We start from the raw sequence: 57,671 nt of genomic DNA, 5'->3' as shown, positions 1-57,671 counted from the left end.
TTTATTAAGAATAATAAAAGAAGACCAAGTAGATAAAATAAGAGGTTTAAACCGAAAAGTAGAAATTATTGCTACTAAAAAAGTTCCAAAACCAAAGAAGAAATTGTAGTAAATAAACCTAAAGACACCATACCAAGACCTAAAAACCAAAAGACTACGCAAGATATATCAGATGGTAATGTAAAAGAAGGAGACAAAATTAGATTAGAGAATATATACTTTAAAACAGGTTATGCTACACTAGCTAAAGACTCTAAAAACACACTAGAAGACATTGCTAATATTTTATTAAAAGAAGATAATATTTACTTCTCTATTGAAGGCCATGTTTGTTGTACACAAAACTCTAGAGATGCAGTAAATAGAAAGACAAACCAGCGTAATTTATCTTTAGCTAGAGCAAAGTTTATTTATGACTATTTAATAAAAAAAGGCGTGAGTAAAAGACGCATGCGTTTTATTGGTATGCGAAGAAAATTTCCGCTTGGTGGAGATCCTAAATTTGACAGACGTGTTGAGATTTTAATTACACATGTTGCCAAAAAACGCTAGATTTTTAACATTCCAATATGTGGTATACCATCTTCTAGGTACTCTGCTCCTATTTCTTTAAACCCTAAGTTATTATAGAATTTCTTTAAATAACATTGGGCTGAAATCTTAATAATGCTTTCGTTATACTGTTCTTTTACAGCCTTAATAGATGCTTCCATTATAGCATAACCATATTTATGTTGCCTTTGGTTTGCAGCAACTACTACTCTACCAATGCTTGCTTCTTCAAAATAAAATCCTGGTTTAAAAATACGTGTGTATGCTACTACTTTTTCATCTTTAAAACCTATAACATGTAGCGCTTTCTGGTCTTTTCCGTCCAAGTCTTGATACACACAATCTTGTTCTACAACAAAAACTTCCGATCGTAATTGTAGAATTTCGTATAGCTCTTGTGTGGTTAATTCTTTAAAGGTTTTAGTTACTATATTAAGCATATTTTTAAATGGTTATCATGAAATTCCTTAAAAAAAAGAATGGATTAATCTTGTACTATTACTTCTTTAGGATCTTCTTTATTAAACTCTGGTTGAATGGTTACATGGTTTATATTAAATTTATCGTGTAACACGTTTTCAATATCTAAAAGCAAAGCATTAAATGCAGTGGTTGTAATATCTTCTGTTAGGTCTAAATGTGCTTCTAAATGAAGCTCATCATCGCTTAAATTCCAGATATGTACATGGTGTATTTTATTCACTTTTGGTAGTTTATTAACAGCACGTACTACTTCTTTAATATTAATATCGTCTGGTGTAAAGAGCATTAACATTCTGGTGGATGTTTTTAATAAATCGTAACCAACCCAAATTAAATACAAAGCAATCAATAATGTTAATAAGCTATCTACCCAAAACATTTGGTAGTATTTCATTAATAAACCTCCTATTAATACAGCTACACTTGCTAACATATCTGTAAATAAATGCAGATATGCAGAGCGCATATTTATATTGTTTTTGGAATCTTTTTTAAGTAGTAAAACACTAAAACCATTACCTATAATTGCTATAATAGATAACCATATTACTAGGTTTGACTCTATTTCTTGCGGATTATTAAAACGTTTAACCGCTTCTATAATTAATAAAACCGCCACAATAACTAAAGTAGAAGCGTTAATAAAAGCAGCAAGAATTTCGGCACGTTTATAACCAAAAGTTCTATTTATAGATGCTTTTCTTTTAGATAATTTGGCAGCTATATAACTTACTATTAAAGAGATAACATCACTAAAATTGTGTAATGCATCACTTAATAAAGATAGACTTCCAGAAATTATTCCTCCTATAACTTGTGCTACCGTAATTATTATATTTAAAAATATAGTAATTAACAGCTTTTGCCCTTTTAGATCTTTTGTATCCTGAGCATGGTTATGTGCGTGTGCATTACCCATTTTAACAATTCACAGGAATTTTATCTACTCTGTTTTGGTGTCGTCCACCTTCAAATTTAGTTTCTAAAAAAGTATCTACCATCTCAATAGCTTGTTGTAAAGCGGTGTATCGAGCAGGAATACTTAATATATTTGCATCATTATGTTGTCTTGCAAGTGCAGTAATTTCTTTAGTCCAACATAATGCAGAACGAATACCTTGATGTTTATTTGCTGTCATGTTTGCACCATTACCGCTTCCGCAAATAATAATCCCAAAATCTGCTTTTTTGTTTTCTACATCATTAGCTACAGGATGTACAAAATCTGGATAATCTACACTGTCATTACTATCTGTTCCATAGTTATTAACAGTAAATCCTTTTGCTTCTAAATGCTTTAGTATAGCAAATTTATAATCTGTTCCTGCGTGATCGTTTCCTATAGAAATTTTCATTTTTTTTAGTATTAAAGTGGATTGTTTTTAACACCATAAAGGTACTAAATAAAAAAAGCCTTGTTCTAAAATAAAACAAGACTTTTCTAAATTTTTTATCATTACTAAGTTTACTTTTTTAGTAGCTTTTTTATACTTTTTCCTTGGTCTGTATTTATTAAAGCAAAATAATATCCAGAACTTAAATTGGATAGATCTATAGTAGTTTCCGTAGTTGTTAACATCTGCTTTCCTTGTAGGTTTACAATAGTTATATTTTCTAGTATTTGATGGCTTTGTAAACCAACATACAAGTTATCAACAACAGGATTCGGATAAATTCTATAGTACTTATTTGGTTTTCGTTAGTACTTAAAGTATTACAATCGTTACTAAATACAATAGAAGAATTAGAAGTATTAGTCCAATTAGAATTAGAATAATTTTCATCATCTACAGTAATACAGCTTAAATTGGAGTTATGAACACCGAAATTAGTAAAATTGGTATTATTACCGTTTTTTAAATTTAAACTACCTATGGTACAAAAACCTAATGTAACTTCGTGTAAATTTAGATTATTAGAAAGGTCTAATTCTGAAATAGTAACCTCATCTAAATGGAAAGTTTCTAAATCTACAACACCCGTCAAATCTAAACTTTGTAAGTGTAAGGAACTTTCGTAAGTAGTTATACCTGTAAAATTATTACAATTAGTTAAGTTAATATTTGTTATATCACGAACCCTCCAAAAATCTAAAGTTTCAAAATTAATACAGTTTGATAAATTTAAATCTTCCAAAGAACAATCAAAACAACCAAAATTTACAATAGACGGATTGTTACTTAAATCTAAACTACGCATGCCTGTTTCGTTAATATTAATACTTCTTAAAGAAGTACAACCAGTAACATTTAAAGTACTTAAATAAGATTCATCAGCTCTAATGTATGTTAGAGAGGTAACTCCATGAACATCTAAATGGCGTAAAGTAGATTTATACATATCAATAGTTTCCAGCGAAGTACACGTGCTTAAATCTAATATATTAAGTCCTGTTATTTTTATATCTAGATTTACTAATCCCGTACAACCATTTACATTTAAGGTTTCTAAAGTATAAGTAAAAGCAAGAATTAGTTCTCGTAAATTTATTAAACCACTTACATCTAGGTTTATTATACTTGCATTTCTTGCTTCTAAAGAAGTTAATGCAATAAAATCTTGAATACCTGTTAAATCAGAGATGTTACTATTAGAAATATTCAAGCTATTAACCATTGCAAGATCACTTGTTAATACCTGTCCATCTAAAGTACCTTCGGAATCCGTCGAATTATAAATTAAAACTTGTTCAAAATCGGGGTCTGGAATAGCTGTGTATTGCGCATGTAGTTGATACATACATATAATACTTAATAAGAGTGTGTACATTTTTTTCATGAGTTAATAGTTTAAATTGGACATCATTTATTTTTCCGCTTTAAGCGGAAACTATTAACCATTGTAATAAAATAGGGAGAGAAATATAAATGTATAAAAAATAATTAATATATATAGTTATAATACTGAAAAACAGATAAATAAAAAAAAAAAAAAGCCTTGTTATAAAATGAAACAAGACTTTTTTAAATTTAAATGTAGTTGGTTGATTTACATTTTTAGTATCTTTTTTATGCTTTTTCCTTGATTGGTATGTATTAAAGCAAAATAATAACCAGAACTTAAATTGGATAGATCTATAGTAGTTTCCGCAGTAGTTACTATTTTCTTTCCTTGTAGGTTTACTATAGTAAGGTCTTGTAATATTTGATGATTTTGCAAACCTATATTAAGGTTATTAACAACCAGATTTGGATAAACACTAATGGTACTTAATTGATTTTCAGCAACATTTAAAGTAGAACAATCATTACTAAAAATATAATTAGAATTAATGTTAATATCCCAGTTTGCTGTAGAATATACTTCGTCATCTACGCTAATACAGCTTAAATTTGAAGCATACACATAAAAATTAAGATTAGTGTTATTTCCATTTCTAAGATCTAGACTACTTACAGAAGAATTATAAATAGATAAAGAAGTTAAATTTGGACAATTAGAAAGGTCTACATTTGTAATTGAAGAACCTCCTAATTCAATACTTTCTAAAGCAGAAAGACTATTAAAATCTAAACTTGTAAATTGATAGCTTAGTGACTCTAAAAAAGTAATATTCTTCATTCCTGTACAATTCGTTAGATCTAAAGTACTTAAGCTACGACATTGATTCACAAATAACCACTCTAAATTACTACAATTAGATAGGTTTAAATTTTGAATACCAGAATCATAAAAACTTAAATTAGTTATCGATAGATTATTACTTAAATCTAAATTAGAAATAGAAGTTTCATCAATATTAATACTACTTAACGAAGTACAACCTGTAACATTTAATGTTTGCAAATAAGATTCATTAGCTCTTATATTTGTTAAGTAAGTTAAACCTTGAACATCTAGATGTGGTAAAAAACTTTTATACATATCTATAGTAGCTAACGAAGAACACGTACTTAAATCTAAACTATTTAGACCTGTTATTTTAATATCTAGATCTACCAAACCTGTACAACCAGTAAGGTTTAAGGACTGTAAAGTATAATTGAACGCTAGATTAAGTTCTTGTAAATTTGTTAAATTACTTACATCCAAACTTGTTAAACTTACATTGCTTGCTATTAACTGTGTTAATCCTATAAAATCTTGAATTCCAGTTAAATTTGTAATATTAGTTCCAGAAACATCTAAGCTATTAACAATTGCTATATCGTTTGTTAATACTTGTCCGTCAAGCGTTCCTTCGCTATCTATAGTTTGATCTATTAAAAATTGTTCAAAAACAGGGTCTGGAATAGCTGTATATTGCGCATGTATTTGATACATACATATAATACTTAATAAAAGTGTGTAATTTTTTTTCATGAGTTAATAGTTTAAATTAGACGTAATTTATTTTCAGCTTTTGAAACTGAAACTATTAACAGATATTATAAAAATTGGGAGAGAATAGTAAATATACAAAAAATATTTTAAACTACTGATATATTGATAGTTAAGTTTTAATTGTTAATAAAACAGAGCTTAGAAATAGAGTCTTAATAACTTTCAAAATAATAAGGATAACTTGTTAATATCTTCTTATTGTTTTTTAAAACTTTAATTAGGAATATCCGGTTAATTTTCCAATCAAAAACCCAGAGGAGACTACCAAAAAAGTTAGCGTTTTTTTACAGAGAAGTTTTCAGACTAAAAAGGGAACATACCAACACTAAAAATTATAATACTTATTAAAAAATGGATGTCAATTAGAGTTATTAACAACTGTTAATAGCGAAACTAAATCCTTTTAAAATGAAGCCTTTAATAAACTAACAACTTGTTAATAGAGTCAATTACTAAAGCAATCAAACTAAAACTTAAAAAAGTTATACCGTTATTAACAAGCTATAATAACCATTATTATTTTTTTAAATTTTTAAAAGAAAAAGATGAATATGTATATATATGTTTATAACTACTTTTTTTCCTTTTAAAACACATTTATCCTTTTTCTCTTTTATAAAATATACTTTCCTTTTTTACGAATTAATAGTAGCTTAATATGCATTTAATATTAAAATTGTAACTTTGTCAAAATAATTAGCGAAATTTCTCCACTTAAAACGCTAGATAATAACAGAATTTCACATAACTTAGAAATTCAATAGATTACAATTAAATTAAATGACAAAAAAGAAACACAGGAAACCTTCAAATAATAAGATTTCCAACCTTACAGATACCATTCTTAGTATTTTAAAAAAAGATAGAAACCAGGCTTTTAACTACAAACAAATTGCATCAAAAATTGGTGTTAATGATGCTAGTAGTAGAAACCAGATTATAAAAAAATTAGCAAAACTCAAAGCAGATGGCGACATCGAAGAAACAGACCGTGGTAAATTTAAAGCCATAGTCAATACAGAATACCATACAGGTGTTTTTGATGCTGCGCAACGTGGTAACGGTTACGTTATTTGCGATGATTTTGAAGACGATATTTACATAGCTTCTAATAATGTTAATAAAGCATTAAACGGAGATCAAGTAGAACTTTATGTGTACAAACGTAGAAAACGTGGTAAACTAGAAGGTGAAATTACTAATATTATAAAACGTGCAAAAACGGATTATGTTGGTATTATTCAAATTCATACTAAAAAGAATTTTGCTTTTGTAGTAGTCGATGGTAACAAAATGAAAACAGACATTTTTGTACCAATCAATAAAACGATGAATGCCGAAGATGGTGACAAAGTATTAGTCACTATGGAAGATTGGCCAGATAGAGCAGATTCTCCTAACGGAAAAGTCATTAAAGTTCTTGGTAAAGCTGGTGAGCATAATACCGAAATCCATGCAATTCTAGCAGATTATGGCTTGCCTTACGAGTTTCCAAAAGAAGTAGAAGACTATGCAAACAATATAGATTTACAAATTAAGCCAGAAGAAATTGCCAAACGTCGAGATATGCGTAAAGATTTAACCTTTACCATTGATCCAAAAGATGCAAAAGATTTTGATGATGCCTTATCGTTTACCGTTTTAGAAAATGGGAATTACGAAATAGGAATTCATATTGCAGATGTTTCGCATTATTTACAAGAAGGAACCGTTTTAGACGATGAAGCTTATGAACGTGCAACCTCTGTATATTTAGTAGATAGAGTAGTACCAATGCTGCCAGAAGTATTAAGTAATGGCGCATGTTCTCTTAGACCACATGAAGAAAAATATACCTTTTCTGCAGTATTTGAAATAAATAATAAAGCCGAAATTAAAAACGAATGGTTCGGAAGAACGGTTACCTATTCTGATGCGCGTTTTGCTTATGAAGAAGCACAAGCTATTATTGAAAGCAAAACAAATGTAATTCCAGCGGAAGTTTCATTAACTGGAAAGGAATATAAAACAGACCAAGCCATTGCAGACGCTGTTTTAAAAATGGACGAACTTGCAAAAATCATGCGCGGACAACGTATGCGATCTGGAGCAATTAGTTTTGATAAAGTAGAAGTGAAATTCGAATTAGATCAAGATGCAAATCCAATTGGCGTATTCTTTAAAACCTCTAAAGATGCGAATAAACTAATTGAAGAATTCATGTTATTAGCAAACCGAAAGGTTTCGGAGTTTGTTGGAAAACAAAAACCTGAAAAAACTTTTGTGTATCGTGTGCATGATGAGCCAAATGAAGAGAAATTAATGGCCTTACAAGGCATTGTATCTAAATTCGGACATAAGCTTAACTTCAATAGTAAAGAAGGTATAGCATCTTCTTTAAATAAGTTATTAAGCGATGTACAAGGTAAAAAAGAACAAAATCTGGTAGATACTTTAGCAATTCGTACCATGTCTAAGGCAGAGTATACTACCAGAATATTGGACATTACGGTTTAGCGTTCGACTATTACAGTCACTTTACATCACCAATTCGTAGGTATCCAGATGTCATGGCACATCGTTTATTACAACGCTATTTAGATGGTGAAAAATCTGCTAATGCAGAGGTTTATGAAGAACGTTGTAAACATTCTAGTAATATGGAATATTTAGCTACAAAAGCCGAAAGAGATTCTATTAAATACATGCAAATTCGTTTTATGCAAGATCATTTAGACGAACCATTTAAAGGAGTTATTTCTGGGGTTACCGATTGGGGAATCTATGTAGAAATTATTGATAATAAATGTGAAGGTATGATTAGAACTCGTGATATTAAAGGCGATTACTATGAATTTGATCAAGAACAATTTGCACTAGTTGGTCGCGATACAAAAACCATGTACCAACTTGGTGATGAGATTATTGTGAAGGTAAAACAAGCAGATTTAATAAAACGTCACTTAGATTTCGAATTAATTGGAAAAGCGGAAGCATAAAATGAATACCAAAATAGTTTAACTAATGCTATTCTTGTTTTTTACGAGAATAGCATTTTTTATTTTTAACAAGTAACATTTTACCTAATCCAACCACTAATAAAAAGTATTTTCCTTTCGAAATGTTCGAAGTAAGAGAATGCTATTCAGCACAAATTATTAACCATACTAAAAACAGAAACCATGATTTTAACCACAACAAACACTATTGAAGGACATAAAATTCACGACTATTTAGGGGTCATCACAGGAGTAGCCATCAATAGAAAACAAACCGGAATGTCTTTTAGCATGAAAAAGTATTATGATTCTTTAGAACTAAATATTAATGATGTAAAAGAAGAAGCATTTCAAAAACTAAGACAAAATGCCATTGCAGTAAAAGCAAATGCTGTTGTAGGTATCACCGTAGACGTAGAAACTTTTGCAACTTCAGGAATTCTTATGGTTTCTATAACAGGAACAGCTGTTAAAGTTGCCTAAAAATCAATTTATTACATTCTTAATTTTATAAATTTGTTCTATAATTTTATAAAACATATTATGAAAAATTTACTATACGTACTATTTGCATGTATTACTATAACAAGCTTTGCACAAGAATCTCAAGAAAATGTTATTGGTGCTTTCAGTGAAATAAAAGTCTATGATCGAATAGAAGTAGCACTTATTAAAGCAGATGAAAACAAAGTAGTAGTTTCTGGAAAAAACACCAAAGATGTTGTTATTGTTCATAAAGGCGACATTCTTAAAATTAGAATGACATTACAAAAAGCATTTAATGGCGAGGATACCACAGTACAAGTTTATTATACCACATTAGATGTTATAGATGCAAATGAAGGCACTTTTATAGGTTCTAATGATGAAATAGAACAGTTTGACCTAAAGGTTAAGGCACAAGAAGGAGGAAGCGTTAGCTTAAACGTAAAAGGACTTAATTATTTAGATATTAAAGCCGTTTCTGGAGCAAGTATTAAAATAACAGGAACAGCTGTAAATCAAACTATAGATATTAACACCGGAGGATCTTATAAAGGAAAAGATTTAGTTGCAGAAAACACAACTGTTACCATAAAAGCAGCAGGAACAGCGTACACAAATACTATTAAAAAAGTAGAAGCTAAAGTGAGAGCAGGAGGTAGTGTTTACATTTATGGAAACCCAGAAACCGTAGATGAAAATACTATTTTAGGAGGAAAAATTATTATTAAAGAATAATACTAGCATTTTTCTTAAATTTGTAAGAAAGAATCTCTCATGCTAGATGCTATTTTAAAAGCAATCCCTTTTGGTATTATATTATCGTTCACAATAGGACCTGTTTTTTTTGTGCTATTAGAAACTAGTGCAACAAAAGGTTTTAAGAGTGCACTAATTTTTGATTTCGGAGTAATATTAGCAGATATCTTATTTATTATTGTTGCTTTTTATAGTACCAGTATGTTATTAGAAAAAATGAAAGACGATCCTAGTTTTCTCATTTTTGGAGGCGTTTTACTAACCGCTTATGGATTAATTTCTTTTATAAAAACCTCAAAATCTTTTCGTGAAATTGTTAGAGAATATCATAAAGTAGAATTTAAAAAAGACTATGGAAAACTCTTTATTAAAGGTTTTTTATTAAACTTTATTAATATTGGTGTTTTACTTGGATGGCTTGGTTTTATTGTAATAGGTAGCTCTTTAACAGAAAGTACAGAAGAACTTCATATCTTTTTAGGAACCATTTTATTGGTTTACTTTTTGGTAGATTTATTAAAAATTGTTGCAGCAAAAACACTTAAAAATAAGTTGACTCCAAGACGCATTTTTAAAACTAAAAAAATTGTTGCTCTTTTTATTTTAGGCTTTGGTATTTTACTTTTAGTACAAGGTTTTTTCCCTAAAGAAAAAGAATTGATTAAAGATAAATTAGAACAAATTAGCCCATTATAAGACTCTTTTATCTTTTGAAGAGGTAGCTTATAAAAATTGCTATTTTTACATTAAATTAAAATGACTTTCAAATGAAAAAAGAATTCTTAATTGTTTTTATTCTTGTGTTTTTTAGCTCTTGCTCTTCAAGTAATGAAGAAGGGGAAACCCAATCTTCATCTTGTTCTAAAATACTAAGTTTAACAGCATTTGATGTAGGAAATACTACTGCAAATTTGTTTTGGACCGCCAATGACAATTCTTCTACTTTTGAAGTAGAATATGGTATTGAAGGTTTTTCATTAGGTAATGGTACCACAATAAATGCTACTGCAACCTCTTTATTTATAGATGGTTTGGTTAAATCTACCGATTATTCCTATTACGTTAGAGCGTTTTGTGAAGATACTAATTCGAACAGCGAATGGTCTGATGTATATAGTTTTAAAACAAAAGAAGAGAACCCTTTTTGTAATGATCCGTTATTAATGCAAGTCAAAAGAAAACCTTGGTTGCATCCTACAGAAACACATAACACGATTCATGTGGAATGGTCTGGTGGGAGTGTGGATGGATTAGAAGTGCAATATGGACCTGCAAATTTCAGCTTAGACCAGGGAACCATAGTTACTGTACAAAATACAAGCAGTATAGGAAGTGGATCAGCACCAATTTCTGGATTAGAATCAGACACAGCATACCACTTTTATATTAGAAATATTTGCTCTAATGCTGGTTACAGTGGTTGGTTAGGTCCAGAATGGATTTACACAGAAGAAACACCGTTTAATGTACATTGTAAGGATCCTACTGATTTTGATATAGGGCCAGGAACAGGAAATGGATGGGCAACTTTTAATTGGAGTGATAATTCGGAATCTAGTTGGGACATTCATATTATTCCTGAAGGTAGTCCGATTAATCTAGACGCCACAAATACATTTAACGTTACAGATAATACTTTTGGATTATATTTTACCAACCAAAATGGTTATGTCCATGGTCAAGGCTATGATTTTTATATTAGAGCCAATTGTGGTGTTGATGGAAATAGTGATTGGTACGGACCAACAACCTTTACAGCGGGATTTTAAGGAAGAAAAGCTACAGACTAGAGTAATGCAACAGAGGACTCCTTTGGCTAATAATAGACCCTTAATATGGAGGTTATAAATTATTATCTGCTGTACTCTTGGAAGATTTTATTGTTTACGTAACCATATTCTAATTTCTTTTCGCAAAGAAACTTCAGGTTTTGGTAACGGAATTGTTTGTCCGAATTGTTTACTTCTATTAAATTTTGAAAACGTACTCTTATGTTTTTTCCATACTTCTGGATACAATTCTAAGAACTTGCTAAAAAAGGTTTGTTCATTAATTTTACCTTCTATTTTAGAAAGTACTTCTTTAAATTTTTGCTCTTGGTCTATTATCATTTTGTTGGTATTCGGTAGTAAAGATAACTAGTATTCGTTTTAAATAGTAGTGTTGGTAGCGTTTTTTTGGTGATAATTTTTGTAAGTAGGCTAGTACTAGCTATTAATTATAAACGGTGTTGTAGATAGTATTAATTTTCGCGATTATTTTTAATTCATTATCTATTTAAATAAACCCAACCAGATATAGGTTTAGAGTTATTTTTAAATTCTACTATATAAAAATATGTGCTAGTTGGTAATTTGTTTCCAGAATTAGACTGTCCATGCCATTCATTTGTATAATTGTTCTTTTGGTATACACTAGTCCCCCATCTGTTGAAAATTTCTAGTTTTTTTATACCTAATAACGATAAATCAAAAAAATCATTCTTTCCATTATCGTTTGGTGATATACCTTGTGGTATTGAACAAAAAACTTGCTCAATTAATAAAGAGTCAGTTTTTGTGCAATTATTGTTTGTGGTTACACTTACGCTTATGTTTAAAGGTAATTCTTCAATTTCTGAAGTGAAATTTAAATATGAGCTTAGGCTAATCATATAATCACTTTCAATAATATTAGAATTGTTTAGCTGCCAAATAAAACTTGAATCTTGAATACTAAAGGAATTATTTATAGGTACAACTTCTAAAATAAAATCATTTTGATCACAATATTGTTCAATTGTAAAATCAAAATCAGAAAAATAATCTAACATTCCTGAAGCATTATTGCTAGAACAATTAGTATCAACATTAGTTACTATAACAGAATAGATACCATCTATATCGGTTGAAAAAGAACTGACATTACCAGGATTAGGCAAACCAGTTGGTACAGTCCATTGAAATGTATAATTTCCTGGTGTAGATAAAGAAGCTGCAATAGTTGCAGAAGAACCTTCGCAAATCGATTCGCTATTTACAGAAACAATAGGAATAGGATTAACAGAAACGGCTCCAGAGGCGTTTGCATTACAATTAGTATCAACATTAGTTACTATAACAGAATAGATACCATCTATATCGGTTGAAAAAGAACTGACATTACCAGGATTAGGCAAACCAGTTGGTACAGTCCATTGAAATGTATAATTTCCTGGTGTAGATAAAGAAGCCGCAATAGTTGCAGAAGAACCTTCGCAAATCGTTTCGCTATTTACAGAAACATTACAATTAGGTACGTTGATATTACAATTTTGACAAAAAGAGTTAATAAGACCAGATGTGCCAGAGCTTTCTGTTTTTAAAATAACCCAAGTGTCTCCATCTTGACTTGAACTAGCTACAAAAGAAAAACTATTTGTTTCCCAAACAAAGCCAACAGGCATCAAAGTACCAACTAAAGTAGCACTGCTTAATGTAGCTGATGAGTTTGTATAAAAAGAAGGCTCAAAAACACCGTTACTGCCAAAACCATGGCTAATATACGTAATATCAAATGTGTATGTAGTTCCCTCCACAAGCGGACCGTCCAGCCTTAGCCCAACAGATTCACCACCAGCTGTCCAAGTAGTTCCATTACCTAGAAAAATAGCTCTACATGATATCTGATTTGATGGTGGAGGAATTGTAATATTGGTGGCTGGATATCCACCAATCCAATTATTTCCATCCCATTCAATCACATCTGAGCTAAAAATATTAGCTAAATCTGAACTTGAATTAAAATCACCAGAAGCTACAGATGTTACTGTATTAAAACAGTCGTCAACTATATTTTGAGAATATAATGTGTTATTAAAAATTAAAAATAGTAATACGATAATTTGATTAGTATGTTTCTTCATTTTAGGCTAAATATTATCTACAACGTGTTATATAGTAATTTTTATTAATCTTAACCCTTAAATAGAACAGGTTATAATACCTTTTTTAGTAAGGTTATCCCGTAAATATAATTCTTTTAAAGCAGTCTGCAAACAGCTCCTTTTTTCTAACTGCTGTAATAAATTTTCCTAAAAATTAAGAATAAAAAAACCTCTTGGTTACGTTTCATATTTATCGAGGTGCTATCATTAAGGTTTCGAACCGCTGTACCATCTTACTATAAATTTTCCTAAAATTTAAAACAAAAAAAACTCTAATTTACGTTCCAGGTTTCTTGAGGTGTTATAATCAAAGATTCGAACCGCTGTATCCTCTTACTATAAATTTTCCTAAAATTTAAAACAAAAAAAAAGAGCTACTAAAAATTAGTAACTCTTTTGAGGTGTCGAGCGGATTCGAACCGCTGTAGATGGTGTTGCAGACCACTGCCTAGCCGCTCGGCCACGACACCCTTTAATTCCTATTAAAATAGGAATCTCATTATTTCTAACGAGAAGGCAAATATAAAAATAATTCCCTTTTAACGCTAGTTAGTTTTACTTTTTTCTTTTTTCGGTAATTTCAATGGTTACCATTTCCACATCTCCACCAATAGGAGGGTTTATTTTACTTACTGCAACCGTCGCAATAGTAACTAATCTAGATTCCTTTAACACACGTCTTAAGATACGTTTTGCAACGCTTTCTAATAAGTGCGAAGGTATCGCCATTTCTTCACGAACTACTTTATTTAAAAACACATAATCTACAGTGTCTTTTAAATCATCTGTACTTGCGCTTTTTTGTAAATCGGCTTTCACTTTGATATCTACACGATAATCACTTCCAATTTTTGTCTCTTCGGTTAAGCAACCATGATTTGCAAATACACGAATGTTTTCTACTTTAATTATTCCCATGGCGCAAAAGTAGTGTAACCAAAGTCAGTTCTACTAAAATTAGTAAAGAATTTTATATAAAAAACTAGTTTGTAAATAAATCAAAAATATTGCTCAACGCACTGGTTTTTGCTTTGTAAAACTCTGTATACGTGCAGTTATTACAAGTTACTGAGGTATATTTTTGTGATTGTACATCAAATATTTTAGACAAAGTGCCGCCAGTTGCTCGCATTTGTCCGGTAGTATAGCTGTTATTATTACATTTTGGGCATTGATAGTTTCTGTGTTCCATAATTTTTAGAGGTTTTATATATAAGTCTTAATCCTTCAAAAAAGTTACAAAATTTATACGCTTGTGCAAATATGTAGTTACTATAAATTTGTCTAGTTTTGTATTTCAGTTTAGAAAGTAATATAATTATGTCTGAAGAAACTAAAGCGCTCCATTTTATTGAGCATATTGTAGAGGAAGATTTACAAAACGGAATGTCTAAAGAAGATTTACGTTTTCGTTTTCCACCAGAACCAAATGGCTATTTGCACATTGGTCATACCAAAGCTATTGGTATTAGTTTTGGTTTGGGAGAAAGATATAACGCTCCCGTAAATTTAAGGTTTGATGATACCAATCCTGCAAAAGAAGAACAAGAATATGTAGATGCTATTAAGCGTGATATTTCTTGGTTAGGGTATACTTGGGCCAATGAATTGTATTCGTCAGATTACTTTCAACAACTATACGATTGGGCAGTGCAGCTAATAAAAGACGAAAAAGCCTATGTAGACTCGCAAACTAGCGAAGCTATGGCAGCACAAAAAGGAACGCCAACACAAGTAGGTACTAATAGTCCGTATAGAGATAGAAGTGTAGCAGAAAATCTAGATTTATTTCAACGTATGAAAGATGGTGAATTTCCAAATGGAGCTCACATTCTTCGTGCAAAAATAGACATGGAAGATCCAAATATGTTGATGCGTGATCCAATCATGTATCGCGTTATGCATGCACATCACCACAGAACAGGAAACGATTGGTGTATTTATCCAATGTACGACTGGACGCATGGGGAAAGTGATTATATAGAACAGGTTTCGCATTCCTTATGTTCTTTAGAATTTAAACCACACCGTAAATTATACGATTGGTTTAAAGAACAAGTATATCCGTTAAGTGCTGAGCAATATCCTTTAATTCCGAAACAAAGAGAATTTGCACGCCTAAATTTAAGTTATACCATTATGAGTAAGCGTAAGCTGCTTAAATTGGTAGAAGAAAATGTGGTTTCTGGTTGGAACGATCCAAGAATGCCAACTATTTCTGGTTTACGAAGAAGAGGATATACACCAAATTCTATTCGTAAGTTTATAGAAAAAGTAGGAGTTGCAAAACGTGAGAATGTAATTGATGTTTCGCTTTTAGAATTTTGCATTCGTGAAGATTTAAATAAAACAGCACCAAGAGTTATGGCTGTTTTAGATCCTATAAAAGTGGTAATCACTAATTATCCAGCGGATAAAGAAGAATGGTTTGAAGCAGAAAATAATCCGGAAGATGCTGCCGCAGGAAGTCGAAAAGTACCTTTTTCAAACGAAATTTATATTGAAAAAGACGACTTTAAAGAAGAAGCTAGCGATAAGTTTTTCCGATTAAAACTAGGAGGAGAGGTTAGACTGAAAAACGCATATATCATCAAAGCGGAAGAAGTTGTAAAAGATGCAAATGGAAACATTACCGAAATACATGCTACTTATACCGAAGATACTACCAAAAAAGTAAAAGGAACCTTACATTGGGTTTCTGTAAAACATGCGGTACAAGCCGAAGTTAGAGAATACGATAGATTGTTTATAGACGAAGCTCCAGATAGCCATGAAGGCAAAGATTTTATGGAGTTTATTAATCCGAATTCTTTAAAAATAATTGAAGCTTTCGTAGAACCAAGTTTGGCCGAAGCGAAAATAGGAGCGCAGTTTCAGTTTCAACGTTTGGGTTATTTTAATGTGGATGATGATGCTTCAGAAGGGAAATTAGTATTTAATAAAACGGTTGGTTTAAGAGATTCTTGGGCAAAAGCAAAGCCGAAAGCAAATACCAATCCAAACCAACAAAAACCACAACAACAAAACCAACGAAAAGCAATTAGTGTGATCCAACAATTTGGAAAAAAATACACCAATCTTCCGGAAGAAAAACAAGCGAAAGTTAGAGCAGAAATACTAGAACTCGCTAAAGAAGTTTCTTATGAAGAATTAGAACCTCTTTTTGGAACCGCAGTTAAAAAAGCAGGTACTAGAATAGGAGCGATGCTAACTTTAAGTGTTTTATTAGAAAATGGTTTAGAGAAAAATGAAGCGATAAACGACTTTATTGAAAAAGCTTTAGAAGATAAAAATGAATTGTTAGTTGCAGAAGCAGCAAAGCTTTAATAAACAAGTACATATAAAAAAGACCTTGGTTACATAATCAAGGTTTTTTTGTACATTGAAAAGAACTAACTAAAACTATTAAAAATGGAACAACTTATTAACCCTTGGTCAATCCCAGTAGCAGCAGTAGCAGCTTTATTAATTGGAGCAATTTGGTACAACCCAAAAGTCTTTGGTAATGCTTGGATGCGTGAATCTGGTATGACAGAAGAAAAAATGAAAGGAGGCAATATGCTTAAAATCTTTGGTTTATCTTTAATTTTTGCTGCAATGTTGGCTGGATTATTAATGAATTATACAAACCATCAATGGGGAGCAATGGGAATGATAGGAGGAAACCCAGAAGAAGCTTTACCATCTTTTGAAGCTTTTATGGCCGACTACGGAAACGCTTTTAGAACCTTTAAACATGGCGCATTACACGGAACCATGTTTGGTATTCTTGGCGCATTACCAATATTAGGAACTATCGCTTTATTTGAGCGTAAAAGTGCTAAGTATATTTTTATAAACGCAGGGTATTGGATTGTTACGCTAGGCGTAATGGGAGCATTAATTTGTGGATTATAATTTTGTAATGATTTAACAGATTTAAAGACTGAAAATAAGAACTTTCAGTCTTTTTTATTTTATTTATTTGATACACTTTAAACTTTTTAATACTATTGAAGACCTTCCAGAATCCTGGAACCGCCTACCAACACAAGATATTTTCCTAAAAACCCCTTTTCTAAAAGCATTAGAACAATCTTCACCAAACAACATTACCTCGTATTATTTAGCAATTTTTAAAGCCGAAAAACTAATAGGAATCGCCATTTTGCAGCGTATAGAAATGTATGCAGAAGATATTTTTAGAAAGACATCTACCAATTTCTTTAAGGTAATGGTTAAAAAAACCATTGCTAAAATTGTTAGAGGAAATGGAATAATTGTCGGAAACGTAATGCATACCGGACAACACGGTTTGTTTTTTTTAAAGGAAGAAATTTCACAAGAAGATTACCTGAATCAGATAAGTGAAGCTATTAAAGAATTACGAAAAACGATAAAAAAGCAATTCCGAAAAAAGATAAGAATCATCGCTTTTAAAGATTATTTTGAAACCGATAACATTCATGAAAACCATGCTTTTTTCAAAAAAGAAAATCTATATAAAGTACAAGTACAACCCAATATGTTATTTGCTATTCCGAAAGAATGGCATACCAAAGAAGATTACATTGCTGCATTTACTAAAAAATATAGAGATCGTTTTAAGAGGGCAAGAAAAAAAGGAGCTTCTCTAGAACTAAGAGAATTAGATTTAGAAGACATAAATAAACACGCTAGCAGACTTTTTGAACTGTATGGGTGTGTATCAGATAATGCAGGAGTAAACTCTTTTAAACTAGCTAATAATCATTTTTACAGTTTGAAGGAACATTTAAAAGAAGACTTTAAAATCTTCGGCTATTTTTTAAATAACGAACTCGTTGGTTTTTATTCTTTGATACTAAATAACAAGAAGTTGGAAACCTATTTTTTAGGATATCATCCAGAGCTGCAACACGAACATCAAATGTATTTAAACATGTTATATAACATGGCTAATTTTGGTATAGAAAATAACTTTGAAACCATTGTTTTTGCTAGAACAGCAATGGAAATTAAAAGTTCTATTGGTGCAAAACCACACAACATGTATTTGTATTTAAAACATACCAATAATATTATTGCTAACACGGTTTTAAAGCTAATTGTGAAGTATATGAATCCCATTAGAGAATGGCAAGAACGACATCCTTTTAAATAAAAGCCTTAACCAATATTTAACGATTAACACTTTGATTATTAGTTATATATCATTAACTTTTGTAAGAATTTAAGTGATATGAAAAAAACACAAAAAATATTAGTCAAAATTTCAAATCTTTTGCTAGATATAAAAGCAAATCATAATGAATTGTATGTACTTTTAGATGAAAACCCTATAACCATCCCAACTGTAAAACAGCCTAAGGTAGATGCTAATTCACTCGAAGATTATTTAATTAGCCTAAAGGAGATTCTAAAAAGATATAACAAAAATCATAAAAAAAACCTCAAGCTAACTTGAGGTTTTTTATTAAAAGTAAAAGATTTTAATTTACTTGTTTTTCTTATTAAGCTTTGCTTCTTTCATCGCTTCACCTATTTGGTTACTTGCAGCAAAACTAGCAACCATATCGTTTAGCATATTACTTCCTGCTTGTGGCGAATTTGGTAATAAAATTAAATTACTATTTGTTTCGCTACCAATAGCTTGTAAGGTATCATAATGTTGGGTTACAACAATTAAAGCAGATGCTTCCTGACTGTTAATACCTACTTTATTAAGCACTTCTACAGATTCTTCTAAACCTCTAGCAATTTCACGACGTTGGTCTGCAATACCTTGTCCTTGTAAACGCTTACTTTCTGCTTCCGCTTTTGCTTTTTCAACAATTAATATACGTTGTGCATCTCCTTCATATTGTGCAGCAGTTTTTTCTCTATCTGCAGCATTAATTCGGTTCATGGCTATTTTTACTTGTGGATCTGGATCAATATCCGTTACTAAGGTTCTAATAATATCGAAACCATAATCTATCATAGCATCATTTAATTCTGCTTTTACAGCTAATGCAATATTATCTTTTTTAACAAAAACGTCGTCTAACTTCATTTTTGGTACTTCTGCACGCACCACATCAAACACATAACTTGTTATTTGATCATGCGGATAATCTAATTTATAAAAAGCATCATACACTTTTTCAGTAACTACTTTATATTGGACAGACACTTTTAATTTAACAAAAACATCATCTAAAGTTTTGGTTTCAATAATGACATCTAATTGCTGAATCTTTAAACTTAAACGACCTGCAATTTTATCTATTAACGGAATTTTCATGTGTAATCCAGACGGACTTATTTTATGAAATTTACCGAATCGTTCAATAATTGCGGATGTTTGTTGTTTTACTACAAAGAAGGCGGAAATCAAAATGATTAGTCCGAAAAAAAGAATTGGTATAAAAAGAAAGTTTCCCATAATTTGTTTTTTTGATGGTTAAAATAATATGACTTTAAAATTAAACTATATTTGTTCAAACTACACCAAAGAATTATGAAATTTAAACAATACATCTTATTAGTAGCACTTTCTATAGGTTTTGTTACAATTAATTTTGCGCAACATAGAACAGTGCCAATAAAAAACGGAGTAGGAATTCTAGGAGGACTGACGCAGTTTGATATTATGACCGATAATTTTGATACCAAAGCTGGTAATGGATGGATTGCTGGAGGATCTGCAACAGTAGAGCTTCCGCATAAATGGTACAACATGAGTTATAGCATTCAACTTTCTGAAAACGTAGTTGGTATCGCTGCACGTCCTATACCTTTAATAACTTCGGAAGAATATATTGATTATAAACTTTTTACAGCACAAATTTCTTTACAAGCACATATTAAAATTGTGGAGAGTTTTTTAACGCTAGATGTTGGACCCATGTTACAATACAATAGCGAATTGGAGCTGAAAGATGATAAATACGAAAATTATTTTATAAGTAATTATACCAATCTTCAAGCAAAAGATATTAGTGATATTTCTAAATTTAACGTGGATGGCGCTATTGGTTTATCTGCCGGAATTAGCCATTTTAGATTGAAAGCGCAATATATTTATGGCTTTACCAATATGTTAGGAAAGCTAAATAAAAACGATTTAGATACGCTAGGAAACAGTGAAAGTAAGTTTAAAGGAAATCAATCTATGCTTGCCTTTACACTTATGATTACCTTATAAAATTACATTATTGTTATTCTGAATTTGTTTCAGAATCTTAAAATAAAAAAGCGAGCCGTTAAGCTCGCTTTTTTTGTTTTATATGTAAGTCAATAGTTAAATTGTAGTTGCTAAATTTTCTATTCTTTCTACCGTTTGGTTTTTACCAATCATATACATAATATCAAAAACATCTGGTCCTTGTAATGCACCAACCAATGCTAAACGCAAAGGCATCATTACTTTACCAAAACCAATTTCTTTATTGGTAATCCATGTTTTAATAGTAGTAGTTAGGTTTTCAACTTCAAAGTCTTCCACAGTATTTATTAACATAGAAAGTTCACTCATTAATTCACGAGTATCTTCTTTCATTGCTTTTTTGTACGCTTTTTCATCGTAGGTTTTCGGACTAACAAAAAAGAAAGCACTTAAATCCCAAAAGTCATTTACAAAAGTTGCTCGTTCTTTTATTAAACCAACAACCATAGCAATATAATTAACATCGATATCAGACCTTTCGACTGCGCTCAAGGAGACATTGTCATCTACTATTGGTTTAAATATTTCTGCTAAGTCATCGTTGTTTTGCTCTTGCATATAATGGTGATTAAACCATTTTATTTTGTCTGGATCAAAACGTGCTCCAGATTTATTTACGCGATCTAAATCGAAAGCAGTAACCAGTTCATCTAGGTTAAAAATCTCTTGTTCTGTTCCTGGATTCCATCCTAAAAAGGCAAGAAAGTTCACCATAGCATCTGCAAAATAACCATCTTCTTTATATCCTCTAGAAATTTCACCTTCTGGAGATTTCCATTCTAATGGAAACACTGGAAATCCTAATTTATCACCATCACGCTTGCTTAATTTTCCTTTTCCTGTTGGTTTTAAAATAAGCGGTAAATGTGCAAATTCTGGAGATTCCCATCCAAAAGCTTTGTATAATTGGTAGTGTAATGCTAAACTTGGTAACCATTCTTCTCCACGAATAACATGTGTGATTTCCATTAAATGGTCGTCTACAATATTCGCTAAATGATAGGTTGGCATACCATCACTTTTAAACAAAACCTTATCGTCTAATACGTTGGTGTCAATGGTTACATTTCCTCTAATAATATCGGTAAGATGTAAGGTTTCGTTTTGTGGGGATTTAAAACGAATTACATAATCCTCTCCAGCAGCTAACTTGGTTTGTGTTTCTTCCGCGCTAAGCGATAAAGAATTACTTAGTTGCAAACGGTTATGCCAATTATAGATAAAGGTTTCCTTATTTGCTTCGTGTTCTTTTCTAGCAGCATCTAAAGATTCCGCAGTATCAAAAGCATAATATGCATTGCCAGAAGCTATTAACTGTTCTGCATATTGTTTGTATAAATGCTTACGTTCACTTTGTCTGTATGGTCCAAATTTTTCATTCTTTCCTGGTCCTTCATCAAAAGGAATATTACACCAGTTTAAGGCGTCTACTATATATTTTTCAGCACCTTCTACATAACGGTTCTGGTCGGTATCTTCAATACGTAACACAAAAGTTCCGTTGTGTTTTTTAGCAAATAAATAGTTGAATAAAGCAGTACGTACTCCTCCTATATGTAAAGGTCCTGTCGGACTTGGTGCAAAACGCACTCTAACGTTTTTGGTCATTGTGAATATAAAAATCAATTAAAACTATAATCCTGAAGTTATTTCAGGAACTGAAGTGCAAAGATATAAGGATATGAATTAAGAATTAAATTAATTAAATTAAACTTTAATAGAATCTCCAAAATCCAGCTCTATTAAGGTGTTTAGAAGAATTTTATTGTCAATAATTGTTTCATTTTTAAACTCATTATTTTCAAACGTTAGAACTTTACCAATGACAGTGGATTTAACAAAGTTATCTTTCGTTGAATCAACGATATATACTCTTTTTAAAAATAGATTTTCATCTGCGAAATCTGAATTAAAAGCAACGTTAATTGAGCTTAAATCTCCGGCAATGCTTGGATAAATGATTATATCAGTTTTTTCTTTACTATCATATAAAGATTTATGAGCTATATAAGATGAGAAAACATGATTGTTCTTAAGGCAAAAAGAATTAATAAAATAATTCCTTAAATTGATAATTACATTACTATGTTTTCCAAACTTGTTTTCTGCAAAAGTTTTAAATGATTTGCTGCTATGTTCCGCAAAAGATCTAATTTCATTTTTAGAATTAGATTCATTTACTAATTTAAGAATACTCATGTTTCTTTTGCTTTTCAATTCCCAAACGGAAAGAGCTAATAATCTTTTTTGATCATACTTTCTTTGGTTTAAAACAAATTCTAAAACAGCGGTACGTGGGTGAATACTTGAATAGAAAACGGGCTGTCCAACAATATTGGCTCTTTGATTTGAAACAAATTCCTTTGGAGGGTAAGAGTATTCTTTAAAATTCCTATAGTCATTAATTTCATCTAGAGGTCTTACTCTATAATAATGACCTTTATTCATTTCTTTGGGTTCAAATATTTCATTAGAAATAGGAAAAAAGGGAAACATGTCAAAATAAGCTTTATCAATTTCGTTAAATTTGATTAAATCTATATTTCTGAATAGTTTTTTCCACTTTATGGATTTTAGTTTTTCGAGTGATTTTTCTAAATTGGTATTCATTATTTTATAATCATTTTACGTGGAATACGTTTATTCATAATCTTAAACCAAAGCGGAGGAAACAAAGATATAAGCATAGATGTTGGATAACCATAAGGCATTTGCGGACTTTCTTCATGGCAATCTAATACTTGATATTTTTTATTCGATTTGTAATGATGATCGCTATGTCTAGTTAATTCATATAATACAATTCTTCCTATAACATGATTAGAATTCCAGGAATGCATTTGTTTTACGCGTTCATAACGACCAGATTTTGTTTTTAAACGAAGCAAGCCATAATGCTCAATGTAATTCACTGTTTCTAGTAGAATAAAACCTACAATTCCGGATGCTAAAGCAAATACGAAACCGATGGTTCCAAAAAACTGATACACCAAAACTAAATATGTAATTTGAATAATGGTATACCAAAACATATCGTTTTTTAAGGAAAAGAACGACTTGTTGTTATTCCTTAATAGTTCTTTTTGAATCTTCCAAGACTTGAAATATTGTCTAATCGTTGAAGTAAACCAAAACGAATACACACTTTGGTTATATTTTGCTGTTGCTGGATCTTCTGGAGTTGCAGCATGTAAATGATGACCGAAATTATGCTCCATATAAAAGTGCATGTATAAAGAAGGAAGGAGTAAGGCTTTACCAAGAAAACGTTCGGTGGTATTTTGTCTGTGACCAAGTTCGTGTGCTACGTTTATTCCATTGATTGCTAAAACAATACCTAAAGAAAGAATCAAACCAACGAATTCAAAAGTTTCTAAATTTTTGGTAGCCACCGTTTTTAAAATTAAAAAAAGCAATCCAAAAACAATAGGAAGGTTTAAGTACAGCAACCAGTCGAACAATTTGTTTTTTAGTTTGTTCTCCACAGCTTCACTTTCTAGGTTTTTTTCATCCATTGGAAAAATCATTTCGATAATAGGTATGAAAACAAATGCATAAATAGGAACCAAAAAAGTATATATTCCTTTAAAATATAAGCTTATAAAAGCCATTAACGGAATGGTAAAAGCGAATAAATATTTAAGGTCTTTCATTAACTTAACTTTAAAAACACCTGTAAATTAACAGAATGTTACCAAATTTAGGCATTTATAGTTTAAATTATTATTGTAGTTTAGTAAGTTAAACAAAGATGCATTGAGCAATTTTAAAAACATACAAGTAAAACTTGAAGCGTTTATTAGAAAATACTACACTAATGAACTTATAAAAGGAACCATACTATTTTTTAGTATTGGCTTACTTTATTTCTTACTAACCTTACTTATTGAACATTTTTTATGGCTAAGTTCTATAGGTAGAACGGTTTTGTTTTGGCTTTTTGTTGTAGTGGAAGGTGTTTTGTTTGCCAAGTTTATTGCGCTTCCATTAGCCAAGCTATTAAAGCTTCAAAAAGGGATTGATTATGAAGATGCATCGAAAATAATTGGTACCCATTTTCCGGAAGTAAATGACAAGTTACTTAATGTGCTTCAGTTAAAACAAACTACAGATCAATCGGAATTACTTCTAGCAAGCATCGAGCAGAAATCGGAAACATTACAACCCATTCCGTTTAAACTTGCGGTGAATTTTAAAAAAAACACCAAGTATTTAAAGTATGCTGCAATTCCTGTTTTAATATTACTTCTGGCTTCGGTTTCCGGACATTTAGATTGGTTTAGCGATAGTTATAAAAGGGTAGTAGATTATAAAACAGCGTATGAACCACCAGCGCCTTTTCAATTTTTTGTGGTTAATGAAAACTTACAAGCAACAGAAAACAAAGACTTTAAACTATTAGTAAAAACAGCAGGAGAGGTACAGCCAGAAAATGTACAAATCACCTATAATAACGAAACCTATTTTTTACAGCAAAAAGCAGTTGGAAGTTTTGAATACGTTTTACCAAAGCCAAAGGAGAATATTACTTTTCAACTTTCGGCAAATTCCGTAACGTCAAAACCGTATACACTTCAGGTTATTGCTGCGCCAACTTTATTGAGTTTTGATATGATTTTAGATTATCCTAGTCATACCAAAAAACGAGATGAAACCCTTAAAAGTACAGGAAATGCTGTAGTACCACAAGGAACCAATATTACCTGGAAATTAAATACGAAAGCTACAGAGCAAGTGCGTTTGTATGCGAAAGATACTTTGGAGTTTAACACTAGTAAATCTGGTGTTTTTGAAGCTTCTAAACGGGTTTATAATGATTTAAAATACAATCTAACTACAAGTAATGCCAACCTTAAGGATTACGAAAATTTAGCTTTTAACATAGATGTGATTAAAGATGAACATCCAGAGTTAAATATTAAAATGCAAGTGGATAGTTTAGATAATCAGAGTCTTTATTTCTACGGACAAGTAAGTGATGATTACGGATTAAATAAATTGCAGTTAGTGTATTATCCTTCGGAAAAAGATACGGAACAAACCGTGGTTAATATTCCTATTAATAAATCGAATGTAGCAGATTTTTTTAGTGCTTTTCCAAATGATTTAGAGATTACGGAAGGTATTAGTTACGAGTTATATTTTCAGGTTTTTGATAATGACGCGATTCATAAATATAAACGTACCAAAAGTGAAATCTTCTTTTATAGAAAATTAACCAAAGACGAAGAAGAGGAAAAGCAATTGCAAGATCAAAAGGAAACGATTCAAGATTTAAACAAATCTTTAGAAAAATTTGAAGAACGCGAAAAGGAGTTACAAGAACTTTCTAAAACACAAAAAGAAAAAAGGGAATTAAATTTTAACGATAAACGAAAATTAAATAATTTCCTAAAGCGTCAAAAAGATCAAGAAGAAATGATGAAGAGCTTTAATAAAAAGCTGAAGGAGAATTTAGAGGAATTTCAGAAAGAAAAGAGTGATGACCCATTTAAAGACGATTTAAAGAAGCGTTTAGAAGAAAATGAAGAGCAGCTTAAAAAAGATGAGAAACTGCTGGACGAGTTAGAGAAATTGAAAGAAAAAATTGACAAATTAGATAAAGAGGAGTTAAGTGATAAATTAGAAAAGCTTGCAAAGCAAAATAAAAAGCAAGAACGAAGTTTAGAACAATTATTAGAGCTTACAAAAAAATATTACATAGGTAAAAAGTTAGAAGAGTTGCAACAGGAATTAGCGAAACTTGCAGAGAAGCAAGAAAAGCTAATGGAAGAAACTCCGGAAAATAATACCAAAGAAAAACAAGACGAAATTAATAAGGAGTTTGAAGAATTTCAAAAAGAAATGGATGCCTTGGAAAAAGAAAATCAAGAATTAAAACGTCCGGAAGAAATAGATAGAAATAAAAATGAAGAAGAGAATGTAAAAGAAGATCAGCAAGAAGCTTCCGATAAATTAGAAGAAAAAGAACAAAGTCAGGAAGAAGGTCAAAAACAAGATAGTCAGAAAAAGGCACAGCAAAAACAAAAGCAAGCAGCTCAGAAAATGAAACAAATGAGTGAGCAAATGCAAGCGAGTATGTCTGCTTCAGGAGGAGAACAAATGGCAGAAGATGCAGAAATGCTTCGTCAGATTTTAGATAACTTATTGCTTTTTTCTTTCGATCAAGAAAAACTAATGAATCAGTTTGAAAGCATAGAGATTAATCATAATAAATATGCTTCGTATTTGCGTAAACAACATGATTTAAGAGAGCATTTTTCGCATATTGATGATAGTTTGTTTGCGTTATCGCTTCGTCAACCAAAAATTTCAGAAAAAGTAAATAAAGAAATAGTAGATGTTTTCTATAATATTGATAAATCTTTAACGGTATTGTCTGAAAATCAGATAAGTAAAGGGGTTTCTAATCAGCAATACACCATAACTTCTGCTAATAATTTAGCCGACCTTCTAAGTAATTCATTAGATAATATGCAGATGCAGATGAGTGGTCAAGGTCAAGGTGGTAAAGGAAAACCAAAACCTGGAGCTGGAGAAGGTGGAGAAGGCGGACTACCTGATATTATTAAAAGCCAAGAACAACTTGCTAAAGAAATGGAAGGCAAGATGGGTAAAGGGAAAAAAGGAGCAGGAGAAGAAGGTAAAGGTAAAGAAGGAGAAAAAGGTAAAGAAAAAGGAGAAGGTAAATCTGGTGAAAACGGAGAAGGAGAAGGTAAATCTGGAGAAGGTGACGGGGAAGGAGAAGGTGACAGCGAAGAGTTAAATGGTGAGTTATATAAAATATACCAACAGCAACAACAAATAAGACAGGCATTACAAGATAGGTTGGCTAAGGATGGAAAAAGTGGCGTAGGAAGTAATTTGGTGAAACAAATGGAAGAGATTGAAATGGATCTTTTGAATAAAGGTTTTACCAATCAGACGATGGAGAAAATGATGAATTTAAAACATCAATTACTTAAATTAGAACAAGCAACCTTTCAACAAGGCGAAGAAGAAAAGAGAGAATCGGAATCCAATCAAAGACAATTTGAGAATAAAACCAACAACCAAATACCTACTGCAAAACAATATTTTAACACTACAGAAATATTAAATAGACAAAGCTTACCTTTGCAACCAATTTATAAAAAGAAAGTACAAGAATACTTTAAGCAAAGCAATGATTAGTTTTAATTACGAGAACGATTTTAAATTAGACAACGAAGCACAATTAACTACATGGATATCTAGTGTAATTGTTTCTGAAGGTTGTACAGAAGACGAAATAAATTATGTGTTTTGTGATGATGCATATCTACATAAATTAAATGTAGAATTTCTAAATCACGATACATTAACCGATATTTTAAGTTTCGATTACTCTATGGGAAAAACGCTACAAGGTGATATTTTTATTTCTGTGGAAAGAGTAATAGATAATGCTAAAGATTTTGAGGTAACCTTTACGGAAGAATTACAGCGTGTACTGGTACATGGAATTTTACATTATTGTGGTTATAAAGATAAGAGTGAGTCGGAAGCGAAGTTAATGCGTGAAAAGGAAAATTTCTACATAAAACAATTAGTAGAAGATTAGGGGTTTCGATGTATCTTTACAAGTTTTTTAAATTCAAAAAGTAAAAGTGTTCCACGTGGAACAATCCGTTTTTCTTTATCAAGAAAACAAAATAAAACAAGAACATATTTAAAGTTATAATTAGATGTTTAACGAAGTATATGACGTTATCGTTGTTGGAGCTGGTCACGCAGGAAGTGAAGCAGCAGCAGCAGCAGCAAACATGGGAAGCAAAACATTGCTTATTACCATGAACCTACAGAACATTGCGCAGATGTCTTGTAATCCTGCTATGGGAGGAATTGCTAAAGGACAAATTGTTCGAGAAATAGATGCGCTTGGTGGTTATAGTGGTATTATAAGTGATACGTCTGCCATCCAGTTTAAAATGCTGAACAAATCTAAAGGACCTGCAATGTGGAGTCCGAGAGTGCAAAGTGATAGAATGCGTTTTGCAGAAGATTGGCGATTAATGTTAGAAGGAACCAAGAACTTAGATTTCTATCAAGAAATGGTTTCTAGTTTAATTGTAGAAAACCATAAAGTAGTTGGTGTAAAAACTTCGCTTGGTGTAGAAGTAAGAGGAAAATCTGTGGTCTTAACTAATGGGACTTTTTTAAATGGATTAATCCACATTGGAGATAAGAATTTTGGAGGAGGAAGAGCAGGAGAAAGAGCAGCGACTGGAATTACAGAACAGCTTATTACTTTAGGTTTTGAATCGGGAAGAATGAAAACAGGAACACCTCCAAGAGTAGATGGTCGTTCTTTAGATTTTTCTAAAATGGTAGAACAGCCTGGAGATGTAAATCCGGAAAAGTTCTCCTATTTAGATAGTACAAAACCGTTGACAAAACAGCGTTCTTGTCACATGTCTTACACAAGTGAAAAGGTGCATGATTTACTTCGTGAAGGCTTTGATCGTTCGCCAATGTTTAATGGAAGAATTCAAAGTCTCGGACCAAGATATTGTCCGTCGATTGAAGATAAGATAAATCGTTTTGCTGATAAAGATAGGCACCAACTTTTTGTAGAACCAGAAGGATGGAATACGGTTGAATATTATATAAATGGATTCTCTACTTCGTTACCAGAAGATGTTCAATTTAAAGCATTACGTTCTGTAGTTGGTTTTGAAAACGTGAAGTTTTTTAGACCAGGTTATGCTATCGAATATGATTATTTTCCACCAACACAATTAAAGCATACTTTAGAAACTAAGTTAGTTTCAGGTTTGTATTTTGCTGGCCAAATTAATGGAACTACAGGATATGAAGAAGCGGCTTCTCAAGGTTTAATGGCAGGAATAAATGCGAGTTTAAAAGTAAGTGAAAAAGATCCTTTTACCTTACAAAGAGATGAAGCGTATATTGGCGTTTTAATAGATGATTTGATTACAAAAGGTACAGAAGAACCATATAGAATGTTTACTTCTCGTGCAGAATATAGAACGTTATTAAGACAAGATAATGCAGATATTCGTTTAACACCTAAAGGACATGCGTTAGGTTTAGCGAGTGAAAAACGATTGATTAGAATGGAGGAGAAGTTTAGTGCTTCTGATAAATTTGTTCAATTTTTTAAAGATACTAGTGTAACTACTAGTGAAGCAAATCCGGTTTTAGAAGCTAAAGATTCTGCTCCAATTAAGCAGCAAGGAAAGATGCATAAGTTATTTGCTAGACCAAATATTACTATCGATGATATGCGTAAAATGGAATCTGTAGAAGGGTATATTCAGGAGCATAATTTAGATGAAGAGGTTATTCAGCAAGCAGAAATTCAAGTCAAATATGCTGGTTATATAGCGAAGGAAAAATTAAATGCGGACAAGTTAAATAGATTAGAGAATATAAAAATACCTAGTGGTTTTGATTATTCTAAATTGCAATCTATGAGTTTGGAAGCACGTGAAAAATTAAAGAAAATTCAACCCGTAACCATATCTCAGGCATCCAGAATAAGTGGTGTATCTCCAAGTGATATTTCTGTTTTGTTGGTGTATATGGGAAGATAAATTTAAAATGTTCCACGTGGAACATTTTTGTTTTTGGATTAAATTCTGAAGCGAAATACTTTAAAATTAAGCAATGAAATTACAGGTATTAGTAGTTCTATTTATTGTTTTGTTTGTGTCTTGTATTCCTATTAAATCGGTTCAAGATATAAACGGTTATCATATCATAGAAGGAACTAAAAAAGGAGGAGCAGATTTTAAAAATCAAAACGTTTTTAGTTTTCAAATTTACAAACACAAACGTGTTTTTGATAGATATTTGGAAGAGCGTTTTAAAGATACTCCTGGATTTTCTCCATCTAATTTTATTGTAGAAATAGAAGATGTACCATTTACAATTCGTGTTTTAAGTAAGCAAGAAACAAATCAATATTTAGATTTTACGGATTATATTTTTGAAAAGGAAGATCCAGAATTAGTAAAGAAAGGTAAAAAGAAAGAGTTTATTTATATCGTAGTAAATGATGAAAATGGAGAAGACGCTTTAAGTACAAATTCTTTTTATAGATATATTGTTGCAAAATATTTAGACGATATACGAATGCGTTTTAAAGCGTATTGATATATTTGAAAATTAAAATAATCTACACAAACATATTTATTTCTCCATAGGAACTTGTTTCTATATGTATTCCAAATGAAAGAAAATAACACGCCTTTAAAAGTAAAAGATCATTCTGTTTCTGGTGAAGCATTCGAATTAATAGAAAACAAAACGTATGGTTTTTTAGAAACGACTCCGCAGCCAAAAGAAGATAAACTTTCTGAATATTATAAAACCGAAGACTATATTTCGCATACAGATTCTAAAAGGAATGTACTTGAAAAAGTATATCATGTGGTTAGAAGTATTTATTTAAAACGAAAATTAAAACTTATTAATTCATTTTCCGCTACAGAAAAAAACCTTTTAGATATTGGTTGTGGTACAGGAGATTTTTTACAAGTAGCGCAACAAAACAATTGGCAGGTTTCTGGAATAGAACCAAATCCAGAAGCAAGAGATATTGCAAATAGAAAAACGGATAATACTGTTTATACTACAGCGCAATTACAAGAATTTAAAAAGCACAGTTTTGATGTTATTACGCTTTGGCATGTTTTAGAACATTTACCAAACTTAGAAGAACAGGTTTTGGTTTTTAAAAGCTTATTAAAAGTAAACGGCACTTTAATTATTGCGGTACCAAATTATAAAAGTTATGATGCAAACCATTATAAAGACTTTTGGGCTGCTTTAGATGTGCCAAGACATCTTTGGCATTTTAATCAAGAATCTATTTCTAAACTTTTTGCTAAAGAAAACATGAAGGTTGTAAAAACGCTTCCTATGAAATTTGATGCATATTATGTAAGCTTACTTTCTGAAAAATATAAATCTGGATTTATGAATCCGGTGAAAGCTTTTTGGTTCGGATTTCTTTCTAATTTAAAAGGAAAGCGTTCTGGAGAGTATTCTTCCTTAATTTATGTGATTAAAAACAGTTAATTCTTATTTTAAACAGCGTTAATCGTTTTTTGGATTTGAAAACGATAATAAACACCTGATTTTTACAAAAATCGCTTAAATCGTCTTATTTGAAGTTGTTTTTAATAAGTTTTTATTATTGCATTTGTAGTTTGTATAAAAATATTTTATACAAGTAATTTCCTTTCCTTTTTTTACATTTGCGCAGATTTAAAATAAATATCGAAAAATGAAAAAAATAATTTTAGCACTTGTAACCGTTTTAGTTTTTACTTCTTGTGAGCAACAAAAAATTGCTTTTATAGATAATGGAGAATTGATAAATGAATATCAAGGTAAAAAAGACATTGAAGCAAAATATAAAATTAAAGATGAAGCTTTTAAAAAGAATACAGATAGTTTAGCTAGCGGTTTTCAAATAGAAGCAAAAGCTTTTGAACTTGCAGCAGCAAAAATGTCTCAAAGTAAGCAGCAAGAAAAATACCAACAGTTAATGCAAAAGCAACAAGGTTTACAAAGACAAGTGCAAATGCAACAACAAACCATGCAACAAGAATTTCAAGTAGAAATTGATTCTGCTATTGTTAAAGTACAAGAATTTGTAGCAGATTACGGAAAGAATAATGGTTACACCTATATTCTAGGAAAAAATGAAGCAGGAAGTGTAATGTATGGTAGTGAAGCTAACGATATTACGAAAGCAGTAATTGAAGCATTAAATGCTTCATACACAAAATAAGATAACATTAGTTATTGTTTTAAAAGTCAAGCTTACGCTTGGCTTTTTTTATGCAATAACCTGGTTAGTTTGATTGATAAATCGGTAAGAATAATTTTAGAATTTCCGTTACGCTCAATATGGTAAATGGCATCTTGTAGCTCATTAGAAATCTCTAAAATATTGTTGCCATGTATAAAAGGTGCGAAGTTTTCTAGTTTGAATTTTTCGGTTTTTGGCTCAAAATATACTAGTTCATTGGCGTTATAATTTAATAGTAATGCTTGTCTGAAAAAGTCAATACAAAACTGAAGAAATTGTTTTTGAGTTTCTCTTCCTGTTTTGGCTATATCTTCACTCCAAGAAATTAAATCATGAATGGCTGCTTTATTTCCTTTTGCTTTAAAAGCACTTCTAATCCAGAAAATAAACCAAGTTTCAAATTGTATATCTTCGCTATCTTGGTATACTAAATCACAAGCTTTGTTATAGTTCCCGTTTGCTTGATGCGCAATTTTTGTAGCTACAGAATCTTCTAAATTATATTGTTCAATCAGCCCTTTTTTTACATCATTTTCAGCCAAAGGAGGAAAGTGTAAAATCTGACAACGCGATTTAATGGTGTTAATTATTTGCTCTTCATCTTCAGCAATAAGAATAAAAATAGTCTTGCTTGGCGGTTCTTCAATCAGTTTTAAAAGCTTGTTGGCGGCAGCAGTATTCATTTTTTCTGCCATCCAAATGATCATGATTTTATAACCACCTTCATAAGATTTTAGTGCAAGAGATTTTACCACTTGTAGTGCCTCTTCTACACCAATTTGCCCTTGTTTATTATCTACACCAAGTAGTTTGTACCAATCAAACAGATTACCATAAGGTTGCTCTTTTAATAATTGTCTCCATTCTTCTAAGTAATAACTAGAAACCGGTTTGCTTTTTACTTTGTCACTAGTGGTAACAGGAAAAGCAAAATGAAGATCCGGATGCGAAACGTTATTAAATTTAAGGTTACAAGCGGCATTTCCACCAGTGTTTTCCTTATTGGTATTACCACATAAAACGTATTGTGCATAAGCAATTGCCATTGGTAATGTTCCAGATCCTTCTGGGCCTACAAACAATTGGGCATGTGCAATTCTACCGTTATCAACACTTTGTGTTAAATGGTTTTTTATATGTTCTTGTCCTAAAATATCACTAAAAAGCATAAGGCAAATATAGTTTTTATCCTTAAAAAGAAACGCAAAACTAAACTTCAATTTTAAAGAAAATGGTAAGATTCTATATGTAATACGTTATCGAAAACGTGTCAAAACAACGATTAAAAGCATAAAACATAGATTAAGTGCTTTTTAAGTCTTATGTTTGTAATCCCAAATGCCTACCTAAAATGAAAAACCTACTTAAATACAGCTTTGCTGTACTTATTGTGTTTTCTACAAATGCACAAAAGTTAGAAACATTAGAATCTATTCAAGAACGTCCCTTAAGCACGCAAAAAGAATTTTATATTCAAGGAGATGCTATTGTTATTGGTAATAACATTTTGAGTGAACACGCCCAAAAAGACTATAATGAAATTGGCTTGATTAACGATCGAGTAGAAATGAAATATGTAGATGTTGATGGGGATAATGCTACATTTAGTTCTAGTGCTGCAGCATTGCAATTACCTCAAAACACCAAAAAAGTAAAATTTGCGGCTTTATATTGGAGTGCAACGTATGGTTTTAAAAAAGGGCAATACAAAGTGGTGAACAATAAAATGGTCGTGAAAGGAAAAGGAGAAAGAGATACTACATTTCATGTTATAAAATTTAAAACGCCAAATCAAGAATACAAAAGCATAAAAGGAGAAGTGGTTTTTGATGGGCATGATAAAAAATTCTTTGCTGCAAATTCGCCTTATGTTTGTTACGCAGATGTCACTTCTATACTGCAAAATAATATTACAAATGGTAATTATACGGTTGCAAATGTAAGAGCAACAGAAGGAGTAATTACAGGAGGAAGTTCTGCTGGTTGGGTTTTGTATGTGGTCTATGAACAAGAAGGTGTTACTCCTAAATACATAAGAACATATCATGGCTTATCGTTATTAAATAAGAAAACCTTAGATATGCATTTTAATAATTTCAATACCACAGCATTTGGTGAAATTAATGCTAGTATTACTATGGCTGCAATTGAAGGAGATGCAAAACTAAAAACAGATAAATGTTCTATTTTTAGCAAGAAAGACAATAGATTTATTACGATGAGTTCTGAGTTACGACCGGAATCTAATTTCTTTAATAGTAAGATTACAAGTAATGAAGCGTATGTAACAACGAGGCTTCCAAAAAGTGAAAACACCCTAGGATTTGATTTAGTTACATTAAATATACCAAATACAAACAATACTTTATTGGCTAACAATCAAAACGAATTAGATTTTAAAGTATTCACTAAAGCAGATCGATTTTATATGTTTTTTACAGCCTTTAAAACAGATATTAGCGAAACGTGTTACCTAGAAAACAACTTAGAAAACAATGATCTTATAGTAAGTCGTGATGTTTTAAAAGAAGCAAAACCTGTTGTTGGTAATATGGAAGATGAAGAGTAAAACACTCAAAACACTTATAGTAATAATAAAATTGCGCATATTATTTATTTTAAAGACCTTTAGCGTTTAAAATAATATGCGCAATTTTTATATATAACAGAAATGAAAACACTAAACGACTTCAACTTTAAAGACAAAAAAGCATTAATAAGAGTAGATTTTAATGTACCATTAAATGAAAACTTTCAGGTAACAGATGCTACCAGAATCCTTTCTGCAAAACCAACAATTATCAAAGTTTTAGAAGATGGTGGAAGCTGTATTTTAATGTCGCATTTGGGAAGACCAAAAGGGGTTCAAGACGAATTTTCTTTACGTCATATCGCAAATAAAATTGAAGAAATTATTGGAGTAGAAACAAAGTTTGCTTCTGATTGTGTTGGTAGTGAAGCTGAAGATTTAGCTAAAAACCTAAAACCTGGCGAAATCTTATTGTTAGAAAATTTACGTTTTCATGAAGAAGAAACTGCAGGAGATAAAGACTTTGCGGAAAAACTTTCTAGACTAGGAGACATTTATGTAAATGATGCTTTTGGTACAGCACATCGTGCGCATGCTTCAACAACCGTTATTGCTCAATTTTTTCCAGGAAGAAAATGTTTTGGGTTTTTATTAGCAAAAGAAATAGAAAGCATTAAAAAAGTGATGGAAACAGGAGAAAAACCTGTTCTTGCTATTTTAGGTGGAGCAAAAGTGTCTTCAAAAATTACCATTATAGAAAATATTTTAGATAAGGTAGATCACTTAATTATTGGTGGAGGAATGAGTTTTACATTTGTTAAAGCGCAAGGCGGACAAGTAGGTGATTCTATTTGTGAAGACGATAAAATGCCACTAGCTTTAGAAATTTTAAAACTAGCAAAAGAAAAAGGGGTTCAAATTCATATTCCTGTAGACGTGGTAGCAGCTAACGCTTTTAGCAACGATGCAGATACGCAAGTTTGCGATATCAATAAAATACCTGATGGTTGGCAAGGTTTAGATTGCGGACCAAAATCGAAAGAAATTTTTAATGATGTCGTTTTACAATGTAAAACCATACTTTGGAATGGTCCTTTAGGTGTTTTTGAAATGGAAAATTTTGCTAGCGGAACTATTGCTTTAGGGAATTCTATTGCAGAAGCAACTAAAAATGGTGCATTTTCATTAGTAGGAGGAGGAGATTCTGTTGCTGCGGTGAAACAGTTTGGCTTTGAAAAGAAAGTAAGCTACGTAAGTACTGGTGGAGGAGCAATGCTAGAAAGTTTAGAAGGTAAAACGCTTCCAGGAATTGCTGCTATTTTAGAATAGTTTAAGCAAATAACCACCTGATTTTTTTAATAAAACACGAAATTAGTATCTTATACGTTTAAAGAAGACGCTAATCACATCATTATGCAATTACAAAAACTATTTTTCTTTATTTCTTTTTTAAGTTTTGCAGCCGTACAGGCTCAGGACAGTTTACAAGTTACTGTAGAGAACCAACGACTGACAGAAAAACAATTAGAAGCTGGAAAAAACTATGTTATAGATACTATAATTGATGGCCAAGCTCTCTATAAAAAGGAAATTAAAGTAGTAGAGGAGCTAGATCTTGAAAAAGAGTTGTTAGACAATGCTCACGCTGCCGAAATTGATGAAAAATGGCTTCAAGAATTATATAGTAATTCACTGTTTGATACTATTTATAAAACTGTTGAAACCTTAGATTATAAAGATGTTGATTATCCGGAACTGTCTACAGAACTATTAAAATCTAGACTTGCAGAACTAAACGCAAGAACACCTTTTAATGTAGAATATAACACATCGTTGGAAAGTGTAATAAAGTCTTTTTTAAAGCACAGAAGAAAATCATTTGAAAAACTAATGGGGCTTGGTCATTATTATTTTCCAATGTTTGAGCGCGAATTAGACAATTACAATATTCCGTTAGAAATGAAATATCTAGCCATTGTAGAATCGGCATTAAAACCAAGAGCACGATCTAGAGTTGGTGCAACAGGCTTGTGGCAATTTATGTTTGCAACAGGAAAACAATATGGATTAGATGTAAGTTCTTATGTAGATGAACGTAGCGATCCAATAAAATCGACAGAAGCAGCTTCTAAATACCTAGCTAAACTTTATGAGATTTTTGGAGATTGGGATCTTGCGCTTGCAGCATATAATTCTGGACCTGGAAACGTAAGTAAAGCAATAAGACGTTCTGGTGGTTATGAGAATTATTGGAATATCCGTCATAATCTTCCACGTGAAACAGCAGGTTATGTTCCTGCATTTTTAGCAACCATGTATATTTTTGAATTTGCTGAAGAACATGGTTTTAAACCTGTAAAACCGGAGTTTCAATATATAGAAACAGATACGGTTCATGTAAAACACATGATTACGCTAGATCAAGTTGGTGAGGCAACAGGAGTACAGATAGAGAAATTACAGTTTTTAAATCCTTCGTATAAACTAGATATTATTCCGGTTGTAAAAGGAAAAAATTATACATTAAGACTACCAAGAGATGTGGTTGGTGCCTTTGTAAATAATGAAGAAGCTTTCTATGCTTCGGCTAAAGCCGAAATGGATAAACGAGAAAAACCATTACCACAATTATTTAATTCCGAAAGTAAAACAAGATACAGCGTAAGAAGTGGGGATTACCTCGGGAAAATAGCAAGAAAATTTGGTGTTCGTGTTAGTCAGTTAAAACAATGGAACGGTTTACGAAGCAATAATCTTAAAATTGGGCAACGTTTAACTATTTATCCAAGAAACACAGCAGCAACAACACAAAGTACTTCTAAAAAGAAGGATAAGGTTGTTATTTCTCCTAATGCTAAAACATATACCGTTAAAAGCGGAGACTCTCTTTGGAGTATTTCCCAGAAATTTCCAGAAATTACTGTTCAGAATATTAGAGATTGGAACGATATTAGTGGTAACAAATTAAAACCAGGAATGAAGCTTATAGTATCCAAAGGCTAATACTTCTATAAAAACTAACAATTATGCGTAATTTTCTTTGTATTGCAATGGTAGTACTATTGTTTACATCTTGTAATGATGACGAAAAATCAAACAAAAGAATTGTTTCAGCATCTTCAGGAACACTTAATAATATTTCTGTAGTTGTAAGTAACGAACTTTGGGAAGGTAAAGTAGGTGAATCCATTAGAGAAGTGCTTGCTGCACCAATTTATGGTTTACCACAAGACGAGCCTATTTTTACAATGGCACAAATACCACCACAAGTATTTTCTGGCTTTGTAACCAAAAACAGAACCGTTTTAAAAATTGAAAAAGGATCTGAAGAAGCTGCGGTTAAAATTGCGAGTGACGTGTTTGCTAAACCTCAAAAAGTGGTTTTAATTACCGGAAAAACTAACGCAGATATTATAAAACAAATTAAAGATAATGCTGCTAAAATAGTTGCAGCTTTTAAAGGAGAAGAACTAAAAGAAAAGCAACGAAGAATAAATTTATCTTTAAATAAAAACAGTAGTATCAAAGACAAATTAGGGTTCTCTATAAATTTTCCTACCGCATATAGAATAGCGAAAGAAGAAAATGATGTGTTCTGGATTAGAAAAGATATTAATACAGGAACAACTAATTTAATGTTATATACATTGCCATATAACGCTATTAAGGAAAACGATAGCTTGATCAATCAGATTATTAAAATAAGAGATTCTATTAATAAAATTTACATTCCTGGACCAACAGATGATGCATATATGATAACCGAAGATGCGTATGCTCCATTTCTTTCAGAAACTATAATAGATAACAAACCAACGATAGAAACAAAAGGGATTTGGGATATGGAAAATGCATTTATGTCCGGACCATTTGTAAATTATATGATTGACGATAAAGTAAACCAACGCTATGTAGTTATAGAAGGATTTGCTTTTGCTCCTTCTGTTGCCAAACGCGATTATATGTTTGAGCTAGAAGCGATCGTTAAGTCTATTAAAATGGAATAGATATCTTTTAAAGGTATAACAAAAAAAAACCAACGCATTGCGTTGGTTTTTTTGTTTTGTATAAAAAAGAAAGTAATAACTATCCTTTTTTGTTTTTTTCTTCCTCTTCTTCTTCTTTGGTTGCGTCCTTAAATTCTTTAATTCCACTACCAAGACCACGCATCAGTTCTGGTATTTTTTTACCACCAAAAATTAGTAAAATAACAACAGCAATTAACACTACTTGAGGCCAACCTATAAAAAGAGGTATCATATTTAGAATCATAATCTTTAAATTTAAAGCAAAGTTAATAATTAAAGTTTAATATTATCGTTTTAAGGCTAACTTTAGTATATTATTAAACTAAGGCTTTGTAATTTTTATATACTTTTGTTTTAACATGAAATCAAAAAAGAAAAAAGAAAAGAAAATAGCAAAAAAATTACTGCATAAGTATAGGTTAGTTATACTTAATGAAGATACTTTTGAGGAGCGTTTATCGTTTAAGCTTACTAGGCTTAACGTTTTTGTTTTGCTTGCAATTTCTACTATATTACTAATAACTGCAACCACTTTTTTAATAGCTTTTACGCCATTAAAAGAATATATTCCTGGTTATTCTTCCACAGCTTTAAAAAAGAAAGCGACGATATTAAATCATAAAACAGATTCTTTAGTAAAAGTAATTGCTGTAAACGAACGTTATTTTACTTCCATAAAAAAAGTATTACATGGTGAATTAAGCAGTATAGATTTTAATAGAGACTCTATTATTGAAGCAGCTAAATTAGATGTAAGTGAAATAGATCTAGCTCCAATTAAAGCAGATTCTTTACTACGCCAAAAAGTAGATAAAGAAGATAAGTACAATCTTTTTGAGTCTGCAACCTCTAAGGCTAGCTTTGTTTTATTTCCTCCGGTAAACGGAACCATTACAGAAAACTACAACGCAAAAGAAAAACATTACGCTGTGGATATTGTGGTGGCTAAAAACACACCAATAAAAGCAACAGCAGATGGTATTGTTATTTTTGCAGAATGGACCACCAAGACTGGTTTTGTAATCATTGTAGAGCATAGTCATGGACTAATCTCTGTATACAAACACAATGCATCTTTAAACAAAGAACAAGGAGATTTAGTGAAAGCAGGAGAAGTTATTGCTATGTCTGGAAACACTGGAGAATTAACCACTGGACCACATTTGCATTTTGAACTTTGGAGCGATGGCTACCCAATTAATCCAACCAACTTTATAGATTTTGAATAAATGTTATCATTAAAAGCAGCCATAGCAAAACCATTTGCAAAACGAGTATATAAGTCCATTCAAAAATGGGCTAATAATCCTGTGGAAACACAGAGCAAAGTGTTTCAAAAACTAATAAGTGATGCTACTGCGACGCAATTTGGTAAAGACCATGATTTTGTTAGTATTAATAATCATGAAGACTTTATTAAACGTGTTCCTGTTAGAGATTACGAAGCTTTAAAACCTTATGTAGATAGAGTAGTTGCGGGAGAAGAAGATATACTTTGGAAAGGGAAACCTCTTTATTTTGCAAAAACATCAGGAACAACCTCTGGAGCGAAGTACATTCCTATTACCAAAGAAAGCATGCCAACACATGTAGAAGCTGCTAGAAATGCCATCTTAATGTATATTCATGAAACGGGTAATGCTAAGTTTGTAGATGGTAAAATGATTTTTCTTCAAGGTTCTCCAATTTTAGAAACGCAAAACGGTATACAACTAGGAAGACTTTCGGGTATTGTAGCACATTACGTACCAAAATACCTTCAAAAAAACAGAATGCCTTCTTTAGAAACCAATTGTATTGAAGACTGGGAAACCAAAGTAAATGCTATTGTAGAAGAAACACTTCCTGAAAATATGACCATTATTTCGGGTATACCTTCTTGGGTACAAATGTATTTTGAAAAGCTTCAAGAAAAAACAGGGAAAAAGGTTGGTGATATTTTTAAAAACTTCAACTTATTTATTTTTGGAGGCGTAAATTATGAACCTTATAGAGCTAAATTTGAAAGCTTAATAGGAAGAAAAGTAGATAGTATAGAGTTGTATCCAGCAAGTGAAGGTTTCTTTGCGTATCAAGACAAGCAAAACGAAAAAGGAATGCTTCTTCAATTAAACTCTGGAATTTTTTACGAGTTTATTAAGGCGGACGATTTTTTTAACGAAAACCCAAAACGAATTACCATTAAAGATGTAGAAGTTGATGTAAACTACGTGATGCTTATTTCTACAAACGCCGGACTTTGGGCGTATAATATTGGGGATACTGTACAGTTTACTTCTACAAAACCATATAGAGTTATTGTTTCAGGTAGAATAAAACATTTTATTTCTGCTTTTGGAGAACACGTAATTGGTAAAGAAGTAGAACAAGCAATTCAAGATGCTTTAGTCTTTGAAAATGCGGAAGTTTCCGAGTTTTCGGTAGCACCTCAAATTGCCCCAAAGCAAGGCTTACCATATCATGAATGGTTTATAGAATTTGAAAAAGAACCAGAAAATCTTTCCGCTTTAGCGCAAAAAATAGACGCATCGTTACAAAAACAAAATAGTTATTATTTCGATTTAATTGAAGGTAAAGTATTGCAACCATTAAAGATTACATTGGTTAAAAAAGGTGGTTTTCAAGACTATATGAAATCTATAGGTAAACTTGGCGGACAAAACAAATTACCTCGTTTATCTAACGACAGAAAATTAGTTGATGATTTAGAAACATTAAATCTCACGAAATAATACTATATTTGTAGGTTAAATACAGTATATGAGTAACAAAAAACATCATGCAAGAACGAGAGCTCAAGAGAGCTCAAATGCTATTGAGCGTATGTATATTACCATGAGACACCTATTTAATCGTGGTTTTTACAAACCAATGGGAGTTTCAGGAGAAACATTACGAGAAGCGTTATTATTATTAAGACCAGAAATTTATGGTTCTATTGGAGAAGAAAAAGCAGAGCTAGAAGGACTACTTTATGTAGTAGATAGACTGCCAGAAGGAATAGAAGAATGTACCTTTATAAACTTGACGAGTGATGAAGGGTATGCCAATTCGCATTTCAAAGTTATTATTCCACCCAAAAGAAGACGTAATTGTTATAGAATAGATGATGAGCAAATGAACATCGAGATTACTCGCGGTCGCTCAGAAATTTATGACATTCTTACACACATTACTTTTCTTTTTGTAGAGTCGCATAAAATTAGCAAACGTGTTTTAATTGATGAAAACGGAGCTACAACAAGAGATTGGATTAAGCTTGAAAAAGCAGTTACTACCAAAAAGAAACTTACACAAAAAGAAAGAGAAATAGCATTAACACATACTGCTAATATTTTAGGCAGAACTTTTAATGAGTTATTAGAAGTTTATGATGATTTTGCTATACCAACACAACCAGAGCGTTTATTACATATTGTCTATTGGTTAGGTAAATTAGCCTTAGAAGAGGTTGTAAACAACAACAAAAGAACCGTTACTTTTAGTCCTGTTTTAAGAGAACGTTTAGGACACCATATTCATGGAGAAATTTGGGCTAATAACATTAAAGATGTTTTGCATAAAAACGAATTACTTGAAAGACCAATTCATGTAATTAGTGCAAATATGCATAGTGTAATGAATACGCTTTTTGCTCCAAATGCATTAAAACCTTTAGCTTCTAAAAACGATATTTTTGAAGTTTATGAAGCAATAAGTCATAAAGACAATAAAGATTTACGTGATAAAGTAACAAAGGAAGCCTTGCAAAAAGGAATGCTTTATATTGAAGATACTTCAGGAACTAATATTAATGTGCAGGTATTTGATACTGAAAAAATTGATTTTTCTAAAGTAGATATAGACGTTGATCAAGAAAAATTAAAAGCAGAAAAGCCAATTATTATTGTAATGGATTATGCTTTTGGTGAACAAGCGTATGAAACCATAGATGAACTTTTAAAACCTTATAAACCTAACGGAAAGAAAACACATTTATATGTAGACTCTATTTCTATTATGGGTAAAGCGGGGATTTTAGAAGGAGGAAAAGGAGATATCATGATACCTTCTGCCCATATTTTTGAAGGTACTGCAGATAATTATCCTTTTAAAAACGAATTGTGTACCGCAGATTTAGAAGGTCAAGGATTAAAAATCTTTGAAGGTGCTATGATAACTGTTTTAGGTACATCCTTGCAAAACAAAGACATTTTAAAATTCTTTCATAGCTCTACATGGAATGTGATTGGTCTAGAAATGGAAGGAGCGCATTATCAAAAAGCAATTCAAGCAGCATCCAAAGTAAGAGGAAGTATAAACGAAGACGTTAAAGTGCGTTATGCTTATTATGCAAGTGATAACCCTCTAGAAACAGGAGGGACATTAGCATCGGGAGGTTTAGGAACTTCTGGAGTAAAACCAACATATTTAATAACAAGAAAAATTTTACAACAAATATTTAACTAACCATTATGAGTGAAAAAAAACCAGAAACAAGTGCTTCAGATGAAATTGATTTAGGGCAACTTATTAATGCAATAGGTAAGCTTTTTGAAGGATTTTATAATTTTATAAAATCTATTTTTAGAGGAATATTAGATTTTATCGTTTCTATTCTTAAAGTAGTAATTAAGAATTTTAAAATTATTCTGATAGCTGTAGTCCTTTCCGGTGTATTAGGGTATGTTGCTGAAAAGTTTAAACCAGCTACTTACGGTTCAAGTATGTTAGTTAAACCATACTTTGATTCTAAATTCCAGTTAGTAACGAATATCGATTATTTTAACGCCTTAATAGGGAATAAAGACTATGGTACTTTATCTACTATTTTCCATTTAGATGAAGAGTCTGTTAAACAGATTAAAAAGTTTGAAATTGCTCCTGGTCCAGAAACAGAGAATGATAGAATTATACAGTATGATAAGTTTGTCAAATCGATAGATAGCTTGAGAGCTTCTGAAATTGAATTTGAAGATTTTGTTGAAAATAGGAGTATCTTTTCTGGTGATTTTTATGAAATTAATGTGGAGTCCTACAAAAAAGATATTTTTAGTTCTTTAGAAAAAGGATTAAACTCATCATTTACTAATGAGTATTCTTTAAAGAAGATGAAGAAAAGAGATTCTTTAATTATCATTCAAAAAGAGAATATTTTAGCATCTATTCAAGACTTAGATTCCTTACAGCAAATATATGTTAATGTGCTTAATGAAGAGGCTAAATCTGGCAATGGTAACATAAATTTTGATGGGGGATATCCTATGAAACAAGAAAAATCAAACACCAAAGAATACGAATTATTAAATCAACAATTAAAATTAAGAACAGAATTAAGGGTGCTTGAAGAAAAGAAAATTGAAGAAGATGTTTTCTTTGATACGATTTCTAGTTTCCAAAAAATTGGTACAAAATCGAATAAGCTTTCAGAAAGGTACAGCTTAATATTTCCAATATTAGCCATTATTTTACTGATGCTTTTATACATATCTGTAACTGTAGTCCATTTTGTAAATGCTTATGGAAAAGAAGAATAATTCCATTATGGAAGCAGCCAATTTTATTTGTAGTGTATGAAGTAATTAAAAGCACTATAAATATTTTCTAAACAAAGTACTTAAAAGGAAAGTTTAGCACAAACAATTACGTAAATGCTATTTAAAACACCTAATAGCTAATAATTGTAATACAAACCAAAAAGGCCTACATTTGTCGGCTAATACGTTTAAAATAAGTAAGTTTGAGGAATAGCTTATTAGAAAATTTAATAAATTTAAAAAAGAGAATGCATGCATAATAAAACGATATTAATTACAGGAGGCGCAGGCTTTATAGGATCTCATGTTGTAAGGTTGTTTGTTGAAAAATATCCAGATTATAAAATAATTAATTTAGACGCTTTAACGTATGCAGGTAATCTTGAAAATTTAACAGATATAGAAGACGCAGCAAACTATACTTTTGTAAAAGGAGATATTACAGATGAAGGGTTTATAAACTCCCTTTTTGATGAGTATAAGTTTGATAGTGTTATTCATTTAGCAGCAGAATCTCATGTAGACCGTTCTATAAAAGATCCATTAGCATTTGTAAGAACCAATGTGATTGGGACTATGATATTGCTAAATGCTTTTAAAGCACTTTGGAAAGATGATTTTGCAGATAAATTATTTTATCATGTAAGTACAGATGAGGTTTATGGTTCATTAGGAGAAACAGGATTGTTTGAAGAAACAACATCTTATGATCCAAACTCACCATATTCGGCTTCAAAAGCAAGTTCAGATCACTTTGTAAGAGCGTATGGTGAAACCTATGGTATGCCTTATGTGATAACAAACTGTTCTAACAATTATGGTCAAAATCAATTCCCAGAAAAATTAATTCCATTATTTATAAATAACATTATAAACCACAAACCATTACCTGTTTATGGAGATGGTAACTATACCAGAGATTGGTTGTATGTTGTAGATCACGCAATTGCTATCGATTTAGTTTTTCATGAAGGAAAACAAGGAGACACCTATAATATTGGTGGTTTTAACGAATGGAAAAATATAGATTTAGTGAAACTTCTTTGCCAACAAATGGATGTTGCTTTAGGAAGAGATAAAGATTCCTCAGAAGAATTAATAACTTACGTTAAAGATCGTCCAGGACATGATTTACGTTATGCTATTGATGCATCTAAAATAAACAAAGAATTAGGCTGGAAACCATCGGTAACCTTTGAACAAGGTTTAAAAATAACGATAGACTGGTATTTAAATAATGAAGATTGGTTAAACAGTGTAACAAGCGGTTCTTACCAAACATATTACCAAAAACAATACAGCTAATAATAAAAACAGAAACATGAAACTTCCATAACAAGAGTTCGATACTTAAGAGAATGACTATTATGGAAGCTACAAGTGACAAATAAAAAACAAATAAGCTCGACACATGAAAGGAATAATACTAGCAGGAGGTTCTGGCACAAGACTTCATCCATTAACACTTGCAGTAAGTAAGCAATTAATGCCTATTTACGACAAGCCAATGATATACTATCCATTATCAACTTTAATGTGGTCTGGAATTAAAGATATTCTTATTATATCTACACCGCACGATTTACCATTATTCGAACAACTTTTAGGAGATGGGAAAAAGTTTGGTTGTAATTTTGAGTACGCAGTACAAGCAGAACCAAACGGACTAGCGGAAGCTTTTGTTATTGGAGCAGATTTTATTGGTGATGATAAAGTAGCACTTATTTTAGGAGATAATATATTTTACGGAACAGGATTAGAACAGTTATTACAAGCTAATAATGATCCAGATGGAGGTATTATTTATGCATATCATGTTCATGATCCAGAACGTTATGGTGTAGCAGAATTTGATGCAGACGGTAAGGTTATTTCTATTGAAGAAAAACCAGAAAAACCAAAATCAAATTATGCAGTTCCTGGAATTTATTTTTATGATAACTCTGTTGTAGAAATCGCAAAAAACATAAAGCCTAGTCATAGAGGGGAATTAGAAATTACAGACGTTAATAAAGAGTACTTAAAACAAGGTAAACTTAAAGTTAGTGTCTTAGATAAAGGAACAGCTTGGTTAGATACAGGTACTTTTAAATCGCTAATGCAAGCATCTCAATTTGTTCAAGTCATTGAAGAAAGACAAGGTTTAAAAATTGGCGCAATCGAAGAAGTAGCGTATAGAATGGGTTATATTAATAAAGCAGAGTTTAATACCTTAATACAACCTTTAATTAAAAGTGGTTACGGTAAACATTTGTTAAGCATTTTAGAAAAATAATATGAAGGCAACAGAAACCAAGCTAGAAGACTGTTTTGTTTTAGAACCAACAATTTTTGAAGATAAAAGAGGTTACTTTTTTGAAAGTTTTAACCAAGAAAAATTTAATACTCTAATTAATAAAAAAGTAGATTTCGTTCAAGATAACGAGTCCTTTTCTTCTAAAGGGGTATTAAGAGGATTGCATTATCAAGTAGGTGCGCATGCACAAGCAAAGTTAGTTCGTGTAATTAAAGGTAAAGTTTTAGACGTAGCAGTAGATATTAGAGCTAATTCAAAAACTTTTGGACAACATGTAGCGGTGGAATTATCTGAAGATAATAAGAAACAACTATTTGTACCTAGAGGATTTGCACATGGTTTTATTGTGTTAAGCGAAACCGCTATTTTTTCTTATAAATGTGATAACCTGTACAATAAGGAATCCGAAGGAGGAATTATATACAACGATCCAAAACTAAATATAGACTGGCAATTGCCTGAAGACGAATTACTTGTTTCAGAAAAAGATGTAATTTTACCAAATTTAGAGAACGCTAGACTATGATAAACATCTTGGTGACAGGAGGAAACGGACAATTAGCAACCTGTATAAAAGATCTGGAATCTACGTATTCCGATTTAAACTTTATATACGCAAATTCAGCACAGTTAAATATTGCTGATTTTGATGCTGTACAACAATTTTTTAGTACTACAAATTTTCAATATTGCATTAATTGTGCTGCTTATACTGCTGTAGATAAAGCAGAAAGTGACCAAGAAAAAGCAACGGAAGTTAATGTTGTTGGTGCAAAAAATCTTGCTATCGCTTGCGCGGAAAAAAACGCAACCTTGATTCAAGTGTCTACAGACTTTGTGTTTAATGGCGAAAAATCTGTAGCATATACAGAAACAGATACCACAAACCCAACAGGAGTTTATGGAGCAACAAAACTTGAAGGCGAATTAGAAGTAGCTAAAAACTTAGAGCAACATTTTGTTATAAGAACTTCGTGGTTGTATTCCGAAAACGGGAATAACTTCATGAAAACCATGATAAAGCTGTCTGAAGGAAGAGATCTGTTAACTATCGTGGCAGATCAAATAGGTACGCCAACGTACGCAACAGATTTAGCAGAAACCATTATTAAAATTATAACAACAAACAACACGCAATACGGTGTTTACCATTATAGTAATGAGGGAGTTGCAAGTTGGTATGATTTTGCAAAAGCTATTTTTGAAGAGAGCAATATTAAAATCAAAGTATTACCAATACCGTCTAAAGCATTTCCAACACCAGCAAAAAGACCACATTTTAGCGTGTTAGATAAGACGAAAATAAAAACGAATCTTCAAATTGAAATTCCATATTGGAGAGACAGTTTAAAAAAAGCATTAGCAAATAGTTATGAATAAAGATTTAGAAATAGCTATAAAAGCTAGTTTAGAGGCAGGAAAAGTGATCATGGAAGTATACGATACTCCTTTTGATGTAGAAATAAAAGACGATAAATCTCCTTTAACCGAAGCAGACAAAAAAGCGAATGATATTATAAACTCTTATCTAGTAAATACCGAGTTTCCAATTATTAGCGAAGAGAATAAACAAACAGATTACGCTACAAGAAAAAATTGGACTACTTGCTGGGTAGTAGATCCTGTAGATGGCACAAAAGAATTTATAAAACGTAACGGAGAGTTTACTGTTAACATAGCATTAGTAACAAACGGTAAACCAGAATTGGGAGTTATTTATGTACCAGCAACAAAAACAATTTATGTTGCAGATGTAACAAAAAACGATGCTTTTAAAGCAGTGTTGTCATCTCATGATACTACGTTAGAAGAAGTAATGCAAGCTGCTACAAAACTACAGCCAAAAGCACCAGAATCAAATCCTGTGCAAGTTGTTGGTAGTCGTTCACACATGAGTCAAGAAACATTAGATTTTGTAGAGTCTATTAAAAAAGAAGGAAAAGAAGTGGAAGTAGTTTCCAAAGGAAGTTCTTTAAAATTCTGTTTGGTAGCAGAAGGAAATGCAGATGTATATCCTAGATTTGCACCTACAATGGAGTGGGATACTGCAGCTGGACAAGCAATTTGTAATGCTGTTGGTATTGATGTTATTTCACAAGAAACAAACCAATCTCTTTTATATAATAAAGAAAATCTATTAAATCCGTGGTTTTTAGTTAGTAAGTAATGGCAGATATATCTTATAAAAGACATATAGCCAAAACGATTACCTGGAGGATTATAGGCACTATAGATACTATTATTCTATCGTGGATTATCTCCGGAGACCCTTTTACAGGCCTTAAAATAGGTTTTGCTGAGGTAATAACTAAAATGACTTTATATTACCTTCATGAACGTGTTTGGTTTAAAATAAACCTATCTAAAGAAGGAGAAATTTTAGAAAGCAGAAAACGCCACATAGCAAAAACAGTAACCTGGCGTTTTATAGGAACTATTGATACCATGACGTTAGCTTGGTTAATTTCGGGAGACCCATTGGCAGCATTAAAAATAGGTTTTGCAGAAGTGGTAACAAAAATGTTATTGTATTATTTACATGAACGTGCTTGGTACAAAATAAATTTTGGACTTAGAGAACGTACAAATTAATTAATATACACCAACAAGCTTTTATTAAGCGTAAATTAACCTAGTTCATTATTTACTAATTGCATCTGCAAATAAAATAATTAAAAAATACAGATGAAAGAAAATATTATTCCACATAACTATCAAGTTTCCAAAGCAGATAGACAAGAAAACAACAAGCATTCCTCTTTTTTAATATGGTTTACTGGGCTTTCAGGCTCTGGAAAATCTACAATAGCTAATGTTGTAGAACAAGAATTATATAAACTAGGAGTGAAAACCTATACGCTAGATGGAGATAATATAAGAAAAGGTATCAACAGTGATTTAACCTTTGCTCCAGAAGATAGAACAGAAAACATAAGAAGAATTGCTGAAATTGGAAATCTAATGGTAGATGCAGGTGTAGTTACCTTAGCAGCTTTTGTTTCGCCATATAGAAAAGACAGAGAGAACATTAAAAGTATTGTAAAAGAGGACAATTTTATTGAAGTTTATATTAATACTAGCGTTGAAGAATGCGAGCGTAGAGATGTAAAAGGGCTTTATAAAAAAGCGAGAGCTGGCGAGATTAAAAACATGACAGGAATCTCTGCTCCTTATGAAGCTCCAGAAAATCCGGATATTGAAATTAAAACCGAAGAAAAAACGGTGGAGGAAGCGGTGAAAGATATCATGGCGTATATAAAACCTAAATTAGAAATAAATACGCAATAAAGTATAAATTAATTTTAACCGATATTTATCTAATATGAGTGATAATAAGAAATCATTTTTAAAAAAATTAAAGCTAATACTTCCAGTAGTATTAGCTGTTTTTTTTGGGTGGTTAACTTTTTCTAAAATGCCAATTACAGAAACCATTCCTTATTTTAAATCTGCTAATTATTGGTGGATTGCTTTAGGTTTAGTTTTCGGTGTTTTAAGTCATCTATCTAGAGCGTATAGATGGAATTACTTACTAGAACCAATGGGGTACTCCATAAAAACACCAAATAGTGTAATGGCTATATTTATAGCATACTTAGCAAATTATGGTGTGCCAAGATCTGGTGAAGTATTGCGTGCTGCTGTAGCTACAAATTATGAGAATATTCCTTTTGAAAAAAGCTTTGGTACTATTGTAACTGAAAGGATTTTCGATTTAATAATGATGCTTATAATTTGTGTTATTACGCTGTTTTTTCAATTCGATTTTATTTATAACTTACTAATAGAAAAGTTTAACCCTATTAAATTAATAGGGATAGTATTCGGGTTGTCTTTGTTGTTGGTCTTTGTTGTTTTTTATATTAAAAAATCTAAAAGTAAGATCGCTAATAAAATTAAAGGGTTTACCATAGGTCTTTTAGAAGGTATTACTAGTGTGTATAGAATGAAGCATAAAGGCGCTTTTATTTTTCATACTATTTTTATTTGGTTAATGTATATTTTAATGTTTTATGTAACCTCCTTTGCTGTTCAAGAATTACAAGGAGCACCTTTTTCAGCCATGGTAGTCGCTTTTATAGCAGCAAGCTTTACCATAGCAACAACAAATGGTGGTGTGTTTTTTTATCCCGCAGCGGTTTTATCTGCGCTTATGCTATTTGATTTAGCAGAAGAGCCTAGTTATGCCTTTGGATGGATTATATGGACCTCTCAAACATTGATTATTATCGTACTAGGCGTGTTGTCGTTTATATTATTACCAGTTTATAATAAAAATAAGATGAAATTAATAGAATAACAACCATATTTAAAGCCTTGATTACTAAATTAATTAATATGTATTCGTTTGTAAAAAAAACGGTTTAAGAGTTTAAAATATCGTTAAAGATGTTAACTTTGGCAAATTGATGTAAGCACTACTAAGTCAAAATGTTAAGGTAGGGCAGAATTAAAATATTACAGTATCAGAAGATAAGATTCTGATAATTAAATGAAAGCATAAAATCCTAACCAATAGAAATATTACTATTTAGGAAAACAATATAGAAAAAACTAAAATTCGAGCAATGAGTAAATATTACTTAAATTATTTAGATGAATTAGAAAGTGAAGCAATCTTCGTTTTACGAGAAGTTTGGGCACAATTTGAGAATCCAGTAATCATGTTTTCTGGAGGAAAGGATTCTATTTTAATAACGCATTTGGCTAGAAAAGCATTTTATCCAGCTAAAATACCATTTCCATTAATGCATGTAGATACAGGACATAACTTTCCGGAAACGATTCAATTTAGAGATGATATCATTAAAGAATTGGGTGTAGAGCTTATTGTAGGTTCTGTTCAAGATTCTATTGATGAAGGTCGTGTAGCTGAAGAAAAAGGTAAAAATGCCACTCGTAATGCATTACAAATCACAACACTTTTAGATGCTATTGAAGCAAATAAAGTAGATTGTGCCATTGGTGGAGGAAGAAGAGATGAAGAAAAAGCAAGAGCAAAAGAACGTTTCTTTTCACATAGAGATGATTTTGGACAATGGGATCCTAAAAACCAAAGACCAGAATTATGGAATATCTTCAATGGAAAACATTTTGAAGGAGAACATTTTAGAGCATTTCCTATTAGTAACTGGACAGAAATGGATGTTTGGAACTATATTAAAAGAGAAAACATTGCAATACCTTCTTTATATTTTGCGCATGAGCGTGAAGTAGTACGTAGACAAGGAACTTGGATTCCTAATTCTGAGTTTTTAATACTAGAAGAACATGAAGAAGTAGTAACTAAAAAAATACGTTTTAGAACCTTAGGAGATATCACAATTACCGGAGGAGATGAATCGGAAGCAGATACTTTAGAGAAAATTGCTACAGAAGTTGCAGGAATGCGAAATACAGAAAGAGGAAACAGAAGTGATGATAAGCGTTCTGAATCTGCGATGGAAGACAGAAAACGTCAAGGATACTTTTAATAGACAACCCGATTTACTAATTACTTATGCTGTTTAATTCATTAGACTTTGCTATATTTTTTCCGATAGTTTTTGTTCTTTATTGGCTCGTTGCTAAAAATAGAAATTATAGAAATATACTTTTACTTGTTTCTAGTTACGTGTTTTACGGCTGGTGGGATTGGAGGTTTTTATTACTAATAGCTTTTAGTTCTTTGGTTGATTTTTTAATTGGCCAAAAAATTTATAATACGGATGACAAGAAAAAACAAAAGCAATATTTGCTAGTTAGTCTTGTTATTAATTTAGGTTTCTTAGTCTATTTTAAATACACGAACTTTTTTATAGACACTTTTGTAGATTCTTTTAGGTTATTTGGTACTGAGTTAGAAGTTTCTACACTAAATATCATCTTACCAGTTGGAATTAGTTTTTACACCTTTCAAACGCTTAGTTATACTATAGATATTTACAGGAAACAGCTAGAACCGACTAAAGATTGGCTTGCTTTTTTCTCGTTTGTATCTTTTTTCCCGCAGCTAGTTGCAGGACCAATTGAGAGAGCATCCCATTTATTACCTCAGTTTTATAAAACCTATAAGTTTAATTATAATCAAGTGAAATCTGGATTATTATTAATGGCTTTTGGGTTGTTTAAAAAGATGGTTATTGCTGATAGAGCTGCTCTTTACGTTAATGAAGTATATAATAATCCAGGGAATTATGAAGGTGTAGAAACCATCATGGCTACTGTTTTGTTTGCTTTTCAAATTTATTGTGATTTCTCAGGATATTCAGATATTGCTATTGGAGCTGCTAGAACAATGGGCTTTGATCTAATGAAAAACTTTGATAGCCCTTATTTTTCTAAATCTATCACAGAGTTTTGGAGACGCTGGCATATATCCTTATCCACATGGTTTAGAGATTATGTGTACATCCCATTAGGTGGTAGTAGAAAAGGGAAATATAGAACTTATGCCAATTTATTTATCGTCTTTTTGGTTAGTGGTTTATGGCATGGAGCTGCCATGACTTTTGTGATTTGGGGAGTAATTCATGGTATAATTATTGTATTTGAGAAAGCGACTTATAAAATGCGAATTAAGATGAGCAATACATTAGGCTTATCTTCTAATTCCTTTTCAAATAAATTGTTTTTCGTAGTTATTACTTTTGTTATTGTTGATTTTGCATGGTTATTTTTTAGAGCAAATTCATTTGCAGATGCATCCATAATTATTCAAAATATGTTCAATAATAATTTTCACGAATTATTTAGTGCTGATTTTTACCTTATAGGTTTGAAGGAAAACGAGTTTTTAGTATTGATTGTAAGTATTATTGTTTTGATTGCTTTTGAATTAAATCACAAAAAACAGAATATGATTAACTGGTTAGATAAACAATCTACTATTTTACGTTGGTCGACATATGTGACTATCATTGTAGCCCTTACCATTTTTGGTGTATATGGAGATGATAATGTTTCAGAATTTCTTTATTTTCAATTTTAATTTATGAAAACGAAAAAAATATTTTTTAAAGCATTTTTGTTACTCCTATTAGGAGTATTAACCATGATGTTTTTCAATTTTTTAATTTTAAAAGAAAACCCATCCATTAGTACTTGGGATGCTTTTTATGATCAAGAAGAAAATACCGTTGATATACTATTTATAGGAAATTCACATATAGGTAATGGTCTAGATTTAAATATTATTAATGCAAAAACGAAATCAAAAACAAATACATTATACGGTTATGGGCAAACGCTACCACAAGTGTATTACAATTTAAAGGAAGCATTAAAATATCAAAACCCTAAATTGATTGTGTTAGAGACCTATACTTTTTCTAATATCTCTAAAGATTATTTTTATGGCCAAGATAGAATACCTAAAATGCAAGGTTTTGAAGCTAAAAAATTGAGCAAACTTAAAATTGAAGAGTACTTAGATTTATATGAAAATGAAGAGGTATTAAATTTTTTCCCTTTTATAACTTATCATTCTAACTGGAATAAAAAAGGTTTAGTTAAAGAGAATATTATTAAAAAATTAAATCCTAAATCCAATTATTATTTTGGAGACGTTAAATCTGTTCAAACACTTGATAAAAAGAAAATCGAGGCATATAGAAAGAAAGATTTTGGAAACAAAAAATATTATTTTTCTAAATGGCAATTATCCTATTTTAATAAAATTTCAGAATTAGCAAAAGAAAAAAACATTCCTATATTACTTGTCACTATTCCTTATTTTAAAGAATATAGAAACAAGATAAATTATAAGCATATTAGTAGTGCATTGGTAAATATAGCAAAAGAAAGCAAGTATAATTATATAGATTTAAATGGTGTATATCCAGATTTAGATTATCATTATTTTATGAATGATGCTGTTAGAGCAAATCAGCATTTAAACTATAAAGGAAATATTCTTGTTAGTAATTATATTGCAGATTACATTAATAAAGAATATGATTTTAACTTTGAAAATTCTAATGAATCTCTGCCAGAATACTTTTTATATAATAATATTAAAAAGAATAAGTTAAATAATGGTGCTACGATATTGGGGGATATAAATAGGTTTAATGATATTAAAAGAAACACTATTTCTGTAGCTCAAGAAGATGGTAATATTACAATTGAGGGATGGACCGTTATAAAGGATCAAAATTCAGATGATAAGGAAATATTTATTGGTTTGAAAAACAAAAATAATTTTATTTACGTAAGCAGACCAGAACAATTTGAAAGCCGAGAAAGAAAAGACGTCTCTAAGTTCTTTAAAAAAGAAGACTTATATGATAACTCCGGTTTTTATATTACTTTAAATACCTTACTTTTAGAAAAAGGTAATTATGAAGTCTTTATGATTATTAGAGATTCAGAAGGAGAAGTATTAGTTAAAAAATCAAATAAACGAATAGAAATAATATAAGAACAATGTTAGACAATAATCAATTATTACGTTTTACAACAGCAGGAAGTGTAGATGATGGAAAAAGCACCTTAATTGGTCGTTTATTATACGATTCAAAATCTATATTTGAAGACCAATTAGAAGCCATTACAAACACAAGTAAGAAGAAAGGCCACGAAGGTGTAGATTTAGCTTTGTTTACAGATGGTTTACGTGATGAGCGTGAACAAGGTATTACTATAGATGTTGCTTATAGATATTTTACAACACCTAAACGTAAATTTATTATAGCAGATACTCCAGGGCATATTCAATATACTCGTAATATGGTTACAGGAGCATCTACAGCAAACGTTGCAACTATTTTAATAGATGCAAGACACGGTGTAATAGAACAAACTAAAAGACACGCGTTTATTGCTTCTTTATTACAAATACCTCACATTATTGTTTGTGTTAACAAAATGGATTTGGTTGATTTTTCTGAAGAGGTATATAATAATATCGTTAAAGAATTTGAAGACATTTCTTCAAAAATGTTAGTAACAGATGTTCGTTTTATTCCAATGAGTGCTTTATTAGGAGATAATGTAGTTCACAAATCAGAGAATATGCCTTGGTTTCAAGGAGCTCCAATGTTACACACATTAGAGACTATGCACATTAGTAGCGATATTAATAAGGTAGATGCGCGTTTTCCAGTACAAACAGTACTAAGACCACAAAGTGAAGGTTTTATTGATTATAGAGGGTATGCAGGACGTGTAGCAAGTGGTGTTTTTAGAAAAGGAGATGACATAACAGTTATGCCATCCGGATTTACTTCTAAAATTAAAACCATTGATACTTTAGATAAAGAGTTGGATGAAGCTTACGCACCAATGTCTGTTTCTATAACATTAGAAGATGATATTGATATTAGCCGTGGTGATATGATTGTACGTTCTAACAACAAACCAGAAGCAGTACAAGATATTGAAGTGATGTTATGTTGGTTAAATAACGATGCTGCAAAACCAAGAACTAAATACACTATAAAACATACTTCAAACGATCAAAAAGCAATGATTAAAGAGGTGATTTACAAATACAATATCAATACTCTAGATCGTATTAATGACGATAAAGAAATGAATATGAATGATATTTGTAAAGTTAAAATACGTACTACTAAACCATTAATGGTGGATACGTACAGAGAAAACAGAACAACAGGAAGTATTATTCTTGTAGATGATGCTACCAACGAAACTGTTGCAGCAGGAATGATTGTATAAAGTTATAAAAATAAAAATTATGAAAAAGTATATTTTACTATTAGCTATTTGTTTAAATCTAAGCTTAATCAGTTGTGGAGATAAGAAAGCAAATACGCCACCAAAAACCACTACAGAAGAAATTATTGAATCGCCTAAAGAAGAAGCTGTTTTTAAAATTAAGTTAAACGCAGTGATTCTTAATGATGATGAGTTTGAAATTTATTATCAAGATTATAATAACAAAGGGTATAGTTATAAAACAAGGGTTACTAAAAAAGTAACAGGAAGCCCTCAAGCACAAGATGTTGAAATAGTGCTACCAAAGAATACTTTTCCTTTGAGTCTTAGATTTGATTTAGGTCTTAATAAGAGCGAAGAAAACATTGTTTTAAATAGTGTTGAAATGACTTACGAAGATTTTAATATGAAATTAAATTCACAAGAATTTCATTCCTTTTTTGTCCCTAACGGCTACATAAAATACAATAAAGAAACAGGTGTAATAGAACGTAAAGTTGTAGACGGTAAGTATGATCCTTATTTTAATTCAAGAGCTTTATTTCAAAAGAAATTAGGGTTAGAAGAAAGGTAATAAACAGTATGGAGGATTTGTTGCTCTGTAAAAAAATGAAAAGTGGACTTGTTTCAAAAAATTAAAGACATCTTTAAAGGAGAATTTGCTAAGAAAACAATATTCTCTTTTGTTTTAAAAATACTAGGCTTAGCGTTAAGCTATGCCTTTATTGTTATCGTTTCACGGTATTTTGGAGCAGAATCTTATGGTCGTTTTTCTATTGCTTTTACAGTATTAAATGTTTTTGCTTTAGTATTTGCTCTTGGTATACCTGATGCTACCATAAAAATAGTTTCAGACCAAAGCATAAACAGTAAATTTCATTTTAGAAAAACCTCGATGAGTTTATTGATACTTTCAGCAATTGTTGGAAGTTTAATTTTGTACGCGCTCTCAGGTGTTCTATCTGATTTTTATAAAGACGAATCTCTAAAACGATACTTTATTATTTCGGCTATATCATTGACACCATTAATTTTATTACGATTAAATTTTGAAACCTTAAGAGGTAAAAAAGAGATTATTCGATTTGGTTTTTTATCGCATATTATTCCTTTTTTTGCGGCTTCTATTATAGTGCTTATCGCATTTTATTATTTTAATGTTATAGAAGATAGTATTATAATTAG

Annotated in this window: 54 protein-coding genes, 1 tRNA gene and 2 pseudogenes (2 of these 57 only partly in view); 40 read left to right on the top strand and 17 right to left on the bottom strand. The window is 31.1% G+C overall.

The features are described from left to right. Together AMD28_RS18900 and AMD28_RS19090 are read left to right on the top strand one after the other, a co-directional pair. A protein-coding gene (locus tag AMD28_RS18900; protein ID WP_241492485.1) for an OmpA family protein crosses the window boundary here: on the top strand, positions 1-109 show its final stretch. It extends 326 nt beyond the left edge of the window; the window shows 109 of its 435 coding nt (coding positions 327-435); its start codon lies off the left edge, out of view; the stop codon is at positions 107-109. Continuing rightward, positions 103-408, top strand: a pseudogene (locus AMD28_RS19090) (OmpA family protein); the annotation flags it as partial. The gene AMD28_RS18900 and the pseudogene AMD28_RS19090, both read left to right, overlap by 7 nt. A gap of 140 nt (positions 409-548) precedes the next feature. Here AMD28_RS19090 and AMD28_RS10945 read toward each other — a convergent pair. From AMD28_RS10945 to AMD28_RS10920, 6 genes are all read right to left on the bottom strand, one after another. After that, complete coding sequence (locus AMD28_RS10945; protein WP_055444155.1) at positions 549-992, bottom strand: GNAT family N-acetyltransferase; 444 nt, start codon at positions 990-992, stop codon at positions 549-551. Between the two features lie 44 nt (positions 993-1,036). Next, positions 1,037-1,954, bottom strand: a complete 918-nt coding sequence (locus tag AMD28_RS10940) for a cation diffusion facilitator family transporter (RefSeq protein WP_055444154.1) — start codon at positions 1,952-1,954, stop codon at positions 1,037-1,039. 1 nt (position 1,955) lies between these two features. Further along, positions 1,956-2,390: a ribose 5-phosphate isomerase B gene (gene rpiB / locus AMD28_RS10935; RefSeq protein ID WP_055444153.1), complete on the bottom strand. Its 435-nt coding sequence runs from the start codon at positions 2,388-2,390 to the stop codon at positions 1,956-1,958. A gap of 110 nt (positions 2,391-2,500) precedes the next feature. Continuing rightward, entirely contained in the window at positions 2,501-2,683 is a 183-nt protein-coding gene (locus AMD28_RS19170) for a T9SS type A sorting domain-containing protein (RefSeq protein ID WP_055444152.1), read from the bottom strand. After that, positions 2,650-3,813 carry a hypothetical protein gene (locus tag AMD28_RS10925; RefSeq protein ID WP_152975587.1) on the bottom strand — a complete coding sequence of 388 codons (1,164 nt, stop codon included), beginning with the start codon at positions 3,811-3,813 and terminating at the stop codon, positions 2,650-2,652. The genes AMD28_RS19170 and AMD28_RS10925 overlap by 34 nt, the downstream gene beginning before the upstream one ends. Positions 3,814-4,023: 210 nt before the next feature. Next, positions 4,024-5,337, bottom strand: a complete 1,314-nt coding sequence (locus AMD28_RS10920) for a T9SS type A sorting domain-containing protein (RefSeq protein ID WP_083478284.1) — start codon at positions 5,335-5,337, stop codon at positions 4,024-4,026. Between the two features lie 801 nt (positions 5,338-6,138). Between AMD28_RS10920 and rnr the strand changes: the two are divergent. The 5 genes and pseudogenes from rnr to AMD28_RS10895 all read left to right on the top strand — a co-directional run bounded on the left by rnr (position 6,139) and on the right by AMD28_RS10895 (position 11,347). After that, positions 6,139-8,336: pseudogene (gene rnr / locus AMD28_RS10915) on the top strand (ribonuclease R). A 183-nt stretch (positions 8,337-8,519) separates the two neighbouring features. Beyond that, the gene (locus AMD28_RS10910) at positions 8,520-8,819 is read left to right on the top strand and encodes a YbjQ family protein (protein ID WP_055444149.1); all 300 of its coding nucleotides are present in this window, start codon (positions 8,520-8,522) and stop codon (positions 8,817-8,819) included. A gap of 60 nt (positions 8,820-8,879) precedes the next feature. Further along, complete coding sequence (locus AMD28_RS10905; protein WP_055444148.1) at positions 8,880-9,557, top strand: head GIN domain-containing protein; 678 nt, start codon at positions 8,880-8,882, stop codon at positions 9,555-9,557. A gap of 39 nt (positions 9,558-9,596) precedes the next feature. Further along, complete coding sequence (locus tag AMD28_RS10900; protein WP_055444147.1) at positions 9,597-10,274, top strand: LysE family translocator; 678 nt, start codon at positions 9,597-9,599, stop codon at positions 10,272-10,274. A gap of 71 nt (positions 10,275-10,345) precedes the next feature. Next, positions 10,346-11,347 (top strand): fibronectin type III domain-containing protein, encoded by a 1,002-nt coding sequence (locus AMD28_RS10895; protein WP_055444146.1) that lies wholly within the window; start codon positions 10,346-10,348, stop codon positions 11,345-11,347. 108 nt (positions 11,348-11,455) lie between these two features. On the opposite strand, the gene AMD28_RS10890 is transcribed toward AMD28_RS10895, so the two are convergent. The 5 genes from AMD28_RS10890 to AMD28_RS18390 form a co-directional block, all read right to left on the bottom strand. Further along, positions 11,456-11,689, bottom strand: coding sequence for a hypothetical protein (locus tag AMD28_RS10890; protein ID WP_055444145.1), 234 nt, complete (start codon positions 11,687-11,689; stop codon positions 11,456-11,458). A 158-nt stretch (positions 11,690-11,847) separates the two neighbouring features. After that, the gene (locus AMD28_RS10885; protein ID WP_055444144.1) at positions 11,848-13,461 is read right to left on the bottom strand and encodes a T9SS type B sorting domain-containing protein; all 1,614 of its coding nucleotides are present in this window, start codon (positions 13,459-13,461) and stop codon (positions 11,848-11,850) included. A gap of 420 nt (positions 13,462-13,881) precedes the next feature. After that, positions 13,882-13,952 (bottom strand) — tRNA-Cys (locus AMD28_RS10880). An 85-nt stretch (positions 13,953-14,037) separates the two neighbouring features. Next, positions 14,038-14,400 (bottom strand): dihydroneopterin aldolase, encoded by a 363-nt coding sequence (folB, locus tag AMD28_RS10875; RefSeq protein ID WP_055444143.1) that lies wholly within the window; start codon positions 14,398-14,400, stop codon positions 14,038-14,040. Between the two features lie 64 nt (positions 14,401-14,464). Continuing rightward, complete coding sequence (locus tag AMD28_RS18390) at positions 14,465-14,674, bottom strand: zinc ribbon domain-containing protein (protein WP_083478283.1); 210 nt, start codon at positions 14,672-14,674, stop codon at positions 14,465-14,467. Positions 14,675-14,802: 128 nt separating this feature from the next. On the opposite strand from AMD28_RS18390, the gene AMD28_RS10870 reads away from it, so the two are divergent. The 4 genes from AMD28_RS10870 to AMD28_RS10855 all read left to right on the top strand — a co-directional run bounded on the left by AMD28_RS10870 (position 14,803) and on the right by AMD28_RS10855 (position 18,907). Further along, positions 14,803-16,809 carry a glutamine--tRNA ligase/YqeY domain fusion protein gene (locus tag AMD28_RS10870; protein WP_055444142.1) on the top strand — a complete coding sequence of 669 codons (2,007 nt, stop codon included), beginning with the start codon at positions 14,803-14,805 and terminating at the stop codon, positions 16,807-16,809. Between the two features lie 84 nt (positions 16,810-16,893). Beyond that, positions 16,894-17,379, top strand: coding sequence for a DUF1761 domain-containing protein (locus tag AMD28_RS10865; RefSeq protein ID WP_055444141.1), 486 nt, complete (start codon positions 16,894-16,896; stop codon positions 17,377-17,379). Positions 17,380-17,446: 67 nt separating this feature from the next. Continuing rightward, entirely contained in the window at positions 17,447-18,604 is a 1,158-nt protein-coding gene (locus AMD28_RS10860; RefSeq protein WP_055444140.1) for a GNAT family N-acetyltransferase, read from the top strand. Between the two features lie 78 nt (positions 18,605-18,682). Continuing rightward, on the top strand, positions 18,683-18,907 hold the full coding sequence (locus tag AMD28_RS10855; RefSeq protein ID WP_055444139.1) for a hypothetical protein: 225 nt from the start codon (positions 18,683-18,685) through the stop codon (positions 18,905-18,907). Positions 18,908-18,937: 30 nt separating this feature from the next. On the opposite strand, the gene AMD28_RS10850 is transcribed toward AMD28_RS10855, so the two are convergent. After that, positions 18,938-19,867 (bottom strand): SPFH domain-containing protein, encoded by a 930-nt coding sequence (locus AMD28_RS10850; protein ID WP_055444138.1) that lies wholly within the window; start codon positions 19,865-19,867, stop codon positions 18,938-18,940. Between the two features lie 75 nt (positions 19,868-19,942). Here AMD28_RS10850 and AMD28_RS10845 point away from each other — a divergent pair, with 75 nt between their 5' ends. Further along, complete coding sequence (locus AMD28_RS10845) at positions 19,943-20,629, top strand: hypothetical protein (protein ID WP_055444137.1); 687 nt, start codon at positions 19,943-19,945, stop codon at positions 20,627-20,629. A 96-nt stretch (positions 20,630-20,725) separates the two neighbouring features. Here the strand turns inward: AMD28_RS10845 and gltX are convergent, their stop codons facing one another. The 3 genes from gltX to AMD28_RS10830 all read right to left on the bottom strand — a co-directional run bounded on the left by gltX (position 20,726) and on the right by AMD28_RS10830 (position 24,303). Then, positions 20,726-22,258, bottom strand: coding sequence for a glutamate--tRNA ligase (gene gltX / locus AMD28_RS10840; protein WP_055444136.1), 1,533 nt, complete (start codon positions 22,256-22,258; stop codon positions 20,726-20,728). A gap of 99 nt (positions 22,259-22,357) precedes the next feature. Beyond that, positions 22,358-23,260 carry an RES domain-containing protein gene (locus AMD28_RS10835; protein WP_055444135.1) on the bottom strand — a complete coding sequence of 301 codons (903 nt, stop codon included), beginning with the start codon at positions 23,258-23,260 and terminating at the stop codon, positions 22,358-22,360. After that, the gene (locus AMD28_RS10830; RefSeq protein ID WP_055444134.1) at positions 23,260-24,303 is read right to left on the bottom strand and encodes an alkane 1-monooxygenase; all 1,044 of its coding nucleotides are present in this window, start codon (positions 24,301-24,303) and stop codon (positions 23,260-23,262) included. The genes AMD28_RS10835 and AMD28_RS10830 overlap by 1 nt, the downstream gene beginning before the upstream one ends. Before the next feature lie 103 nt (positions 24,304-24,406). On the opposite strand from AMD28_RS10830, the gene AMD28_RS10825 reads away from it, so the two are divergent. The 6 genes from AMD28_RS10825 (at position 24,407) to AMD28_RS10800 (ending at position 32,435) form a co-directional block, all read left to right on the top strand. Further along, the gene (locus tag AMD28_RS10825) at positions 24,407-27,823 is read left to right on the top strand and encodes a DUF4175 family protein (protein WP_055444133.1); all 3,417 of its coding nucleotides are present in this window, start codon (positions 24,407-24,409) and stop codon (positions 27,821-27,823) included. Next, positions 27,816-28,232: an rRNA maturation RNase YbeY gene (ybeY, locus tag AMD28_RS10820; protein WP_055444132.1), complete on the top strand. Its 417-nt coding sequence runs from the start codon at positions 27,816-27,818 to the stop codon at positions 28,230-28,232. Before AMD28_RS10825 ends, ybeY begins: the two co-directional genes overlap by 8 nt. A 124-nt stretch (positions 28,233-28,356) precedes the next feature. Further along, a complete protein-coding gene (gene mnmG / locus AMD28_RS10815; RefSeq protein ID WP_055444131.1) occupies positions 28,357-30,228 on the top strand; it encodes a tRNA uridine-5-carboxymethylaminomethyl(34) synthesis enzyme MnmG in 1,872 nt (623 codons plus the stop codon). Positions 30,229-30,301: 73 nt separating this feature from the next. Next, a complete protein-coding gene (locus tag AMD28_RS10810; RefSeq protein WP_055444130.1) occupies positions 30,302-30,790 on the top strand; it encodes a hypothetical protein in 489 nt (162 codons plus the stop codon). Positions 30,791-30,865: 75 nt separating this feature from the next. Further along, positions 30,866-31,717 carry a class I SAM-dependent methyltransferase gene (locus AMD28_RS10805; protein WP_055444129.1) on the top strand — a complete coding sequence of 284 codons (852 nt, stop codon included), beginning with the start codon at positions 30,866-30,868 and terminating at the stop codon, positions 31,715-31,717. 208 nt (positions 31,718-31,925) lie between these two features. After that, positions 31,926-32,435, top strand: a complete 510-nt coding sequence (locus AMD28_RS10800; RefSeq protein ID WP_055444128.1) for an OmpH/Skp family outer membrane protein — start codon at positions 31,926-31,928, stop codon at positions 32,433-32,435. 32 nt (positions 32,436-32,467) lie between these two features. Here AMD28_RS10800 and AMD28_RS10795 read toward each other — a convergent pair whose 3' ends face one another. Next, positions 32,468-33,625, bottom strand: coding sequence for a DNA polymerase III subunit (locus tag AMD28_RS10795; protein ID WP_055444127.1), 1,158 nt, complete (start codon positions 33,623-33,625; stop codon positions 32,468-32,470). 182 nt (positions 33,626-33,807) lie between these two features. Here AMD28_RS10795 and AMD28_RS10790 point away from each other — a divergent pair, with 182 nt between their 5' ends. The 4 genes from AMD28_RS10790 (at position 33,808) to AMD28_RS10775 (ending at position 38,993) form a co-directional block, all read left to right on the top strand. Beyond that, positions 33,808-35,025, top strand: coding sequence for a hypothetical protein (locus tag AMD28_RS10790; protein ID WP_055444126.1), 1,218 nt, complete (start codon positions 33,808-33,810; stop codon positions 35,023-35,025). A gap of 102 nt (positions 35,026-35,127) precedes the next feature. Further along, a complete protein-coding gene (locus tag AMD28_RS10785; RefSeq protein WP_055444125.1) occupies positions 35,128-36,315 on the top strand; it encodes a phosphoglycerate kinase in 1,188 nt (395 codons plus the stop codon). A gap of 84 nt (positions 36,316-36,399) precedes the next feature. Further along, the gene (locus AMD28_RS10780) at positions 36,400-37,989 is read left to right on the top strand and encodes a lytic transglycosylase domain-containing protein (protein ID WP_055444124.1); all 1,590 of its coding nucleotides are present in this window, start codon (positions 36,400-36,402) and stop codon (positions 37,987-37,989) included. A 23-nt stretch (positions 37,990-38,012) separates the two neighbouring features. Further along, positions 38,013-38,993 carry a DUF4837 family protein gene (locus AMD28_RS10775; RefSeq protein ID WP_055444123.1) on the top strand — a complete coding sequence of 327 codons (981 nt, stop codon included), beginning with the start codon at positions 38,013-38,015 and terminating at the stop codon, positions 38,991-38,993. Positions 38,994-39,072: 79 nt separating this feature from the next. Here AMD28_RS10775 and AMD28_RS10770 read toward each other — a convergent pair whose 3' ends face one another. After that, on the bottom strand, positions 39,073-39,246 hold the full coding sequence (locus tag AMD28_RS10770; protein WP_241492483.1) for a Sec-independent protein translocase subunit TatA/TatB: 174 nt from the start codon (positions 39,244-39,246) through the stop codon (positions 39,073-39,075). 127 nt (positions 39,247-39,373) lie between these two features. Between AMD28_RS10770 and AMD28_RS10765 the strand changes: the two genes are divergently transcribed. From AMD28_RS10765 to AMD28_RS10680, 18 genes are all read left to right on the top strand, one after another. Continuing rightward, complete coding sequence (locus AMD28_RS10765) at positions 39,374-40,243, top strand: M23 family metallopeptidase (RefSeq protein ID WP_055444121.1); 870 nt, start codon at positions 39,374-39,376, stop codon at positions 40,241-40,243. Further along, positions 40,244-41,746, top strand: a complete 1,503-nt coding sequence (locus AMD28_RS10760; RefSeq protein WP_055444120.1) for a GH3 auxin-responsive promoter family protein — start codon at positions 40,244-40,246, stop codon at positions 41,744-41,746. A 28-nt stretch (positions 41,747-41,774) separates the two neighbouring features. Beyond that, positions 41,775-43,463 carry a DUF6909 family protein gene (locus tag AMD28_RS10755; protein ID WP_055444119.1) on the top strand — a complete coding sequence of 563 codons (1,689 nt, stop codon included), beginning with the start codon at positions 41,775-41,777 and terminating at the stop codon, positions 43,461-43,463. 5 nt (positions 43,464-43,468) lie between these two features. After that, complete coding sequence (locus AMD28_RS10750) at positions 43,469-44,530, top strand: hypothetical protein (RefSeq protein WP_055444118.1); 1,062 nt, start codon at positions 43,469-43,471, stop codon at positions 44,528-44,530. A 252-nt stretch (positions 44,531-44,782) separates the two neighbouring features. Further along, positions 44,783-45,835: a dTDP-glucose 4,6-dehydratase gene (gene rfbB / locus AMD28_RS10745; protein ID WP_055444117.1), complete on the top strand. Its 1,053-nt coding sequence runs from the start codon at positions 44,783-44,785 to the stop codon at positions 45,833-45,835. A gap of 106 nt (positions 45,836-45,941) precedes the next feature. Further along, entirely contained in the window at positions 45,942-46,805 is an 864-nt protein-coding gene (rfbA, locus tag AMD28_RS10740; RefSeq protein WP_055444116.1) for a glucose-1-phosphate thymidylyltransferase RfbA, read from the top strand. Between the two features lies 1 nt (position 46,806). Then, positions 46,807-47,352, top strand: coding sequence for a dTDP-4-dehydrorhamnose 3,5-epimerase (gene rfbC, locus AMD28_RS10735; RefSeq protein ID WP_055444115.1), 546 nt, complete (start codon positions 46,807-46,809; stop codon positions 47,350-47,352). Beyond that, a complete protein-coding gene (rfbD, locus tag AMD28_RS10730; protein WP_055444114.1) occupies positions 47,349-48,206 on the top strand; it encodes a dTDP-4-dehydrorhamnose reductase in 858 nt (285 codons plus the stop codon). Before rfbC ends, rfbD begins: the two co-directional genes overlap by 4 nt. Beyond that, positions 48,199-48,993 carry a 3'(2'),5'-bisphosphate nucleotidase CysQ gene (gene cysQ / locus AMD28_RS10725; RefSeq protein WP_055444113.1) on the top strand — a complete coding sequence of 265 codons (795 nt, stop codon included), beginning with the start codon at positions 48,199-48,201 and terminating at the stop codon, positions 48,991-48,993. The genes rfbD and cysQ overlap by 8 nt, the downstream gene beginning before the upstream one ends. Next, positions 48,993-49,418 (top strand): DUF2061 domain-containing protein, encoded by a 426-nt coding sequence (locus AMD28_RS10720; RefSeq protein ID WP_055444112.1) that lies wholly within the window; start codon positions 48,993-48,995, stop codon positions 49,416-49,418. Before cysQ ends, AMD28_RS10720 begins: the two co-directional genes overlap by 1 nt. Before the next feature lie 93 nt (positions 49,419-49,511). Further along, positions 49,512-50,114, top strand: coding sequence for an adenylyl-sulfate kinase (gene cysC, locus AMD28_RS10715; protein ID WP_055444111.1), 603 nt, complete (start codon positions 49,512-49,514; stop codon positions 50,112-50,114). Between the two features lie 34 nt (positions 50,115-50,148). Next, a complete protein-coding gene (locus AMD28_RS10710) occupies positions 50,149-51,126 on the top strand; it encodes a lysylphosphatidylglycerol synthase transmembrane domain-containing protein (RefSeq protein ID WP_055444110.1) in 978 nt (325 codons plus the stop codon). A 268-nt stretch (positions 51,127-51,394) separates the two neighbouring features. Beyond that, positions 51,395-52,300, top strand: coding sequence for a sulfate adenylyltransferase subunit CysD (gene cysD, locus AMD28_RS10705; RefSeq protein ID WP_055444109.1), 906 nt, complete (start codon positions 51,395-51,397; stop codon positions 52,298-52,300). Between the two features lie 26 nt (positions 52,301-52,326). After that, the gene (locus AMD28_RS10700) at positions 52,327-53,796 is read left to right on the top strand and encodes an MBOAT family O-acyltransferase (protein ID WP_055444108.1); all 1,470 of its coding nucleotides are present in this window, start codon (positions 52,327-52,329) and stop codon (positions 53,794-53,796) included. 3 nt (positions 53,797-53,799) lie between these two features. After that, the gene (locus AMD28_RS10695; protein ID WP_055444107.1) at positions 53,800-55,227 is read left to right on the top strand and encodes a hypothetical protein; all 1,428 of its coding nucleotides are present in this window, start codon (positions 53,800-53,802) and stop codon (positions 55,225-55,227) included. 5 nt (positions 55,228-55,232) lie between these two features. After that, positions 55,233-56,486, top strand: a complete 1,254-nt coding sequence (locus tag AMD28_RS10690; RefSeq protein ID WP_055444106.1) for a sulfate adenylyltransferase subunit 1 — start codon at positions 55,233-55,235, stop codon at positions 56,484-56,486. Positions 56,487-56,505: 19 nt separating this feature from the next. Continuing rightward, positions 56,506-57,060: a hypothetical protein gene (locus AMD28_RS10685; RefSeq protein ID WP_152975586.1), complete on the top strand. Its 555-nt coding sequence runs from the start codon at positions 56,506-56,508 to the stop codon at positions 57,058-57,060. A gap of 48 nt (positions 57,061-57,108) precedes the next feature. Continuing rightward, positions 57,109-57,671 carry the 5' portion of a flippase gene (locus AMD28_RS10680; RefSeq protein WP_055444104.1) on the top strand. 745 nt of this gene lie beyond the right edge of the window, so only the first 563 of its 1,308 coding nucleotides appear in the window; it begins with the start codon at positions 57,109-57,111; the stop codon falls past the right edge of the window.

Source organism: Lacinutrix himadriensis (assembly GCF_001418105.1).
Classification (GTDB): Bacteria; Bacteroidota; Bacteroidia; order Flavobacteriales; family Flavobacteriaceae; genus Oceanihabitans; species Oceanihabitans himadriense.
This window is presented reverse-complemented; position numbering and strand designations above follow the sequence as displayed.

Bases quoted from the DNA above. Each gene is read 5' to 3' on its own strand.
- AMD28_RS10945 (WP_055444155.1), bottom strand. From the start codon at position 992: ATGCTTAATATAGTAACTAAAACCTTTAAAGAATTAACCACACAAGAG.
- AMD28_RS10940 (WP_055444154.1), bottom strand. From the start codon at position 1,954: ATGGGTAATGCACACGCACATAACCATGCTCAGGATACAAAAGATCTA.
- rpiB (WP_055444153.1), bottom strand. From the start codon at position 2,390: ATGAAAATTTCTATAGGAAACGATCACGCAGGAACAGATTATAAATTT.
- AMD28_RS10925 (WP_152975587.1), bottom strand. From the start codon at position 3,813: ATGAAAAAAATGTACACACTCTTATTAAGTATTATATGTATGTATCAA.
- AMD28_RS10920 (WP_083478284.1), bottom strand. From the start codon at position 5,337: ATGAAAAAAAATTACACACTTTTATTAAGTATTATATGTATGTATCAA.
- AMD28_RS10910 (WP_055444149.1), top strand. From the start codon at position 8,520: ATGATTTTAACCACAACAAACACTATTGAAGGACATAAAATTCACGAC.
- AMD28_RS10905 (WP_055444148.1), top strand. From the start codon at position 8,880: ATGAAAAATTTACTATACGTACTATTTGCATGTATTACTATAACAAGC.
- AMD28_RS10900 (WP_055444147.1), top strand. From the start codon at position 9,597: ATGCTAGATGCTATTTTAAAAGCAATCCCTTTTGGTATTATATTATCG.
- AMD28_RS10895 (WP_055444146.1), top strand. From the start codon at position 10,346: ATGAAAAAAGAATTCTTAATTGTTTTTATTCTTGTGTTTTTTAGCTCT.
- AMD28_RS10890 (WP_055444145.1), bottom strand. From the start codon at position 11,689: ATGATAATAGACCAAGAGCAAAAATTTAAAGAAGTACTTTCTAAAATA.
- AMD28_RS10885 (WP_055444144.1), bottom strand. From the start codon at position 13,461: ATGAAGAAACATACTAATCAAATTATCGTATTACTATTTTTAATTTTT.
- folB (WP_055444143.1), bottom strand. From the start codon at position 14,400: ATGGGAATAATTAAAGTAGAAAACATTCGTGTATTTGCAAATCATGGT.
- AMD28_RS18390 (WP_083478283.1), bottom strand. From the start codon at position 14,674: ATGGAACACAGAAACTATCAATGCCCAAAATGTAATAATAACAGCTAT.
- AMD28_RS10870 (WP_055444142.1), top strand. From the start codon at position 14,803: ATGTCTGAAGAAACTAAAGCGCTCCATTTTATTGAGCATATTGTAGAG.
- AMD28_RS10865 (WP_055444141.1), top strand. From the start codon at position 16,894: ATGGAACAACTTATTAACCCTTGGTCAATCCCAGTAGCAGCAGTAGCA.
- AMD28_RS10855 (WP_055444139.1), top strand. From the start codon at position 18,683: ATGAAAAAAACACAAAAAATATTAGTCAAAATTTCAAATCTTTTGCTA.
- AMD28_RS10850 (WP_055444138.1), bottom strand. From the start codon at position 19,867: ATGGGAAACTTTCTTTTTATACCAATTCTTTTTTTCGGACTAATCATT.
- AMD28_RS10845 (WP_055444137.1), top strand. From the start codon at position 19,943: ATGAAATTTAAACAATACATCTTATTAGTAGCACTTTCTATAGGTTTT.
- gltX (WP_055444136.1), bottom strand. From the start codon at position 22,258: ATGACCAAAAACGTTAGAGTGCGTTTTGCACCAAGTCCGACAGGACCT.
- AMD28_RS10835 (WP_055444135.1), bottom strand. From the start codon at position 23,260: ATGAATACCAATTTAGAAAAATCACTCGAAAAACTAAAATCCATAAAG.
- AMD28_RS10830 (WP_055444134.1), bottom strand. From the start codon at position 24,303: ATGAAAGACCTTAAATATTTATTCGCTTTTACCATTCCGTTAATGGCT.
- ybeY (WP_055444132.1), top strand. From the start codon at position 27,816: ATGATTAGTTTTAATTACGAGAACGATTTTAAATTAGACAACGAAGCA.
- mnmG (WP_055444131.1), top strand. From the start codon at position 28,357: ATGTTTAACGAAGTATATGACGTTATCGTTGTTGGAGCTGGTCACGCA.
- AMD28_RS10810 (WP_055444130.1), top strand. From the start codon at position 30,302: ATGAAATTACAGGTATTAGTAGTTCTATTTATTGTTTTGTTTGTGTCT.
- AMD28_RS10805 (WP_055444129.1), top strand. From the start codon at position 30,866: ATGAAAGAAAATAACACGCCTTTAAAAGTAAAAGATCATTCTGTTTCT.
- AMD28_RS10800 (WP_055444128.1), top strand. From the start codon at position 31,926: ATGAAAAAAATAATTTTAGCACTTGTAACCGTTTTAGTTTTTACTTCT.
- AMD28_RS10795 (WP_055444127.1), bottom strand. From the start codon at position 33,625: ATGCTTTTTAGTGATATTTTAGGACAAGAACATATAAAAAACCATTTA.
- AMD28_RS10790 (WP_055444126.1), top strand. From the start codon at position 33,808: ATGAAAAACCTACTTAAATACAGCTTTGCTGTACTTATTGTGTTTTCT.
- AMD28_RS10785 (WP_055444125.1), top strand. From the start codon at position 35,128: ATGAAAACACTAAACGACTTCAACTTTAAAGACAAAAAAGCATTAATA.
- AMD28_RS10780 (WP_055444124.1), top strand. From the start codon at position 36,400: ATGCAATTACAAAAACTATTTTTCTTTATTTCTTTTTTAAGTTTTGCA.
- AMD28_RS10775 (WP_055444123.1), top strand. From the start codon at position 38,013: ATGCGTAATTTTCTTTGTATTGCAATGGTAGTACTATTGTTTACATCT.
- AMD28_RS10770 (WP_241492483.1), bottom strand. From the start codon at position 39,246: ATGATACCTCTTTTTATAGGTTGGCCTCAAGTAGTGTTAATTGCTGTT.
- AMD28_RS10765 (WP_055444121.1), top strand. From the start codon at position 39,374: ATGAAATCAAAAAAGAAAAAAGAAAAGAAAATAGCAAAAAAATTACTG.
- AMD28_RS10760 (WP_055444120.1), top strand. From the start codon at position 40,244: ATGTTATCATTAAAAGCAGCCATAGCAAAACCATTTGCAAAACGAGTA.
- AMD28_RS10755 (WP_055444119.1), top strand. From the start codon at position 41,775: ATGAGTAACAAAAAACATCATGCAAGAACGAGAGCTCAAGAGAGCTCA.
- AMD28_RS10750 (WP_055444118.1), top strand. From the start codon at position 43,469: ATGAGTGAAAAAAAACCAGAAACAAGTGCTTCAGATGAAATTGATTTA.
- rfbB (WP_055444117.1), top strand. From the start codon at position 44,783: ATGCATAATAAAACGATATTAATTACAGGAGGCGCAGGCTTTATAGGA.
- rfbA (WP_055444116.1), top strand. From the start codon at position 45,942: ATGAAAGGAATAATACTAGCAGGAGGTTCTGGCACAAGACTTCATCCA.
- rfbC (WP_055444115.1), top strand. From the start codon at position 46,807: ATGAAGGCAACAGAAACCAAGCTAGAAGACTGTTTTGTTTTAGAACCA.
- rfbD (WP_055444114.1), top strand. From the start codon at position 47,349: ATGATAAACATCTTGGTGACAGGAGGAAACGGACAATTAGCAACCTGT.
- cysQ (WP_055444113.1), top strand. From the start codon at position 48,199: ATGAATAAAGATTTAGAAATAGCTATAAAAGCTAGTTTAGAGGCAGGA.
- AMD28_RS10720 (WP_055444112.1), top strand. From the start codon at position 48,993: ATGGCAGATATATCTTATAAAAGACATATAGCCAAAACGATTACCTGG.
- cysC (WP_055444111.1), top strand. From the start codon at position 49,512: ATGAAAGAAAATATTATTCCACATAACTATCAAGTTTCCAAAGCAGAT.
- AMD28_RS10710 (WP_055444110.1), top strand. From the start codon at position 50,149: ATGAGTGATAATAAGAAATCATTTTTAAAAAAATTAAAGCTAATACTT.
- cysD (WP_055444109.1), top strand. From the start codon at position 51,395: ATGAGTAAATATTACTTAAATTATTTAGATGAATTAGAAAGTGAAGCA.
- AMD28_RS10700 (WP_055444108.1), top strand. From the start codon at position 52,327: ATGCTGTTTAATTCATTAGACTTTGCTATATTTTTTCCGATAGTTTTT.
- AMD28_RS10695 (WP_055444107.1), top strand. From the start codon at position 53,800: ATGAAAACGAAAAAAATATTTTTTAAAGCATTTTTGTTACTCCTATTA.
- AMD28_RS10690 (WP_055444106.1), top strand. From the start codon at position 55,233: ATGTTAGACAATAATCAATTATTACGTTTTACAACAGCAGGAAGTGTA.
- AMD28_RS10685 (WP_152975586.1), top strand. From the start codon at position 56,506: ATGAAAAAGTATATTTTACTATTAGCTATTTGTTTAAATCTAAGCTTA.